Origin of the sequence: Pseudobutyrivibrio sp., assembly GCF_017471675.1 — a bacterium.
Classification (GTDB): Bacteria; Bacillota; Clostridia; order Lachnospirales; family Lachnospiraceae; genus Pseudobutyrivibrio.
This window is the reverse complement of the sequence record NZ_JAFUSK010000030.1, coordinates 1-56,146: the sequence shown is the minus strand read 5'-3', so window position 1 is coordinate 56,146 and position 56,146 is coordinate 1. Positions and strand designations below refer to the sequence as shown.

The 56,146-nt window shown below is 37.9% G+C and carries 46 protein-coding genes, 2 pseudogenes and 1 other annotated feature; of the genes and pseudogenes, 2 read left to right on the top strand and 46 right to left on the bottom strand.

Annotated elements, in window-relative coordinates; genetic code table 11:
* Positions 1-154: 154 nt before the first annotated feature.
* The 3 genes from IJ535_RS05365 to IJ535_RS05355 are packed head-to-tail and all read right to left on the bottom strand — an operon-like array spanning position 155 to position 3,851.
* Positions 155-1,408, bottom strand: a complete 1,254-nt coding sequence (locus IJ535_RS05365; RefSeq protein WP_294299780.1) for an ABC transporter permease — start codon at positions 1,406-1,408, stop codon at positions 155-157.
* Positions 1,409-2,137, bottom strand: coding sequence for an ABC transporter ATP-binding protein (locus IJ535_RS05360; protein WP_442961375.1), 729 nt, complete (start codon positions 2,135-2,137; stop codon positions 1,409-1,411). It abuts the gene before it with no gap.
* Complete coding sequence (locus IJ535_RS05355; RefSeq protein ID WP_294299777.1) at positions 2,115-3,851, bottom strand: efflux RND transporter periplasmic adaptor subunit; 1,737 nt, start codon at positions 3,849-3,851, stop codon at positions 2,115-2,117. Before IJ535_RS05355 ends, IJ535_RS05360 begins: the two co-directional genes overlap by 23 nt.
* A 182-nt stretch (positions 3,852-4,033) precedes the next feature.
* Here IJ535_RS05355 and IJ535_RS05350 point away from each other — a divergent pair, with 182 nt between their 5' ends.
* Together IJ535_RS05350 and IJ535_RS05345 are read left to right on the top strand one after the other, a co-directional pair.
* Positions 4,034-4,744 (top strand): response regulator transcription factor, encoded by a 711-nt coding sequence (locus IJ535_RS05350; protein ID WP_294299773.1) that lies wholly within the window; start codon positions 4,034-4,036, stop codon positions 4,742-4,744.
* The gene (locus IJ535_RS05345; protein WP_294299771.1) at positions 4,741-6,096 is read left to right on the top strand and encodes a histidine kinase dimerization/phospho-acceptor domain-containing protein; all 1,356 of its coding nucleotides are present in this window, start codon (positions 4,741-4,743) and stop codon (positions 6,094-6,096) included. Before IJ535_RS05350 ends, IJ535_RS05345 begins: the two co-directional genes overlap by 4 nt.
* On the opposite strand, the gene IJ535_RS05340 is transcribed toward IJ535_RS05345, so the two are convergent.
* The 43 genes and pseudogenes from IJ535_RS05340 to IJ535_RS05130 form a co-directional block, all read right to left on the bottom strand.
* Complete coding sequence (locus IJ535_RS05340) at positions 6,093-6,896, bottom strand: hypothetical protein (protein ID WP_294299768.1); 804 nt, start codon at positions 6,894-6,896, stop codon at positions 6,093-6,095. The two genes, IJ535_RS05345 and IJ535_RS05340, sit on opposite strands and share 4 nt — an antisense overlap.
* On the bottom strand, positions 6,889-11,112 hold the full coding sequence (locus IJ535_RS05335) for a S8 family serine peptidase (RefSeq protein ID WP_294299766.1): 4,224 nt from the start codon (positions 11,110-11,112) through the stop codon (positions 6,889-6,891). Before IJ535_RS05335 ends, IJ535_RS05340 begins: the two co-directional genes overlap by 8 nt.
* A gap of 288 nt (positions 11,113-11,400) precedes the next feature.
* On the bottom strand, positions 11,401-13,494 hold the full coding sequence (locus tag IJ535_RS05330; protein ID WP_294299763.1) for a glutamine synthetase III family protein: 2,094 nt from the start codon (positions 13,492-13,494) through the stop codon (positions 11,401-11,403).
* 178 nt (positions 13,495-13,672) lie between these two features.
* On the bottom strand, positions 13,673-15,259 hold the full coding sequence (asnB, locus tag IJ535_RS05325) for an asparagine synthase B (RefSeq protein WP_294299761.1): 1,587 nt from the start codon (positions 15,257-15,259) through the stop codon (positions 13,673-13,675).
* Between the two features lie 142 nt (positions 15,260-15,401).
* A complete protein-coding gene (locus tag IJ535_RS05320) occupies positions 15,402-15,968 on the bottom strand; it encodes an ANTAR domain-containing response regulator (protein ID WP_294299759.1) in 567 nt (188 codons plus the stop codon).
* A gap of 17 nt (positions 15,969-15,985) precedes the next feature.
* The gene (locus IJ535_RS05315; RefSeq protein ID WP_294299756.1) at positions 15,986-17,233 is read right to left on the bottom strand and encodes a glutamine synthetase family protein; all 1,248 of its coding nucleotides are present in this window, start codon (positions 17,231-17,233) and stop codon (positions 15,986-15,988) included.
* A 57-nt stretch (positions 17,234-17,290) separates the two neighbouring features.
* A complete protein-coding gene (locus tag IJ535_RS05310) occupies positions 17,291-18,787 on the bottom strand; it encodes a glutamate synthase subunit beta (RefSeq protein WP_294299754.1) in 1,497 nt (498 codons plus the stop codon).
* 12 nt (positions 18,788-18,799) lie between these two features.
* Entirely contained in the window at positions 18,800-23,338 is a 4,539-nt protein-coding gene (gene gltB, locus IJ535_RS05305; protein WP_294299752.1) for a glutamate synthase large subunit, read from the bottom strand.
* Between the two features lie 305 nt (positions 23,339-23,643).
* Positions 23,644-24,804 (bottom strand): iron-containing alcohol dehydrogenase, encoded by a 1,161-nt coding sequence (locus IJ535_RS05300; RefSeq protein WP_294299750.1) that lies wholly within the window; start codon positions 24,802-24,804, stop codon positions 23,644-23,646.
* Between the two features lie 9 nt (positions 24,805-24,813).
* Positions 24,814-25,944 (bottom strand): NAD(P)/FAD-dependent oxidoreductase, encoded by a 1,131-nt coding sequence (locus tag IJ535_RS05295; RefSeq protein WP_294299746.1) that lies wholly within the window; start codon positions 25,942-25,944, stop codon positions 24,814-24,816.
* 1 nt (position 25,945) lies between these two features.
* Complete coding sequence (locus IJ535_RS05290) at positions 25,946-26,284, bottom strand: (2Fe-2S)-binding protein (RefSeq protein WP_294299741.1); 339 nt, start codon at positions 26,282-26,284, stop codon at positions 25,946-25,948.
* 12 nt (positions 26,285-26,296) lie between these two features.
* A complete protein-coding gene (locus IJ535_RS05285; RefSeq protein WP_294299738.1) occupies positions 26,297-27,874 on the bottom strand; it encodes an FAD-dependent oxidoreductase in 1,578 nt (525 codons plus the stop codon).
* A gap of 14 nt (positions 27,875-27,888) precedes the next feature.
* Positions 27,889-28,218: a (2Fe-2S)-binding protein gene (locus tag IJ535_RS05280; RefSeq protein ID WP_294299735.1), complete on the bottom strand. Its 330-nt coding sequence runs from the start codon at positions 28,216-28,218 to the stop codon at positions 27,889-27,891.
* Positions 28,219-28,249: 31 nt separating this feature from the next.
* The gene (locus IJ535_RS05275; protein ID WP_294299730.1) at positions 28,250-29,383 is read right to left on the bottom strand and encodes a tyramine oxidase subunit B; all 1,134 of its coding nucleotides are present in this window, start codon (positions 29,381-29,383) and stop codon (positions 28,250-28,252) included.
* A 21-nt stretch (positions 29,384-29,404) separates the two neighbouring features.
* Entirely contained in the window at positions 29,405-30,559 is a 1,155-nt protein-coding gene (locus IJ535_RS05270; protein ID WP_294299727.1) for a tyramine oxidase subunit B, read from the bottom strand.
* 14 nt (positions 30,560-30,573) lie between these two features.
* Positions 30,574-31,626 carry an ABC transporter substrate-binding protein gene (locus tag IJ535_RS05265; protein ID WP_294299722.1) on the bottom strand — a complete coding sequence of 351 codons (1,053 nt, stop codon included), beginning with the start codon at positions 31,624-31,626 and terminating at the stop codon, positions 30,574-30,576.
* A gap of 15 nt (positions 31,627-31,641) precedes the next feature.
* Positions 31,642-32,433 (bottom strand): ABC transporter permease, encoded by a 792-nt coding sequence (locus IJ535_RS05260; protein ID WP_294299719.1) that lies wholly within the window; start codon positions 32,431-32,433, stop codon positions 31,642-31,644.
* 15 nt (positions 32,434-32,448) lie between these two features.
* Entirely contained in the window at positions 32,449-33,321 is an 873-nt protein-coding gene (locus IJ535_RS05255; RefSeq protein WP_294299716.1) for an ABC transporter permease, read from the bottom strand.
* A gap of 14 nt (positions 33,322-33,335) precedes the next feature.
* Positions 33,336-34,445 (bottom strand): ABC transporter ATP-binding protein, encoded by a 1,110-nt coding sequence (locus tag IJ535_RS05250; protein WP_294299714.1) that lies wholly within the window; start codon positions 34,443-34,445, stop codon positions 33,336-33,338.
* A 13-nt stretch (positions 34,446-34,458) separates the two neighbouring features.
* Complete coding sequence (locus IJ535_RS05245; protein ID WP_294299709.1) at positions 34,459-34,815, bottom strand: P-II family nitrogen regulator; 357 nt, start codon at positions 34,813-34,815, stop codon at positions 34,459-34,461.
* Between the two features lie 152 nt (positions 34,816-34,967).
* Positions 34,968-35,717 (bottom strand): helix-turn-helix transcriptional regulator, encoded by a 750-nt coding sequence (locus IJ535_RS05240; protein WP_294299706.1) that lies wholly within the window; start codon positions 35,715-35,717, stop codon positions 34,968-34,970.
* Between the two features lie 11 nt (positions 35,718-35,728).
* The gene (locus IJ535_RS05235; protein ID WP_294299703.1) at positions 35,729-37,648 is read right to left on the bottom strand and encodes an NAD(+) synthase; all 1,920 of its coding nucleotides are present in this window, start codon (positions 37,646-37,648) and stop codon (positions 35,729-35,731) included.
* On the bottom strand, positions 37,641-38,162 hold the full coding sequence (locus tag IJ535_RS05230; protein WP_294299700.1) for an FUSC family protein: 522 nt from the start codon (positions 38,160-38,162) through the stop codon (positions 37,641-37,643). Before IJ535_RS05230 ends, IJ535_RS05235 begins: the two co-directional genes overlap by 8 nt.
* Before the next feature lie 11 nt (positions 38,163-38,173).
* Positions 38,174-38,875, bottom strand: coding sequence for a gamma-glutamyl-gamma-aminobutyrate hydrolase family protein (locus tag IJ535_RS05225; protein ID WP_294299697.1), 702 nt, complete (start codon positions 38,873-38,875; stop codon positions 38,174-38,176).
* Between the two features lie 78 nt (positions 38,876-38,953).
* Entirely contained in the window at positions 38,954-39,541 is a 588-nt protein-coding gene (locus IJ535_RS05220; protein WP_294299694.1) for a cytidylate kinase-like family protein, read from the bottom strand.
* A 9-nt stretch (positions 39,542-39,550) separates the two neighbouring features.
* A complete protein-coding gene (locus tag IJ535_RS05215) occupies positions 39,551-40,291 on the bottom strand; it encodes an amino acid ABC transporter ATP-binding protein (protein ID WP_294299689.1) in 741 nt (246 codons plus the stop codon).
* Positions 40,281-40,952: an amino acid ABC transporter permease gene (locus tag IJ535_RS05210; RefSeq protein WP_294299686.1), complete on the bottom strand. Its 672-nt coding sequence runs from the start codon at positions 40,950-40,952 to the stop codon at positions 40,281-40,283. The genes IJ535_RS05215 and IJ535_RS05210 overlap by 11 nt, the downstream gene beginning before the upstream one ends.
* A gap of 72 nt (positions 40,953-41,024) precedes the next feature.
* Positions 41,025-41,834: a transporter substrate-binding domain-containing protein gene (locus IJ535_RS05205; protein ID WP_330619502.1), complete on the bottom strand. Its 810-nt coding sequence runs from the start codon at positions 41,832-41,834 to the stop codon at positions 41,025-41,027.
* A 210-nt stretch (positions 41,835-42,044) separates the two neighbouring features.
* Positions 42,045-42,314, bottom strand: coding sequence for a DUF2442 domain-containing protein (locus IJ535_RS05200; RefSeq protein ID WP_294299683.1), 270 nt, complete (start codon positions 42,312-42,314; stop codon positions 42,045-42,047).
* Positions 42,315-42,317: 3 nt separating this feature from the next.
* Positions 42,318-42,578: a DUF4160 domain-containing protein gene (locus IJ535_RS05195; protein WP_294295501.1), complete on the bottom strand. Its 261-nt coding sequence runs from the start codon at positions 42,576-42,578 to the stop codon at positions 42,318-42,320.
* Positions 42,579-42,645: 67 nt separating this feature from the next.
* Entirely contained in the window at positions 42,646-43,209 is a 564-nt protein-coding gene (locus IJ535_RS05190; RefSeq protein WP_294299679.1) for an anthranilate synthase component II, read from the bottom strand.
* Positions 43,206-44,735 (bottom strand): anthranilate synthase component I, encoded by a 1,530-nt coding sequence (gene trpE / locus IJ535_RS05185; RefSeq protein ID WP_294299677.1) that lies wholly within the window; start codon positions 44,733-44,735, stop codon positions 43,206-43,208. The genes IJ535_RS05190 and trpE overlap by 4 nt, the downstream gene beginning before the upstream one ends.
* Positions 44,725-45,501 carry a tryptophan synthase subunit alpha gene (gene trpA, locus IJ535_RS05180; protein WP_294299674.1) on the bottom strand — a complete coding sequence of 259 codons (777 nt, stop codon included), beginning with the start codon at positions 45,499-45,501 and terminating at the stop codon, positions 44,725-44,727. Before trpA ends, trpE begins: the two co-directional genes overlap by 11 nt.
* Entirely contained in the window at positions 45,494-46,723 is a 1,230-nt protein-coding gene (trpB, locus tag IJ535_RS05175; RefSeq protein ID WP_294299784.1) for a tryptophan synthase subunit beta, read from the bottom strand. Before trpB ends, trpA begins: the two co-directional genes overlap by 8 nt.
* Positions 46,718-47,287: pseudogene (locus tag IJ535_RS14175) on the bottom strand (phosphoribosylanthranilate isomerase); the annotation flags it as partial. The pseudogene IJ535_RS14175 and the gene trpB, both read right to left, overlap by 6 nt.
* A complete protein-coding gene (gene trpC, locus IJ535_RS05165) occupies positions 47,284-48,069 on the bottom strand; it encodes an indole-3-glycerol phosphate synthase TrpC (RefSeq protein WP_294299672.1) in 786 nt (261 codons plus the stop codon). The pseudogene IJ535_RS14175 and the gene trpC, both read right to left, overlap by 4 nt.
* A gap of 9 nt (positions 48,070-48,078) precedes the next feature.
* Positions 48,079-49,146 (bottom strand): anthranilate phosphoribosyltransferase, encoded by a 1,068-nt coding sequence (gene trpD, locus IJ535_RS05160; RefSeq protein WP_294299670.1) that lies wholly within the window; start codon positions 49,144-49,146, stop codon positions 48,079-48,081.
* Between the two features lie 122 nt (positions 49,147-49,268).
* Positions 49,269-49,509 (bottom strand) — a binding site (T-box leader).
* 60 nt (positions 49,510-49,569) lie between these two features.
* A complete protein-coding gene (locus tag IJ535_RS05155) occupies positions 49,570-49,929 on the bottom strand; it encodes a hypothetical protein (RefSeq protein WP_294299668.1) in 360 nt (119 codons plus the stop codon).
* Positions 49,923-50,129, bottom strand: a complete 207-nt coding sequence (locus IJ535_RS05150; protein ID WP_294299666.1) for a hypothetical protein — start codon at positions 50,127-50,129, stop codon at positions 49,923-49,925. The genes IJ535_RS05155 and IJ535_RS05150 overlap by 7 nt, the downstream gene beginning before the upstream one ends.
* 26 nt (positions 50,130-50,155) lie before the next feature.
* Positions 50,156-51,400, bottom strand: coding sequence for a Wadjet anti-phage system protein JetD domain-containing protein (locus IJ535_RS05145; protein WP_294299663.1), 1,245 nt, complete (start codon positions 51,398-51,400; stop codon positions 50,156-50,158).
* A complete protein-coding gene (locus IJ535_RS05140) occupies positions 51,390-54,635 on the bottom strand; it encodes an ATP-binding protein (protein WP_294299661.1) in 3,246 nt (1,081 codons plus the stop codon). The genes IJ535_RS05145 and IJ535_RS05140 overlap by 11 nt, the downstream gene beginning before the upstream one ends.
* Complete coding sequence (locus IJ535_RS05135) at positions 54,619-55,275, bottom strand: DUF4194 domain-containing protein (protein ID WP_294299659.1); 657 nt, start codon at positions 55,273-55,275, stop codon at positions 54,619-54,621. Before IJ535_RS05135 ends, IJ535_RS05140 begins: the two co-directional genes overlap by 17 nt.
* Positions 55,272-56,003, bottom strand: a pseudogene (locus tag IJ535_RS05130) (Wadjet anti-phage system protein JetA family protein); the annotation flags it as partial. The gene IJ535_RS05135 and the pseudogene IJ535_RS05130, both read right to left, overlap by 4 nt.
* Positions 56,004-56,146: the final 143 nt, after the last annotated feature.

The window sequence follows — 56,146 nt, the reverse complement described above, 5'->3', positions numbered from 1 at the left end:
TGGCTTTGCTTAGTGACTCTATTTTTTATAATTATAGGGGCAAAAGAAAATCCAAAAACAAAATAAAAGAGGATTCAGGGGCTATCCGAGGATAGTCACTGAATCCAGTCCTTTTTTAGGGGAGTTTTTTAACAGCCCCTTCGCAAATTGTTTACTATTCATATCTCAGAGCATCAATTGGGTTCATATTGGCCGCGTGCTTGGCTGGGGAGTAACCAAAGAACACGCCAATAGCCATTGAGAATCCTACGGATAAATAGATACTTGCAATTGAAATATGTGGTGTATAGCCCATAAAATAGACTGCCACATTTCCCAGGATTAGTCCCAGGACAATACCTATGATGCCTCCAATCAGACAGATGATAATTGCCTCGCTGATAAACTGCAGCATAATCATGCCATCAGGTGCACCAAGGGCTTTTCTGGTACCGATTTCTCTGGTACGCTCTGTGATGGATACAGTCATAATGTTCATTACTCCGATTCCACCTACGATTAATGCGATTGCGGCAATCATTGAAATTGCCATAGTCATCTGATTCATGGTTTTTGTGTTTTCTTCAATCATAGATTGATTGCTATATGCACCAACCATAAATTTATCGCCAAGGTTATTTGCCATGGCTTCTGTAAGATAATCTTTTATCTGATCCGATAATTCTGCCGCATTTACGCCTTCTGCTGCAACCACAGTACACTCAAAAAACTCTTCCATGTGAGTAAAATTCCATGCAGTCTTAAGAGGAATATAGACATTAGTGGTGATATTTTTGTTACCGCCTCTGACACTACCTTCCTGCTCATAATGATAGATTCCTACAACTGTCACATTTAGATATTGTTCACCTACATTTATTTCAATTTCTTTTCCAAGAAGATTCTCAGGCTTAAACTCCTTGCCATATAACTGCTCTATAAATTTGTCAGCTATAATAGCGGTATTTTTACCCATAGAATAATCAAATTCATTAAAGCTGTTTCCGTTAATAAGCTTTACTTTGTTGGCTTTATAGTATCCTGCGCTTGTACCAGTCACATTAACGTTTACAGTCTTGCCTTCCTTTACAACGGTACCTGTTTCCATCTGCGACTCTACTGATATTCCACTAATTTTTTTGCCAAATTTTTCAGAAAGCTTATGAAGTATCTCAGGGCGAAGCCTCATATTCTGATAGTCTGCTTCCGTAATATCCGCTTCCCAATCAATTGGATTTACATATACTGTGATGTTTTGCACACCGTAACCTTCTAACTGCTTTTTAACATCAGCAGTCATGGAATTACCAACAGTCATAATGGCAATAACAGCGCAAACACCGATGATAATACCAAGCATTGTAAGAAAGGAACGCATCTTGTTAGCTTTAATGCTTATGATAGCAAGCTTACAATTTTCTTTAATCATTTATGCAACACCTTCCTTGTCGTTTATTTTTTCAGCGATAATGTTTCCATCGCTAATAGTTATGATTCTTGGAGTCTCTGCTGCAAGCTCGTTTGAATGAGTGATAAGCACAATAGTCTTACCCTGCTTTTCGTGAAGCTCGTGGAAAATATCCATTACAAGACGTCCTGTTTTAGAATCAAGAGCACCTGTAGGCTCATCCGCAAGAATGATATCTGGGTCATTTGCCATAGCACGAGCAATGGCTACACGCTGCTTTTGTCCACCTGAAAGCTCATCAGGTGTGTGATGCATTCTCTCTCCCATTCCTACCATTTCAAGAAGCTCTATTGCTCTGGCTCTTCTCTTCTTTTCAGAAATACCTGCATATAACATAGGCATTTCTACATTTGCAATAGCATCTGTTCTTGCTATCAGATTATAGGTCTGAAATACAAACCCGATATGTTTATTACGTAAAGACGATAACGCTTTGTTAGGAGCCTTTGATATATCCACTCCATCAAGTATGTATTTTCCAGATGTTTGTCTATCCAGGATGCCTAAAATATTCATAAGCGTACTTTTGCCAGAGCCTGACTGACCTACTATAGAAACAAACTCACCACGTTTTATATCAAGGTCTATTCCATGAAGAATCTCCAGTTCATTAGGAGTACCTACATAGTAGCTTTTCTTAATGTCTCTGGCCTGTAACAAAATATCATTACTCAAAATAGATACCTCCATCTGCTCCCATGTCATCAAGTACTGCATCAGCGCTGCCATCTAATCCTGCTTCGATAATTACATCACCTTCCTTAAGCTTGCTATCCTTAATCTCGGTGTAGAAATCATCAGATATACCTGGTGTTACTGTCACATTTTTGGTAGAGCCATTTGCATTTTGAACAACTACATATTTGTTGCCATCTGCATCTGTTTGCAAATCAGTTGTAGGAACTACTAATGCATTCTTGGCATTTGCTGTAATAAATGTCATCTTAGCTGTCATGCCAAGTCTTAAGTTCTCATGAGTGTTATCCAGGGTCACATCTACTCTATATGTAGCACGGCTTTTAGAAACTGATGCTGTAGATGATTCTCCTTCTGTTGTCTTAGTACTGTTCTTTGTCGCTGTGGGTGATACGAAGGATACTGTTCCCTCTAGGATTTCATCTCCTGTGGCATCTGTCTTTATCTGCACCTTTTGTCCCATGGCAATCTGCGGAATCTGGGCTTCGTCTATATCTGCTGTGGCCTTAAGGCTTGTTACATTATCTATTACCACGGCATCTGTTCCAGAATATGTCTGTCCCTTTACAATATTTACATTAGTAACTGTTCCATCCTGGCTGGCGCGCACTACTGCCTTTGAAAGCTCTTCCTTTGATTTTGCTATCTCCTGTTGGCTGGATAATGTGTTAGCCTTAGAGGAAAGCTCATTGGATTTTGCTGTCTGATACTGATTGATAATATTGTTATTAGCAGTGTTTTGTGTATTAGCAGCTGATGCTGATGCAGAATCTAATGAGCGTGCTGCAGTTGCTGCGCTATCCTTAGCAGATTGAAGTGTCTGCTCTGCTGACTGTCTGTTGCTTACAGCAGAATCATAAGCTGATTTCTTACCATCTCTATCTGACATAGCACTATTTAAATCAGCCTTTGCAGCATCTAAGCTTTTCTTTAGCTCATCTACATTAGTGTTTTCATCTGCTGAATCTATTTGCTTTTGAATATCATTAACCTTCTTTTGTATAGAAGATACATTAGAATTAGCGTTATCATAAGCTCGCTTTGCATCACTTTCTGCGTTTCTTGCACTATCAAGCTGTGAGTTGCTGTTTGATTGCTGTCTATCTGCTGCTGCCTTATCCTGCTTTGCCTGTGCTAAGCTTCTGTTGGCATCATTAACCTGAACTGCTCCTGCATCCTTAGCATCCTGCAAGGCCTTATCAGCATTTTGCTGAGAGATGGCATTCTGCTGGTTTTGTAAATCAAGTGCCTGCTGCTGGAAGCTAAGTGTTTCTTCCATAGTAGACATATCTAGTTTATAAAGAGGGTCACCTTTCTTTACCACGTCTCCAACCTTTACATACACCTCTTCAACAGGATAACTGCCTGTAACTGTTGCAAACTGTCCGCTTTCTTCTGCAGAGATTATAGTGCCTGTTGCAGATAATGTCTTTTGTACATCCTGCTTTACTACTGAAACTGTAGCAATGTTATTTGCCTCCTCATCGCTTTTAGCCATTACATTTTTCACACCTGTCACTCCTACAATGGCACTTATGATTAAGGCTGCTGCAACCATAGCTGCAATAATCTTTTTATTAAGCTTCTTAAAGAATCTCTTATCAGCATCAGATGTCTCTTCCTCTAAGCTTTCATCTATTTCATCATCTAAGTATTCTTCTTCCTTATTCCAAAACTTAATCTTTTCAAGTACGTTTTTTAACTTCATTAATATTTTCCTCCATAGGTTTTGTTTTCAACCACAGTAGAAAGTATGAAGGAAAACTCTTAAGAAATACCTAAAGTAAATCTAAAGAAACCTAAAGAAACAGGATTTTCATATTTCTTTGCAGATTTTGTGATACTATACAATCAGAACAATAAACTAAACTAATCATTTAAGAGGATTTTATGGGAAATCAAAAGATATTAGTTGTAGATGACAATGAAGAAATCAGAAATATACTTCATATATTATTAGAAAGCGAAGGCTACATTATAATAGAAGCTCCAGATGGTGAAACGGCACTTACACTTGTAGACGATACCATTGATTTAATCATACTTGATATTATGATGCCAGGCATATCTGGTCTTGATGTATGTAAGAAGATTCGAGAAACTTATCAAATGCCAATCCTGTTTCTTACAGCAAAGGGCACAGATTCAGATAAATCACTTGGTCTTCTAATAGGTGCTGATGATTATCTATCTAAGCCTTTTTCTCACAGCGAGCTTACAGCCAGGGTTAAATCCATGCTTCGCCGCTACTATGTATATAAGGGAAAGGAAGCTACCACAAATAACAACTATTTTACCTATGATATATTTAAATTGGCCAAGGACAGAAACGAAGTATTTATCACATCATCTACCGGTGAACAAACTGAAATCGATTTATCCGAATTAGAATACCAAATATTGCGCCTTCTTATAGAAAGCCCTGGCAGAGTATTTCCTGCACAGCTTATATATGAAAGCATTTGGAACGAACCATATTTCTATAGCTCCAATGCAACTATTATGGTTCATATTAGAAACCTACGCACTAAAATTGAGGATGATCCATCCAAGCCTACACATCTGCTTACTGTATGGGGAAAGGGATATAAATTACAATGAGAAAGATAAAGAAGTTTTTTTCGAAGTCACTATACTTGGAGCTTTGGGCAAGTATATTAGCAGCTCTTATAATAGGGGTAGTTTCATATACTCTACTTGAAAAATTAAATTACAAAATCATCGATTCCAAATGGGTAAAAACAAATTATGTTCCTGCCAAAACAGAAGAAGCTATTACAGACCTACAGAACTATATTGACGAAAATAATCTTTCATCTGATGATGCTCTAGAAATCTACTATTGGTGTAAAAGACATCCACTATTCTATTTCTATATGCAAAAGGATGGAAAAATCGTATACAACTACTATGCTGATTACACCTCTGATGATGAAACAACTATTGCAGAATATGATAGAGAGCTTCTTGAAAACTCCAACCTGAATTACCTTTACACTTTTAAATACACAATTCATCTTTCTGATGGAGATTGTACATTAAGAGGCTTTGAAGATTTTCAGTTTGCTTTAATGAGCATAATTCAAAATATTAATTTTATCTTATGTGCTTCAATGGTAATCATTATAATCACTATTCTTGTAAGAAAAAAGATTCACTACATCAAAGAGGTTACCTCTGGTATCAACATTCTTGAGGGTGGCGATTTGAACTACAACATTCCTGTTAAGGGCTATGACGAAATTGCAAATGTGGCAACCAGTCTTAACTCCATGCGTGTTGCTGTTATTCAGCAGATGGAAAATGAAAAGAAAGCGCTGCAGGCCAATAACAGCCTTGTCACTGCATTGTCCCACGACCTTCGTACTCCTCTTACAACACAGATGGGATATCTTGAAATCCTAAAGGAGCATCACTACAATTCACAGGAAGAATTAGATAAGTATTTAAACACTGCACTTACTACCTGCCATCAGATAAAGGAAATGTCTGATAGATTATTTGAATACTTCTTAGCCTTTGAGCCTAATCCAAAAAGAGCTGATGATGCTCTTGAGGAATATGATGGAATGGAATTTTTCATGCAGATTATTTCTGAGCTCACCCCTCCTCTTATGGAGCAGGGCTTTAGATTTGATGTTAAAGAGCCATCTGAAAGCTTCACTATCAAAGTAAATGCAGATGACATTTTAAGAATCTTTAATAACGTATTTACGAATATAGATAAATATGCTGATGAGTCCTCTCCAGTTGAAATCAGCTTTGTAAAGGATGAAACAAGAGCCATTGTTACTTTTACAAATACCATTAGAAATGAACCAAGAAAAAATGAAAGCGCCAAAATCGGCCTGATTAGTATTTCAAGTCTTATGAAAAGACAAGGAGGTTCCAGCTTAACCAGAACCTCCAATAATAAGTTTACTTTAGAGCTTAAGTTTCCTGTTATATCTTAGCTAAACCATCCAAAGAATTTTTTAACTTTGATAGAAACAGGAGCTGACTCCTCAGAGTATACTCTTGTCTTTCCACTACCCTGGTAAGAAACTACCTTGTAGTAATATGTCTTGTTGTTTGCTACTGTAAAATCCCAGAAGCCGTTTAAGCCGCTTACTGTAGCAATCTTTGAATATTTACCATCCTTAGATGTACTTCTGTAAACAACATAACCATCTGCGTTAGCATCCTTAGACCACTTTACATATACACCAAGGATTGTCTGGCTAATACCGTTAATCTTCGGTGTGCTAAGTATTGGTCTACCAACTGATACAGCATCTTCCATATCAGTAGCAGCTACCACATCTGTAGCCTCGTTGTTAAGACCAAGAATCTTAGTCTTAATTGTAGTATCCTGTGCCTTAAGGCCAGCCTTAACTGTAAACTGAACAGTCATAAGTGTACCAGCAGCTGTCTTTGGAGCATCATTTACGAATGCGTAAGCAATACCCTTTGCCTCTTCATTTACATAATTCTTATTTACATCAACATCACTAAATTTAATTCCCTCAGAATCTGATTTAAGAACTAAAACATTTGGGTCATATTCAACAGCTACTCTACCATCTGTCACAGTTGTCTTATCAAGTGTAAGCTTGTATGTAATCTTCTGACTATCTGCCTTGCCAGTAGATTTAACTGTTGTATGTACTGGTGCTACATTTGCAGCCTTAGCTACATTTGTGTAAGGAGTAGATGTAAATACTGTAAGGGCTGTCAATGTAAGAACAACCGCTCTTTTGATTGATTTATTCATCACTTTCTTCTCCTTCTTGTATTTCTTCTTCAGAAGCAACATCACCCTCTGTTGATGTCTCATTGGAAACCTTTTCCTCTTTAACTTCTTCAGTAACCTCTTCAGTAGTATCTTCAACTACCTCTTCTGCTTCTTCCTTATCCTGGTCATCAGTTGTCTCAGTCTTTTCATCATCCTTCTTCTCATCAGACTTATCTTTATCCTTCTTAACAACCGTAACCTTGACTTCAGCTGTAAGGTGCTTACCCTTCTTATCAGTTGCAAGTGTTGTTGCCTTTACTACTGTCTCGCCTTCTGCAACTGCTGTGATAACACCGTTTGCTGAAACCTTAGCAATGCTTTCATCATCGCTTGACCATTCAACAAGATTGTAGTTTTCTGCAAGCCACTTAGGACCAACTGTTGCCTTAACCTGTGCCTGCTCTCCAACCTTAAGCTCAACATCATCCTTATCAACTGTGATATCTGATACAAACTTTGTATCAGCATGTCCTGTATTGTTGAATCTGTAAACTGTTCCGTTAAGAGCGTAATCATATACCTCTACGTAGAATACATCATCTGGAGCATCGATAAGGATTTCCATATCTTTATCTGCTTCTTCCTGATTTACAGCGTACTTGCCAATTACAGTCTTCTTATCGCTAGCGATTACAAGAACTGATGCTGTGTAGCGGTTATCGTAAGCTGTGATAGAGTACTTACCATCCTCAGTCTTAACAGCGTCTGTTACTACTGGTGCTGTGTTATCAATTGCCATTGGTGTCTTGATAAACATACCAGGAGCATTAAGTGTAGAAACATCTTCTACATCATTGTAGTAGCTTGGAATTGCCTGAAGTGAAATCTCAACCTCTGTACCATCTGCAAGTGGGTTACCATTAGCATCTGTACCAGCCCAGTTAAGATCCTGTGCTGCAATGTTCTCAAGCCATCTTCCCTTGCTTGCGCTATAGAACTCAGCGTACTGGTCTTTTTCGATATGCTCGAAATACTTCTCTCCGGTATTCTTATCAGTAATTGTAAGAATCAATCTACCAGCATTTCGCATTAATGAGTAATACTGTGCACCAAGCTTTGTTCCATTTTCAGAGCTGATTGCATTTCTATCTGCAATATACTTAGCATCATCTGCAAAGTAATTTGGAATGTAATACTTCTCGTTATCTATTCCAAGTGGATAGATTGAAAGGAAGTTTGTTTTTGAAATACCTGAATATGTCATAGCATTTGCAGCATAGTCAGCATTGTGTACATACTCCTCAAAATCAAAGTCCTCAAACATTGGAGAATCCATCCAGCTTCCATAGAATGCAAGGAATGGAACTGACATGTCAACGCCACCCTTTACATAGATGAAACCATCTACATACATACCATTTTCGAAGCCAGCTAAATATTCTCTATCGCTGTCTGAAAGGTTGATTGCTACATTAACCTTTGTGCTATCCTTTACCTCCACTACTTCAAGTGCAAGATCAGCTACTGCCTCACCGCCCTTAAGCTGCTTAGATAAAGCGTAAACATCCTTTGTATCTACAAGTCCGTCATTGTTGAAATCATAGTATTCCTGATTCTGTTCAACGATAGCAACGTCACGTGAACCGTTAACAACCTGAAGAAGAATCTTTCTATCCTTGTTGTTTACCTTGCCATCATCGTTAAGATCGTAAACAAGCTTTGTATCATCAGCTGTAAGAGTTACTTCTGGGTTAAGCTTGTGTGAGCTTCCTGAAATGTAAGTTGTACCGTTTCTGTCATAAAGCTCTTCTGTAAGTACTGTTGAATCAAGTACATAATACTGTGCATCCTCGTCCATGTTATAAACATCGAATGAGAATGAGTAGTTACCTGACTTTGTTGGGTCATCACCAAGAACTGCCTTAACCTTACCGTCATTGCCTTCCTTGTCGCCTACTAAGATGTAAGCTGGTGATGAAATAGCGTCCTGAACATTTGCAAGACCAGCACCCTGGGAACGAGGAGAATACTCAAGACCTGTCTTATCGTTATCCTCATAAAGTGGTGTTGCAGTACTCATAATAAGTGACTGTGCAAGTGTTCTAATTGAAATGTCGTTCTTTGCAGCAAGGTCATTTTCCTTGATGTACTGCTGTACAAGAGCACTCTGACCTGCAAGTGATGGAGCTGACATTGATGTACCAGACATCTGTCCGTATGTTCCATTGTCTCTTGTTGAGTAGATGTTTCCACCTGGGCCTGTGATTTCTGGCTTAAGATCAAGTGAACCTGGAACACCGTAAGATGAGAAGTCACTCATTGTATATCCGCCATCAGCGTCTCTGTCTGTTGCAACAGCTGTGTTGACTGTAATTGTACCTTCATATACACCTTCGGCAACCTTAGTTGCAGTAGCCTTAACTGCGTCACCTTCTGTCTGCTTAATAGAAACCGCTGGAATAACAGCTTTGCTTCCCTGCATTGTCATGCTAATTGAGCCTGGCTGGTTGTTAACAATTACAACAGCCTTTGCACCAGCTGCTTCAGCATTCATCTGCTTTTCACCAAATGTGATTGCACCTCTGTATACAAATACAATCTTGTCCTTTACATCTACACCTTCGTAATCAGCTGCCTCACCCTTTGTGTCAAGGTAAACAAATGGATATTCTGTTCCACTCTTGTCAGCTGATGTGTCAAGTGTTAAGAACTTAGGAGCAAGTGTATCATTTGCATCTGTATAGAAAATGTTCTTTCCATCAGCAAGTGTAAAGTTGTTAGCTGTCATACCGCTATTTACTGCAGAAGCTACCGTAAATGCGTTAGTGTATGAACCAGGAGAACCTACAGTATCCTGATTAACATCCTTTGAAAGGTTTACTCCGTATACTGAATCATCTGCCCAGCGTCCAGAGTTACCTGCTGAGATTGATACTACTGTGCTTGTTCCCTCAAGCTTTTTGAAAATTTCATTTACATACTCTTCTTCATCAGATGAGTTACCAGCTGCTGATGAGCCAAGGCTTAAGTTGATTGCGTCTGCCTTAAGAAGAAGTGCATCTTCTATAGCTGCCATGTAATCATCTGTGTATGCACCACCATTTGTACCAAATACCTTCATTGAGATAAGCTGTGCATCTGGTGCGATACCTACAACCCCTGCTGCTTCTCTTGCATAACCTGTTTCAGAAGCTGCGTTCTTAACATAGTAGTTTGCTGTAGCAATACCAGATACGTGTGTACCATGATCCCCTTCGTCATCATTATCATGAGTGATATCAAGGTTCTTATCTACATAGTTAAATGCAAATGGAACTTTATCATTATTGAAAAGTTCTGAAGCTGTAAGACCTTCATACTTCTTTGCTGCATTAAGATTTGGAAGAACATTTTCAATCTCCTCTGCATTAAGAAGATTATAATCAGAAACACTCTTACTTGCTGCCTCTGCTGTCTCCTCTAAATGAGCGTCAAATGCATCTGCATCAAATGATGGATGGTCGATATCGATACCTGTATCAATAACTGCGATACGTGTACCTGCACCTGTATAGCCTGTAGCCCATGTAGTGTAAGAGCCTACCATATCACCAGATGTAATAGTGTTTGGCTCAGCCTCTACGCAAGGCTCATACTGAGTTGCAACATATACAGCTTCAACTCCATCAACCTTTTCAATAGCTTCGATGTCCTTAAATGCAACATCTGCTGAAATGGCATTTGCAAGAATTGAGAAATTGAAATTTACATTCAAATCTTCCCCATCTAATGCCTCATTAGAAATCTTTGTGATTTCCTTTTCCTGAGCTGCTTCAATCTTGTCAGCAGCCTTCATAGCAGATTTATTATCTGCTAAATCCTCAGTGTCGTAACCCTTGTCAAGGACACTATCGCCCTCCATAACAATGATTACACGAGTCTGCTCGTTTGGATCCACCTCTTTGGCTTGTACATCAACCTCTTCACCAGCTAAAGCTTCTGTTGGATCTTCTAACCCTTCTTCCTTAGGGTCTACTTCCTCGAAGACTGGTAAATCTTCTGTAGCTTCTGTCGCTTCTGAATCTGCTTTTTCTTCTGAGTCATCAGCTTTTTCTTCTGATGTTTCATCTGTAGCTTCTTCAGTTGTTTCATCCACAACTTTTTCATCTACCTGTTCTTCTACTGGACTAGCTACTGCAGTAACTGTAGGTGCCATCGCAAGTGATGCCGCCATAATTACTGACAATACCTTTTTTGGTATCCAGCTTCTTCTCATGTCATTACCTCCCTTTAATGTATTTATAAAAACTACCTAGATGAGAAACCAGATAGTTTTTCTCAGAAATTAAAACGGGACTTATTCCCAGGAATTAGTTAAAGCGCATTTTAATATATTGGTTTAAAGTATTAACGCTTTGCACTGTTAAAGTACTCTAGTCAAAAAAATGTAAATGCGGCTATGCACATTCACTTTTCTTCCGTAAAAGTATATGTTTAGCCGCATATAAAGTCAAGATATAATTATTATTTATATCGCATTATTAATAATATTTATTGACTTAAATTATTTAACTGAATATAAAATCTCACCGTATGTAGGATAAGGCCAGATATCACTAGGTACAACTGTCTCTAATTCATCTACAACCTCTCTAAGCTCATTCATATCTGCAAAAATTACGTCATGATGGAACTTAGCAAGCTCATAAGAGCCTTCTAGTTCCTTAGCCTTTTCAATATCTGCCTCAAGCTTCTCTAATCTCTCATCCATTGTAAATGTAAGCTTAGCTGCCTGCTCCAGTCTCTTCTTTTCTACAGATGAATCTACAGCCAGGCCTGTTGCTGCCTTTGCATTAAGAGTCTCGGCAAGTGAATACTGATAATCATTTGCTGCTGCCATAATATTTTTCTTAACCATGGCATCCATTGTAAGAGCCTCAATATCGATTACCTTATAATAGTTCTCCAGCTGGATATCATAACGGCTGTAAAGCTCCTGCTCCGTAAATACGTTATGCTTTGTAAATACATCAATAGCCTTCTTATCAATGAAAGCAGGAAGAGCATCTACTGTAGATTTAAGGTTCTTAAGTCCTCTTCTTTCAGCCTCCTTAACCCATTCCTCTGCATAGCCATTTCCGTTAAATATAATGCGCTTGTGGGCTGTAAGCTCTCTCTTTAATAAAGTATCTAATGCCTTTTCAAAATCAGCTGCCTTTTCAAGCTCTTCTGAGAATTTATCAAGCTCCTCTGCTACAATTGTGTTTAAGATTACATTAGGACCAGAAATAGATGCTGATGAACCAAGTGATCTAAACTCAAACTTGTTGCCAGTAAATGCAAATGGTGATGTTCTGTTTCTATCTGTAGTATCCTGTGAAATGCTTGGGATTACAGCAGCACCTACAGACATCTTCTTCTTTTTGATATCCTCGTAGTCTGTTCCATCAATGATAGATTCTACAATTGCTTCTAGCTCATCTCCAAGGAACATAGAAATGATTGCTGGTGGTGCCTCGTTAGCGCCAAGTCTATGATCATTTCCAGCAGAAGCAACCGATACTCGGAGTAACTCCTGGTATTCGTCAACTGCCTTAATTACAGCTGTAAGGAATAGTAAGAACTGTGCATTATGGGAAGGAGTAGCACCTGGTTCTAACAGGTTTACTCCGGTATCAGTCGAAATCGACCAGTTATTGTGCTTACCGGAACCATTAACACCTGCAAATGGCTTTTCATGAAGAAGGCAGGTCATGCCATGACGCTTTGCCACTACCTTCATCATTTCCATTGTAAGCTGGTTGTGGTCTGTAGCAATATTTGTTGTTGAATATACTGGTGCAAGCTCATGCTGAGCTGGAGCAACCTCGTTGTGCTTGGTCTTTGCAAGAACTCCAAGCTTCCAAAGCTCTTCGTCAAGCTCCTTCATAAAAGCAGATACACGAGGCTTGATTGTACCAAAATAATGGTCGTCTAATTCCTGACCCTTAGGTGGCTTTGCACCAAATAAGGTTCTACCTGTATAGATTAAATCAGGGCGCTTGTTATACATCTCCTCATCAATAAGGAAGTACTCCTGCTCTGGACCCACTGTTGTAATAACTCTCTTTACATCATCATGACCAAAAAGCTTAAGGACTCTTACTGCTGATTTATCAAGTGCTTCCATAGAACGAAGAAGTGGAGTCTTTTTATCAAGTGCCTCACCTGAATATGAACAAAATGCTGTTGGGATACAAAGTGTATCATCCTTTATAAACACATAGCTTGTTGGATCCCAGGCTGTATAGCCTCTGGCCTCAAATGTGGCACGTAGTCCACCTGATGGAAAAGATGATGCATCAGGCTCACCCTTAATAAGCTCCTTTCCTGAGAAGGTCATAATCACTCTTCCGCCTTCCTCTGGCTGGATAAATGAATCGTGCTTTTCTGCTGTTACACCTGTCATTGGCTGGAACCAATGGGTAAAATGTGTTGCACCAAGCTCTATAGCCCATTCCTTCATGGCATGTGCTATTACGTTGGCTAGCTCTCTATCTAGAGGACGGCCTTCCTCTACTGTCTTTTTAAGGGCTTTGTAGGCATCCTTAGGAAGACGCTCCTTCATAGTTTCATCGTTGAATACTTTGCTTCCGAAAATTTCTGTTACTTTACTCATCTTTATCCTCCTTTTCTTACACCTCATCCACCACTTCGTGGTCCCCCTTCCCCTCAAGGGGAAGGCTTAAAGGCTTCCCCTTTGGGGGTGCTAGGCTCCGGTGGAGCCTGTTTAGCACCGACCGAGCCGGAAGGCGAGACAAGCTGTCAGCGCAGCTGACTGATGAGGGTCTTACTTCCTATACGCCACTATCTCCATAATTTGCTAACACTCTCGCTGACGGGTCATCCACATTACAGCCTTCCCAAGCTTTATTAGGCATCCAAAAGTCCACTACCATGTGAGCTTGCCCTGGATAATATTTTTCAAACAAATCTCTATAGAGAAGTGATTCCTTTGTAAATGGTGTAGCGAATTCGTATTTACGATATGCATTTTTTACATCCTCATCTGTGTAGAGGCTGTTTGCATATTCCTTTAGATAATCCACCATGGAATGTCCTACCGCATCTGAGAATGCTGCTTTCTCCCTAAACAGTATCTCATGTGGCAGGTAGTCACCTTCTTCAAATGCGTGCCTAAGCAAATACTTTCCCTTGTTATAAGTATTCATCTTAAGCTTTGGATTAATGCTCATTACATATTCAACAAAATCCAAATCTCCGAAAGGAACTCTTGCTTCCATGGAGTGTACTGAGATGCATCTGTCTGCTCTAAGTACATCGTACATGTAAAGCTCTCTAAGTCTCTTTTCTGCTTCCCTTTGAAACTCCTCTTCGTTTGGAGCAAAATCTGTATATTTATATCCGAAAATCTCATCTGAAATCTCACCAGTAAGTAGAACCCTTATTTCAGGAAACTGCTTCTTGATTCCTTTGCAGATAAGGTACATTCCCATGGATGCTCTGATTGTTGTTATATCATAGGTTCCAAGGGATGCTATTACCTCTTCTAAGCTTTCTAGTACTATGTCCTTATTGATGATGATTTCGTGATGCTCTGAGCCTATGTAATCTGCAACCTCTTTGGCATATTTAAGATCAATTGCATCCTCATTCATTCCTATTGCAAAGGTCTTAATAGGCTTATTCATAAGCTTAGTTGCAATGGCACATACCAAAGAAGAATCAAGCCCACCTGATAAAAGAAAGCCTACAGGAGCATCTGCATCCAGCCTCTTTTCAACACCTCTTACCAGCTTTTCCTTAATCTTTGCTGCAACCTCTTCAATTGAATCCTTACTGTAAGGCATTCGCTTTGCCAGGTCTTTATAGCAGGTAAACACACCCTTGTAATAGTAATGTCCTGGTGGAAATGGCTTCACCTCATCGGTAAGTCCTACCAGGTTCTTTGCCTCTGATGCAAACATGATTGCACCTTCACTGTCGTATCCGTAAAACAAAGGTCTGATTCCAATTGGATCTCTTGCTGCCACCAGGTCATCTAATTCCTTGTCATAGATAACCATTGCAAACTCTGCATCAAGCTTATTAAACATCTGACATCCGTATTTACGATACATTGGAAGAATAATTTCGCAATCACTATCGCTTAGGAAATGATAGCCCTCTGCCTTAAGTTCTTCCCTCACCTGTTTAAATCCGTACAGCTCGCCGTTGCATATTACGTAATTTCCATCAAGCTCAAAGGGCTGCATTCCTGAATCAGTCAGACCCATGATGGAGAGCCTTTGGAACCCTAACACGCTGTCGTTTACTGTGATGACCTTTTGCATATCAGGTCCTCTTGTTACTGTTTTTGCAAATGCCTCTTCAAAATCCTTCATCTCGATGTGGCATTTACTTAAAGCCATTATTGAACACATAAAATCACCTTCCCAGGAAAAACAAAAAGGCGTCGTGACTGGTGCATAAACACTAATCACGACGCCATTGTCGTTCCATTGATTTTTATTTGTTTAGTATAATATTCGTTCGACAATAATTTGTCAATAACTATTTTTCAAATTATCCATATTTTTTTATAATATCCTTTGCCATTTGATATCTAGATATTCTTAAGTCCATGGCATTCTTCTCTATCTTCTTATGAGCCTCTTCCTCAGTTAAATCCTCGTTGATAATGAGAAGTAACTTGGCCCTTGAAATGGTCTTTAGCTCCTCCAGCTTCTTCTCTAGCTTTGCACTTTCCTTGTGAGCCATTCCAATACGTCTTTGCGCCGCAAGTGCATGCCGCAGTGCCTGCCAAAGCAGCTGCTTGCTAATAGGCTTAGATACAGTGATAATGCCGTAGTCTGCCACCTTATCTGTAATCTCATCATACAAATCTGCCTTAATAAACAGCAGTATCTGGCACACATTTTTTTCAGCTATATCTATAACCTGTTCGATGGAATTAGAGCCACCAAGAGGCAGATTCACAAAGCATATATCAAAATCATAGTCAGTGATAGCACGCTTTGCTGCTGGTATACTTTCCACTAAAAGCATATCAATATACCCATTTTCCTTCAGATAGGATTTGTAGAATGCGCTAGCCTTTTCGTTATCGCAGACAATTAACGCTCTTTCCATAGTCCACTCCTTAAAAGCTAAATGCTCATTTTGATTGTCTCAATATAATTTTCTGCGATTTTTGCAAAGGTTGATTCCTTCAAAAAGCTGCTGTTTGAAGCACATTCAATAGCCTCCTCAATAGTTGCTGGAAGAGTATCAAGCTTAGAGTATTCATCCTCAGTAAGAAGCCTTGATTTAAACTCTAGAGCTGGTGGAAGCTGCTCCTTTCCCTTCACTCCTGCAATTCCTGCCTGCAAAATAATTGCTGTAGCAAGATAAGGATTAAGACATGAATCTGGTGAGCGAAGTATAAAATACTTTCTTCTACCATTAATCTCTGGCACTCTAAATAATCTGGAATTATTCTGCATAGACCAGGTAATATATTTAGGAGCCTCCAGATAACCTAATCTGTCATAGGAATCCCTACGGCAGTTTAAGAAGATTGTAATGTCGCGCATTCTATTGATAATACCTGCCATAAAGCTATCAGAAAATTCCTTATCATCGCTGATAAGGTTCTTCTCTCCCTTATGAGTAGACATGAGAATATGCAAGCCATTACCTGGTGCATCATCTATTGGCTTTGGCTCAAAGCATGCATAAGCTCCATTTCTTGCTGCAATATTTTCTACTACGTTTTTGTAGGTCACGAAGTTATCTGCAGTAGTCAGTGCATCTGCAGATTGAAAATCTATTTCGTTTTGACCAGGACCTCTTTCATGATGTGATGACTGAGGTGAAATTCCCATTTCCTCTAAGCTAAGACAGATTTCTCGCCTGATATTCTCACCTCTGTCACTAGGTGCAACATCTAAATATCCGCCATTATCAAATGGCTCATCTGTTGGAATACCATTATCATCTGTTTTAAAGAGATAAAATTCTGAACGCAGTCCCATCTTGGTAGTAAAGCCCATGTCTTCACACTGCTTAAGAGTGTCCTTTAAAAACTGCCTGTAGTCCATTGAAAATGGTGTACCATCTGCATAAACCACATCACAGTAAAACCTGATTACACGGCCAGATGATGGGCGCCATGGCAACACATGAAGCGTATCTGCATCAGGCTTTAAGAATAAATCCTTCCCCATCCCATCCTCAAAGCCCAGGATTAAAAATGGGTCGAAATTAATTCCATCCTCAAATGCGCTTCTAAGCTCTGATGGCATGATAGAAATATTTTTTTGATTTCCATAAAGGTCGCAAAAGGCAAGACGTATAAACTTTACGTCGTTTTCTTCAACGAACTCTAATATATCATCTATTGATAAATGTGACATTTCCTTCCCTCCTAAGGGTTATTTTAATATCATAATAATAAATTACGGTATTAAATTCTAGAGGTTTGTATACCCCATAAGATATTCATCCACCTGTCTTGCACAGTCTCTTCCGCTTCTAATTGCCTTAACAACCAGGGATTGACCGGTGTGCATATCGCCGGCTGTAAATACCTTATCTACATTTGTGGCAAAGCTGTCTTTACCTACAGATGCCACGTTAGTCCTTGCATCTAATCCCACCTTAAATGCATCTACCACATATTTTTCAGAGCCTAAAAATCCTGCTGCAATCAGGCATAGCTGGCACTTTACTTCTTTTTCAGTTCCCTCTACAGGAACCATCATCTTGCGGCCTGTCTTTTTATCCACCTTTGACTCCAGTGATACAAGAACAACAGATTTAAGATTACCTGATTTGTCTGTCTTAAATTCCTTTACAGTAGTGGTATAGATACGTGGGTCGTGGCCAAATTTTGCAATTGCCTCCTCCTGACCGTAATCAGTCTTGCAAACAAGAGGCCACTGTGGCCAAGGATTATTCTCTGCTCGCTGATCTGGTGCCTTTGGCATCATTTCAAGCTGAGTCACAGATTTGCAGCCATGACGAATAGCTGTACCAACACAATCGTTTCCTGTATCGCCACCGCCAATGATAACCACATCCTTATCCTTTGCAGATATATACTGACCGTCCACAAGCTGCATATTGTTGTTCCACAGACACTTTGTAGTAGAGGCAAGAAAATCCACAGCAAAGTATATTCCCTTAGCTTCCTTTCGACCAATTGCATCAATATCCCTAGGATTAGATGAACCGCAGCAAAGTACCACTGCATCATACTTTGATGTAAGCTCTGCTGACTTTACGTTATCACCAATATTCGCATTTACGATAAAGCTAATGCCCTCCTGTTCCATCACATGAATCTTTCTATCAATAATCTGCTTTTCAAGCTTCATGTTTGGAATACCGTAGCGAAGTAATCCACCTACCTTATCGTTTCTTTCATAAACTGTTACACTGTGACCTCTTCTATTAAGCTGGTCTGCAACAGCAAGACCTGATGGTCCTGAGCCTACCACAGCAACTCTTTTTCCTGTGCGCTGCTTTGGTGGATTGGCATCCGCAAGGCCATGGTCATAGGCATACTCTATTATTGCCATCTCGTTAGCCTTTGTGGTGACAGCTTCACCGTTTAAGCTACAGGTACAGGCCTTTTCGCATAACCCTGGACACACTCTGCAGGTAAACTCTGGGAAATTGCTGGTTTTGTGTAGTCTCTTATAAGCTATATCCAAGTTTCCCTGATAAACTAAATCGTTCCACTCAGGAATCAGATTGTTAAGAGGACAGCCTGATGTCATCCCCTTAATAGTCATTCCTGACTGGCAAAATGGCACACCGCAATCCATACATCTGGCAGCCTGACGCTGACGCTCCTCAGTAGATAATGGTGTGTGAAATTCATTAAAATTCTTAATACGCTCCAGAGGATGTGAAGCCACTTCCTCTACACGCTCATATTCTAAAAATCCTGTAGATTTTCCCATGACTAATCCTCCTTAAGCACCTTGACCATTCATTAACAAATTAAAGGCTTCTATCTGAGCCTGCTCTGCTGAAAGCCCCTTAGCCTCCATCTTTACCATGGCCTCTAACATCTTCTTGTAATCAAATGGCACAATCTTCTTAAACTTAGGCAGATAATCGCTAAAGTTATCATAGATTTCCTTACCCTTCTTAGAGCCTGTAGCCTTCACATGCTCGCCGATAATATCTTTAAGCTCCATAACATCATACTTATCTGTTACTGTCTCAAGACTAACCATAGATTTATTCAGCTTCTTGTATAGGGTAGCATCCTCATCTAACACATAGGCAATTCCACCGCTCATACCTGCTGCAAAGTTCTTGCCTGTTTCACCCAGTACAACCACGCGGCCACCTGTCATGTATTCACAGCCATGGTCACCGACACCCTCTACTACGGCTGTGGCGCCAGAGTTTCTTACAGCAAAACGCTCACCAGCAACACCGTTGATAAATGCCTTGCCGCTGGTAGCGCCATACAGTGCTACATTTCCAATGATGATGTTCTCATCCTCCTTGTAGGTAGCACCCTCTGGTGGATATACTATTAGCTTTCCCCCTGATAGGCCTTTACCAAAATAATCGTTAGAATCACCAGCCAGCTTAAGTGTAAGTCCCTTTGGAATAAATGCACCAAAAGACTGACCACCAGCACCATGGCAATTTACCTTATAGGTATCCTCAGCTAAGCTTTCACCATACCTTCTTGTAAGCTCTGCTCCAAGAAGTGTTCCAAGGCTTCTATCCGTATTTACGATATCGACTGTCACTTCCTTTGGCTTTCCTGCTGCAATTGCACTCTTAAGCTCCTTTAGAAGTACCTTTTCATCTACAGTCTTTTCAAGCTCAAAGTTATATACATTCTTCTTAGCGTACTCAATCTTCTCTCCACCTGATGGATTGCTAAGTACAGCTGTCAAATCCACCTTTTCAAATGGACTGTTCTTTGTAGTCTCCTTTAGCTTTAGTAAATCTGTTCTTCCACATAGCTCATCCACTGTTTTGCAGCCAAGGGAAGCCATGTATTCACGAAGCTCCTCTGCAATAAACCTCATAAAGTTAACTACATATTCTGGCTTTCCTTTAAAGCGCTTTCTAAGCTCAGGGTTTTGTGTGGCAACACCTACAGGACATGTATCCAGGTTGCACACACGCATCATAACGCAGCCCATAGTTACAAGTGGTGCTGTAGCAAATCCAAATTCCTCTGCACCAAGTGCACATGCTATTGCAACATCTCGTCCTGACATGAGCTTACCATCAGTCTCAATTACTACCTTGTTTCTAAGGCCATTCATAATAAGTGTCTGATGAGCCTCTGCAAGACCAAGTTCCCATGGCAAGCCTGCATTGTGAATTGATGATTTTGGTGCTGCACCTGTACCGCCATCATATCCTGAAATAAGGATAACCTGAGCACCAGCCTTAGCAACACCAGATGCAATTGTGCCAACACCTGCTTCTGATACAAGTTTTACAGAAATACGTGCATCCTTATTAGCATTCTTTAAATCATAGATAAGCTCTGCCAAATCCTCGATTGAATAAATATCATGATGAGGTGGTGGGGAAATAAGAGCTACACCAGGAGTAGAAAGACGTGTCTTTGCAATCCATGGATACACCTTCTTACCTGGCAGATGGCCTCCTTCACCAGGCTTTGCGCCTTGAGCCATCTTTATTTGGATTTCCTTGGCAGATACTAAGTATTTGCTGGTAACACCAAATCGTCCTGATGCCACCTGCTTAATAGCTGAACAACGGTTAAGTCCATCAGGACCTATTTCGTAACGCTCATCCTCTTCTCCGCCTTCACCGGAGTTAGACTTGCCGTGAAGCTGATTCATAGCAATAGCCATAGTCTCATGAGCTTCCTTTGAAATAGAACCGTAGCTCATAGCACCAGTCTTAAATCGCTTTACAATAGAATCAACAGATTCTACCTGATCAATGCTAATACCCTTCTTAGGATAATTAAAATCTATAAGTCCTCTTAGGTTTCTAACATTTTCCTCTTCATTTACAAGTGAGGTGTACTCCTTAAATGTATTGTAATCTCCCGTCCTAGTAGCAAGCTGTAAAAGATGAATTGTAGCAGGATTATATAGATGCTCCTCTGCACCAGAGCGCATCTTGTGCTGACCTCTTGAATCAAGAGTCTCATCCACATCAAGGCCTAGTGGATCAAATGCCTTAGAATGCTGCATTTCCACATCAGACTCAATATCCTCTAGAGTTATTCCACCAATTCTTGAAATGGTGCCAGTGAAATATCTGTCTATAACATCCTTGCTAATTCCAATAGCCTCAAAAATCTTAGCACCCTGGTAAGACTGCACTGTAGAAATGCCCATCTTAGAAGCAATCTTTATAATTCCGCTAATTACAGCTTCATTATAGGAATCAATTGCCGCATGTACATCCTTTTTTAGCTGTCCCTTTTCAATAAGCTCCGCAATAGTCTCCTGTGCAAGATATGGGTTGATTGCAGATGCGCCGTATCCAAGCAAGGTTGCAAAATGATGTACCTCTCTTGGCTCACCTGATTCTAGGATAAGTGAAAGTGATGTACGCTTCTTTGTCTGTACCAGATGATGCTGTACTGCTGCAACTGCAAGAAGTGAAGGGATAGCTACATGGTTTTCGTCCACACCTCTATCTGAAAGGATGATGATATTAGCTCCTTCATGATTTACCTTATCCACTTCCACAAAAAGATGCTCAATAGCCTTCTCTAGGGATGTATTCTTGTAATATACAATAGGCACAGTGGCAGTCTTAAGTCCTGGAACCTTCATGGATTTAATCTTCATCAAATCTGTTGTTGTAAGGATAGGATTATTAATCTGCAGCATGTTACAGTTTTCTTCCTTCTCTTCAAGGACGTTTCCTGCTGTTCCAAGATAGATGGTTGTAGCTGTAACAATTTCCTCTCTGATAGAATCAATAGGCGGATTGGTTACCTGGGCAAACAGCTGCTTGAAGTAATTAAACAGTGGCTGATGATTCTTTGAAAGTACTGCAAGTGGAACATCAATACCCATGGCTCCGGTGTTTTCCACACCGTTAAGTGCCATTGGAAGAATTGAATCCTTTATCTCCTCATAGGAATAACCAAAGGCCTTTTGCAATCTGTCTCTTTCTGTAGCAGAATACTTTGGCACTGGCTCATTAGGAATCTTGATATCACCTAAGTGAACAAGATTAGCATCTAGCCACTGGCCATAAGGCTGTCTATTTGCATAGGTAAGCTTCAGTTCATTATCATCTATCAAACGTCCTTCTACAGTGTCAACAAGAAGCATCTTACCTGGCTTTAATCTATCCTTAAGCTTTATTCTGTTTTCCTCAATAGGAAGTACACCTACCTCTGATGAAAGAATAAGATAATCGTCGTTTGTAATATAGTAGCGGGATGGTCTAAGACCGTTTCTATCAAGCACCGCACCCATGATATCACCATCTGAGAAGAGAATTGATGCTGGTCCATCCCATGGCTCCATCATTGTTGAATAGTATTGGTAGAAATCTCTTCTTGCCTGTTCCATAGCCTTGTTCTTTACCCATGGCTCTGGAATAGTAATCATTACCGCAAGAGGAAGTGGCATGCCATTCATTACAAGAAACTCCAGTGCGTTATCAAGCATTGCTGAGTCAGAGCCTGCCTGATTGCATACAGGCGTAATCTTTGTCATCTCATCCTCTAGCACCTGGGAAACCATTGTCTCCTCACGGGATAACATCTTGTCTGCATTACCCTTTATGGTATTTATCTCACCATTGTGCACGATAAATCTGTTTGGATGAGCACGCTCCCATGATGGATTAGTGTTAGTAGAGAAACGAGAATGCACTGTTGCTATTGCAGATTCGTAATCCTCATCCAACAAATCCTCAAAGAACAGTCTTAGCTGATCCACAAGGAACATTCCCTTGTATACAATAGTTCTACTTGAAAGGGATGCAACATAGGTATCCTCTGCTGTCTGCTCAAACACACGTCTTGCAACATACAGCTTTCTATCAAATTGAAGGCCCTTTTCTACATCCTTAGGCTTTTTGATAAATGCCTGGGCAATAAATGGCATACAATCCACTGCAAGCTTTCCTAGGATTTCAGGCCTTGTTGGAACATCTCTCCAGCCTAAGAACTCCATGCCTTCCTTTTCAACAATGATTTCAAACATCTTCATTGCCTGTTTTCTTTTAAGCTCGTCATTAGGAAAGAAGAACATTCCCACACCGTATTCACGCTCGTCGCCTATTTCAATCTTAAGCTCACTGCATGTCTTTTTGAAAAACTTGTGTGATATCTGAAGCAGAATTCCTACACCATCACCAGTTTCACCTGATGCATCCTTGCCAGCTCTATGTTCTAAGTTCTCAACAATCTTTAAGGCATCTGAAACTGTCTGATGAGTCTTGATTCCTTTGATAGACACAACAGCCCCTATACCACAATTGTCATGCTCAAAACTAGGGTCATACAAACCTTTCTTTTGATTGTCCATGTCCGCTACTCCTTCCACATCGTAGTTTCATTATATGTATAAAAATAAAGGCGCCTAAAGAAACTCCCCCTAAAGGGAATTTCCTTAGACGCCTTTGTCTTGTGCAAAACTATACAACTATTTGGCTAAGATTGCAAGCACTTTTTTAGTTTAATGTGTTAAAGTATCCTTTATCCGTTCTATTCACGGGCATGCTCTCTAAAAAGTGCCTGCCATATTATAGCAAGCACTTTTATTATTGTTAAATCTTTTAAATAATAGTTAAAAGTTCTCTTTGAACATTTTTAATTTATTCTTCGCTATCCTTACCCACATTTATTTAATATTGCAATTACGTCTTCTTCCACCAACTTCACATAAGCATTTTTAGAAATATTACTTGTTCTAACTGCCTCAGATGCCATAGTCGGAAATTTACTACTGTCAATTCCAATTTCAGATAATCTTGAAGGCATTCCTATGCTTTTAAAATATTCCTTCAAACACTCAATCCCCTCTTTTGCAGCAATCATATCATCTAATTTTTTTACATTAAAAATTACCCTTGCAAATCTTGCAAATCGATGTTTTGTGAAGTCATTCAATACATATTCCATCCATGCAGGTGTTAAGATTGCAAGTCCCACACCATGCGTAACGTCATAATACCCACTAATCACATGCTCTATTGGATGTACGGACCAGGCACCGCCTTTTCCTACTGTCAGCAAATGATTAAGACCAATTGTGCTGGCCCACATAAGATTCGACCTAGCCTCATAATTCTCTGGTTCATCAATAGCTTTCTTTCCATATCTAATTACAGTCTTCATTACAGCTTCGCTAAGGGCATCTGTGATATATGCTTCATCATTAGGCTGAAAATACTGTTCTAAAACATGAGACATAATGTCGACTGCTCCTGCTGCAGTTTGCTTATTAGGTAGGGTAAATAGATATGTAGGATCACATATAGATAACCTAGGATATAAAAATGGAGTGTTTATCTCCAGCTTCTCATAGGTAGCATCATTGGTGATAACCGCCCCACAGTTCATTTCAGAACCTGTTGCACATATGGTTAGCACTACAGCTATTGGCAAAGCTGATTTCACTAGAGACCTATCAAGAACTAAATCCCATGGATTACCATCATAGCAAGCAGCTGCTGCAATATGCTTAGAAGCATCTATAGTGCTACCTCCTCCAACTGCTAGAATTACATCGATATTATTTTTCTTGCAAATATCTGTACCCTTTTCAACAATACTAAGCTTAGGATTAGGTGTTATCCCTCCAAGTTCAAATACCTGAAAATCAGTTAACTGATTAAGCACCTCAGCATAGATACCATTTTTCTTAATACTTCCACCACCATAAGTTAAAAGCACTCTTTTACCATACTTGCTAAGCTCTGCTGCCAAGCATGCAATTTTACCTTTTCCAAATCGTATATCCGTAGGAATATTAAAATCAAAATTATTCATAGCATACCTTTATATTTTAGCCTTATATCTATCATATCTAAGGTCATATAAATCAATATCTGTTGTATCTGTAGTAATTAGCTTAGCCAACTGCTCTCCCACAGCAGGAGCAATTCCAAAACCGTGTCCATTGAAAGCACATGCCACATATAGTCCGTTTATTTCCTCTACCTTTCCTATGGCGGGAACTCCATCAGCTGAGGCATCCATCCAACCTGCCCACGTTCTAACAATCTTTGCATTCGCAAGATTTGGGAAATATTTCATAATACCTCGGCAAATGCATGGCGCAGTCTTTGAGCTATTAGATACCATTCCATTATCCTTATTATATCTTTCAAGCCCAGATGAACCTCCAAATACAAAAGAACCATGCTTAGTCTGATGTCCGTAAAAATCTGCTTCAGCTGTTCCAAGCATTTGATCAAACATATGAGGCTGAGCCTCAGTTACAAGACACTCTAATAATGAATTAGTCATTGGAATATCAATTCCTACAGTAGTAAGTATCTCTCTTGAATCCAGACCTGCAGCTACAAGTACACTCTCCCCTTCATATATACTGTTTGGTGTAATGACCTGACGAATTCGGCCCTTAATCAGTCTCAGCTCCTTTACAGGCTCACCACTAATAAATCTCACGCCCATCTTTCTTGCCATCTTATAGTAGCCAAGTGTAGTTGTAAGAGGATTGGCATGTCCATCTGTAGGACACCAGCTGGCACATATTACCTCGTCTGACAGATATGGATTGATTTGTCTCACCTCATCACCATCTATCATTCTTACATCTAATCCTACCCCTTTTGCATTATTAGCCAGCTTAGTGAGAATCTCTCTGTGCTTTTCAGTCTTCCCTAATCGTAAGTTCCCATCCTGATGATATTCGCAAGCCACCTGAAGCTCTTCTGATAAATTTGGCCACAGATTTTTTATTCCATACATTACAAGTGGAAGTTCTCTTACATCTCTGCCTGACTGTCTTACACCCCCACCATTTCTGCTAGATCCTCCATTTCCTATATGGTCACTACCCTCAAGCACTATTACATCAGTGACACCTCGCTTAGCAAGGTAGTAGGCTACCGCACAACCAATTATTCCGCCTCCTATAATGATTACCTCAGCTGTATTTTTCATACTAATTCGCCTCCTTTAACTTTTCTGCTTCATTGGCGAATACCTTCATTTCTATCGGTCTCATAGGAACTCTACTTGTAGCAGGTTCTAACTCTGCTGGTGAAATTCCAAGCTCCCTTGCCACAATTCCCTTAACAAGCTTTGAGCAGGTCTGCCCCTGACATAAACCCATACCAGTTCTAAGATATCTTCTAATTTCAGTCAGTGTCCACATTCCATCATGTACAGCCTTTCTGATTTCCCCCTTAGTGATTTCCTCACATCTACAAATCAACATATCATCATCTGGCATAGACTTAAACTCGCCTATGTCTCTACTTCTATCATTTATACTATTCATGACGTTCCTCCTTTATACGGCTTTAAAAAATCTAGCCTTCATTGCATACTCTTTAGGAACACGTATGGTTAACAAATTGGTTTTATCAAAGGCTTTTGCACTTTTAACGCTAACCACCTGTGCATCACAGACTATCTGGCCATTTCTACCTAAGCCTTTTCCTTTAGCTCCCACTTCAGGTAGTGGTAGAAATTCATATGGCAATGTGACTGTTGCAGTTCCATCTCCACAATCCTCATCAACTAAAAAGATAGCCTGGCCCGAGCAGCTAGCTACGCACATTCCACAGTTAATACACTGGCTATTATCTACAACAATAGGAAGGGAAGTAATATTAGCGCCAATAGAAATACATCCCTTCTTGCATGCATCCTGACATGGATTACAAGGAATGTTTTGAGTACACTCCATTACTGGATGTACTCCAACTTTGTGTGTTACTCCAGGAAATCTTTCGATTTCATCATCACCCACGAAGCCATGCAATAGTAGATTTTTTGAAATATCTATTCCTTCCTCTGTTTTTGCAATTTCTTTTCCCCTATTTTTAGGTGCAAACATCCCCTGCCTAAGACCATCTAATGCATTATCTAATACAGACAGTTCTGCTTCCATCTCTTCTGCTCTTACGTATCCTAAGTATTCTGCTGCCACTACTCCAGCCATTCGCCCCTCGATCATTGCAGATGATGCTTCCTCAATACCACTTACATCACCAGCTACAAATATACCAGCAATAGAAGTACGTCCGTACTCATCACATATTGGTACCTGACCTCCCCGTTTTGGATTATCCTCCATTTCACAGCCTGCCATCTTAAGCAACTGAGACATAGGTGAAAGTCCAACAGCAAGGCAAATTGTGTCCACCTCAAAGTGCTTTTCTGTTCCAGGGATAAATTTAAAAGAAGAATCAACCTGAGCGATGGTCACCCCTGTTACTTTATTATCTCCCTCAGCCTTAACAATAGTATGTGATAAATAAAAAGGTACCCCTGTACGAGCCACTTTGGCAGCATGAACCCCATAACCACCTACTCTAGGTGCTGCATCTACTAAAGCTACCACTTCACAGCCGCACTGCATAAGCTGAAAAGATACAACTAAGCCTACATTTCCAGAACCAAGCATCAGTACCCTCTGTCCTGGTTTTACTCCATGTAGATTCATCATAGTTTGAGCTGCTCCAGCACCAATCACACCTGGCAATGTCCAGCCTGGAAAAGTCACCATGTTTTCTGCTGCGCCTGTCGCAATGATTATGGAATCTCCTTTGTAGTGGATTACTTCATCACCTATTTTTACAACTACTTCCTTATCCTGATAAAGTCCAATTACTGTGGCATTTAATACAACCTCCACCCCAACTTCATCTGCCTCATCAAGTAGCTGCTGTCCAATTACAAAGCCTCTAACTTTAGCTCTATGTTCCTTTGAACCAAAAAATTTATGAATTTGCTTAAATAGTTGTCCACCTGGCTTTTCATTTTCATCAAAAACAACTACTTTCATTCCTCTTTTAGCTGCTTCAATTGCCGCTGATAGTCCAGAAGGTCCTGCGCCAACAATAATTAAATCGTATCTATTCATACTTATGCCTCCTACTACTGTTTATCAAATGGCTTATCGCTAACACCATACTGAGTTCTCACATCCATTCCCGATTTAAGTGGAGTGATACAAGTCCTTACATTTGGTATTCCATCCACCACCATTACACAGTCTGTGCATCTACCAATAGCACAGAATATTCCCCTTGGCTTATGTTCCTTTTTTGTATATCTGTGGACCATAAGACCTGCGGCCTTAAGAGCTGCTGCTATAGGTTCCCCCTCATATCCTTCCACTTCCTTGCCATCAAAAGTGAATCTAATTCTATTCCCTTTTTCCTGTACTCCAAGTATTGGATGTTCTTTTATTCGTGTTACTGGCATAATGCGACTCCTTTCTATGTAAGCTCTTTCTCTAGGCTAAATCAGGTTTATCCCACAGCTTAAGAGTTGTTCCAAGCCCCTGCTTTATTGCATTTTCATAACAATACTTTCCCCAGGCTACATCTTCCACAGGCATACCTCCTACAGAAAAAATGACTATCTGATTTTGAGTATCTCTGTCCTTTTTGATTCCATTTATTATGTCCCCCAAATCTATCATCTCTTCCCTTTTTATAATTTCATCATGTATCATATCCGTGAATTTTGAACCGATTATATTGTTAGCTCCAAATGATGGATACGGAAATTCCTCTGCCCAGGTTTCATATAAAGCAGTGTTATCCACTACTAATTTGCATTTAGCCATTTCCGTACTATCCATATCAAAACAGCTTAATCCTATAATTAGTGCTCCCTTTTTTAGCCATTCATACTTCACAAACGGATATGTTGAAGGATCTGTATTTCCAGAATTGGCAAAAGAAATTACATCCGTGTTCCTAACTAATTCCTCAATAGTATCTACAGATTTTATATTCTTAATATGTGGGTATTTCTCCTTCGCATATGAGATAAACCTGTCTAAAGAATTCTGCCCTCTTCCTTTTACCTTAATCTCTTCGATATTAGGACAGCTTGAGATAATTGCTTCTAAAGAAGTCTTTCCCATTACACCAGGTCCACATATTCCGCAAACCTTTGCATCCTTTTTTGCTAAATATTTAGCGCCAACACCTGGAATTGCACCAGTTCGCATAGCACTTAATATATTGGCCGACATTAAAGCTATTGGTGCTCCAGTATCCTTGTCATTAAGCATTAACGTTAGAATAGATCTTGGAAGTCCCTTAGTTTTATTATTAGAATTGCTGCCATACCATTTCATACCTGCCATATCAAATGGACCTCCAATATATGCCGGCATAGCCATAAATCTTCTATCATCCCCTTCATCAATTGGCATATTAGGAAATTTTGACTCTTTAGGAAAAGACACTTGACTACCATGGGAATTATGATTTTCTCCTCCCATAACATAATCCCCAGCATTCAAGCACTTAATCACATTCTCCATAGTATCAATGCAGTCATGCATATTCTTTACACCAGCTTTTATCATTTCCTCTTCATTAAGATAAAGAAAGCTAATTTCTGGATAGCTCATATGTTTCACTCCTTCCTGCTTTTATTTCATATAAGGCTCATCCCATAGTTTTAACTTCTGCCCTACTCCAAGCTCCAATGCTTTTTCATAGCAATCATATCCCCATGACAAATCTTCAAGGGGCATTCCGCCTATAGAACACATGACGATTTCATCCTTTGATGTTCTTCCTTTTTCTTTTCCATTTACAATATCACAAATATTTTTTACACCCTCTCGTAGGATTTGATTGGTATTCACAAGATGTACAAAATGAATCCCCATGATTACCCATTCACGTTTATTTCCAAACTCATCATATTCTCCCCTGGCTTTAAAATTGCTCATGTATTTTTCATACATACCATAATTATCAACCACCATAGTAGTATTAAGGAAATCATCGTATTTACGATATAAAAATGAACCCATACTAAATACAGTGGCTCCCTTTTTAAACCATTCAAGCTTAAATTCTTCTAATTTTTCCTTCGTGGCAGACATCGCTTCAGAAACAACATCTGCATCTTGGCAAGCCTCCCTCAAGGAATCACACAATACAATTTCCTTTACCTGCGGATAATTCTCTTCAATAAATTCTTTCATCCCTAGAGCGGTCTTAGATGTCCTTGAACTGCCTCGAATTTTGATTGTTTCAATGTTTGGAAACACTTCCATATAGCAAATTAAAGCACATTTATTTATAACTCCTGGACCAATGAGACTCAAAACTTTTGAATCTTTATTGGCTAGGTATGTGGCTGCCATAGCTGGCATTGCACCAGTTCTCATTGCCGATAACAAATTTGCAGACATAATTGCCTTTGGAGCACCAGTTTCAACATCAGATAAAGTGACCATAAGAATTGATCTAGGCAAGCCAAGGTTGCTATTGTGACTATTGGAACCATAGTATTTTTGCCCAGCTATATGAAATCTACCACCCAAATAGGCGGGCATTGCCATAAATCTCCTATCAGGACCATCCTCAAGTGGAAATCCTTCAATATCTGATTTTTGTGGGAAGTTCATCTGTAGACCATGTTCATTACTTTTTGGACCTCCCAGCAAAAAATCTTTTTTACCAAACAAAGACAATGTGTCTCTCATAGTTTCTATACATCTTTTTGCATCAAGAACTCCTGCTCTAATCATGTCTTCTTCATTTAGATATAAAAAATCAATTTCTGGATACATTTTTATTCTCCCAATTATTCTTTAAGCTTAGTCCACATTTCATCATAAATAGCTAGTGTATCAGTATCTAAATATTTTAAAAACTCTCCACTGGCAATAACCTCTGATGGCACATTTTTTGCTTCATCTGAATAATAATCATCCCCCATAAGTTTCAATGCTTCTGTGTTTGGACATAGATATGGAAACTCCTCAAGATTCATCTGCGCTGCTGTATCTGAAAGCATATAATTAATAAATGCCATTGCATTATCATAATTTTTGGCGCCTTTAGGGACGCACCAGTTATCTAAAAATACATATGCCCCTTCAGTTGGATATACTATCTCAATATCAGGATTTTCCTCCATGGAAAGAGCCACCTCTGCCGACCAAACCATACCAACACTACAATCACCAGAAATAAGTGCAGATTTAGGAGAATCAGAATCGTAAAGTTTTATATTATTTTTTAGTGTAAGCAATTTTTCTTCTACGTCAGCCAATGTATCAGCATCCGTTTCATTCATAGAAAGTCCCATTGCTCTTTCTGTAATTCCTATTACAGCCCTATAATCATCTAACACAACCAGCTGTCCCTCTAATGATTCATCAAATAAATCTGCATAAGAAGTTATTTCTTTATCAATCTTGGAGGTATTCACTGCAATGCAAGCAACTCCGCCTTCATATGGTACGGAATATACATTTCCTGGATCATAAGCTTCATCTAAATACTCATCTGCTATATTAGTCAAATTAGGTAATGCATCTTTATCTAGCTCTTCCAGACTTCCTTGAGCAATTAAATACTCTACAGCATAATCACTTGGCAAAATCACGTCATAAGCTCCAGCTGATTCAGATTTTAATTTTGAAAGCATGTCCTCATTTGATGAATATGTAGACACATTTACCTTTATCCCATATGTCTCCTCAAATTCTTCTATTGCCGCATCAGATACATATTCAGTCCAAATAAAAATATTTAATTCACCATTTTCTGCTGTCTTACTTGTATTTCCACATCCAATGAAGAATGTGCATACAACAGTCATTCCTGTAACAATTGATATAAATTTCTTCATAAGCATTTCCTCCTTCTACTTGCTTTTTCTTTTAATCAAATCTCCTTGGGTCAAAATTACAAATATAATTGTTCCAATTAATATAAGTGTGGATAATGCATTAACGTCTGGAGCAACACCACTCTTCACACTTTCCATAACCTTCAGCGGATATGTTTTCGTCTGTCCATAAACAAAATAGCTGATAATAACATCATCAATAGAAAGGGTAAAGGCTAGCAATGCTCCCCCGAAAATTCCTGGTGCAAGTACTGGCATTGTGACTTTAAAAAAAGTCATAATTCTATTTGCTCCAAGATCTAGACTTGCTTCTTCTATAGAATTATCATATCCAGATAGTCTTGCCCTTACGTTGAATATAACAAAGGGAACGCAAAATGTTACATGAGCGAGAATTAGTGTAATCATTCCACGTGGTATATTTACCTTTGAAAATAATGTAAGAAGAGATATACCCAAAACAATTTCTGGTATTACTACTGGAATATACAAAAGCCCGTCTATAAGGCCTTTACCCTTAAATTTATATTTATACATGCCCACTGCCGCCAGTGTTCCTATTGCTGTGGCACATAATGTACTAATAATCGCTATAATCATTGTGTTGCCAAAGGCTTCCAATAGCGAACTATTACTCCAAAGCTTTAAATACCAATCTAAAGTAAATCCCTTCCAGCTCATATATGGTTTGGAATTTGTAGCATTAAATGAATTGACCACAATAACTGCAATAGGTAAAAATAGGAAAATATACACAAATAAACAAAAAATAATCTTAAATATTCCACTATGCTTCTTTTTTTTCATAGTTTTTTTCTCCTTCTACACTCCTAAAGCATCCATATCCCCTCCAAGCTTTTGATATACTTTTACTAGAGCAAGAGTTACTACAATAAGCACAATTGAAAGTGCTGCTCCAAGTGGCCAGTTATTACCACCTTGGAATTGTCTTTCAATTAAATTACCAATAACATCCGAGTTTCCCCCTCCTAAAATATCTGAAACAAAGAAATATCCTAGGCAAGGGATAAAAACCATCAGACTTCCAGAAAATATTCCTCCAGATGTGAGAGGTAAAATAACATTCACAAATGTTTTCATGGAACCTGCTCCCAGGTCCGATGATGCTTCAAGCAATGTCACATCCAGCTTTTCAATTGATGTGTAAAGTGGCAATATCATAAATGGAATAAGACAATATACCATACCAAGAACAGTAGCCCCAGTTTTGTATAGAAAATCTATTGGCTCATCTGTAATATTCAAAAGCTGTAATATTATGTTTAACCATCCATTAGTACCCAAAAAAGTTCTCCATCCGTATATACGTATTAAGGAATTTGTCCAAAAAGGAATTATTACAAGCATATATAATATTTTCTTCTTTTTACTCTTAGTCCTTGCAATAAAATAAGAAAATGGATATCCGATAAGAATGCAAATCAGTGTTGTAATAAATGCAATACATATTGATTGAGAATATATTTTTAAATAATCCTGATTTGCAAGCCTAATATAGTTTTCAAGCGTAAAGTTATAAGTGACGTTATAAAATTCATCTATAGAGCAAGAGCTCATAATTCCTACGTATATTAGAGGAACTGCGATTAATAGAACCATTATTACCACAACAGGTCCAACCATAACTATTGCAGGTAAAGTATTAGCTTTAAAATTTAATCTGCTTTTACTCATGTTATCTGCCTCCTTTAAGCAAGCTTTATATTATTCAAAGCTTCAAAGATATAGTGACTTTCATTATGGATTAAAACTGCATCTTCAGGATTCCAATATGGATAGCATTTGCTACCAACTTTAGGCAGCTCCTGTCCTGCTAGCCTTTCAATTTTCAATTCATTCCCATTAGGCAAAGCCACAATGCATTTTAAAACTGAGCCTACATAAACATAATCTTTCACCTGAGCAACCAAACCAAATCCATCCACTTTTTTTGTAGAAAATTTCATTTTCTCAGGTCGAACTGAAACTGAGGCATATTCTAAGATTGAAAAATCTTCTGGGCATTTTACTGAAACTTCCCCGTTTTCAAGTGTAATATTGGCAATTTCTCCTTTTATACTTGTAATACATCCATCATATATATTTGTTTCACCAATAAATGTGGCAACGAATTTTGTTTTGGGATGCTCATATATCTCTGTAGGACTTGCCAACTGATCTATTACTCCATCGTGCATTACAGCTATCCTGTCACTCATAGTAAGTGCCTCTTCCTGATCATGGGTTACATAGATGAAAGTAATATTTAACTTCTTCTGCAATCTTTTTAATTCTAGCTGCATCTGCTTTCTCAGCTTCAAATCAAGGGCTCCTAGAGGCTCATCTAATAACAACACCTTCGGATGATTAATAAGTGCTCTTGCAATAGCTACTCTTTGTTTTTGACCACCTGAAAGCTGAGATGGGTATCTATGCTCAAAACCATTTAATTGAACCAAATCAAGCATTTCCAAAACGCTTTTTTTTATTTCAGCCTTTGAAACCTTTTTTACTTTTAGACCATATGCAATATTTTCATAAATTGTCATATGTGGAAATAACGCATAGGATTGAAATACCGTATTTACGTTTCTTTCAAATGGCTCTTTTGCTTCAACATTTTCCCCCTGTACTTTAATTGTTCCAGTTGTAGGTTCTTCAAACCCGGCAATCATTCTAAGAGTTGTTGTTTTTCCACAACCTGATGAGCCTAATAGTGTAAGAAACTCTCCTTCCTCAACAAAGAGATTCAAATCCTTGACTACTCTATTAGTTCCATATACCTTATTGACTCCATTTAATTCAACGATTTTATCCATACAATCACCTCAACTACAATGCCTTCAAGCCCCTTTCGCCAGTACGGATACGTACGACATCAACAACATCTTTAATAAAAATTTTTCCATCTCCCACATGATCCGTGGCACAGGTTTCTCTAACCTTTTCAATAATTCTTTCCATCTCAGTATCTTCAACTACAACCTCTACCTTAACCTTTGGTAGTAAATTGATGGTGGTTTTGAATCCCTTGAATTCATTTACAGACCCTTCCTCAGTTGCTATACCCTTTTGTGTCCCACACCCCATTACGGTGGATAAGGTCATTCCACCACAATTTATTTCATCTAATATATTTTTTATGTCTTCTAGCTTCTCTGGTCTTATAACAATTTCTAATTCCTTCATGCTCTTTCCTCCTTCTACAAAAGAAATAGGGGCTTATCCACATTGGATAAGCCCCTTTGCTCTTCATTTGTTTACGTTTTCTAAACTATAAACCAATAAAGTGCCCTCTTCAATTAACACTTTTTACCATTTATCTACTTAAAAATAAGTAATTAATCAAACTCCTTAATCATTTTAAATAACTGCGTGCGGCTATTAATTCCTAGTTTTCTGTAGAGATTTAGTATATGCTTTTTTAACGTGTTCTCAGTTATTACTAATTCCTCACAAATATGCACATTATCCTTTCCTTCCATCAAAAAACTCAGAATTTCTCCCTCACGTCTAGTAAGTTCAAATTTTTCTTTAGCTTCACTTACTGTATACTTCTCAATTCCAATTTCTTTATGTTTTTCGAATTGTTCGAGTCTATAAGCAAGATGATCCTTCAATAAATCCAATACAAAAATATCATCATAGTGAAAATTTTCTTTTCCAATGGTTCGATAAAATGTAACTGCCCCCAAAAACTTTTTTTGTCTAGCAAGTACCATTTGTAGCGCAAAATGCCAATTATTAGGCTTGTAAACCTTCTTATAATATTCAGATTCTATACGTGATTCATCAGAAATTATATCAGTCTCTCTGTAAATTAGCATTTTACCACTTGCAACTATACCCCTGGAGTAATCTATGTCTTCGTACATTTCAGACAAATCCAAATCGCAATTGTAGGTGATAGGATTACATAGCATATGTCCCGGCTCCTTTGATGCCAGGTAAAAATCTGCACTATCAAAGTCTATAATCATTTTTAACTCATCAAATAAATTGCTTCTCATTTCATCCAAATTATCTGTGGTATATATTTTGTATATAATATTGTTAAGTACTATCCAATCATTGGTTTCTAGTTTTTTCATAATCCACCTGCCTAATCATCAGAAAGATTCTCTAGTTCATGAAGCCACAAATTATAAACTGCATCGCTAGGCATTCTAAAATCACCTCTAGGGGACAAGGTTACAGTTCCAACCTTTGGTGCATCAGGCATACAGCTGCGCTTAAACTGCTGCAAGAAAAATCTACGGTAAAACACCTTCATCCAATTCAATATTTCTGATCTTTCATAATCCATACTAAAGCTAAGTGTCGCCAAACGATATATTTTAGCCGGGGAAAAGCCAAATCTAAACATATAATACAGGAAAAAGTCATGTAACTCGTATGGACCAACCAAATCCTCTGTCTTTTGCTCTATCGTTCCATCTTTGTCTGGAGGTAAAAGTTCAGGACTCACCGGTGTATCAAGAATATCATACAAAATAGTTCTCAATTGGATTTCAGAATTCCTTGCCTCATAATCCACAAGCCATCTTACAAGCGTCTTTGGTATAGAAGCATTAACTGCATACATAGACATGTGATCTCCATTATATGTGGCCCACCCCAAAGCTAGCTCCGACAAATCACCTGTTCCAATAACAATGCCATTTAGCATGTTCGCTCTATCCATAAGCACTTGAGTACGTTCTCTAGCCTGCGCATTTTCGTATGTAACGTCTTTATTTTCTTCTGATTGACCTATATCTTTAAAATGACATTTAACGCTTTCCTTTATATCGATTTCTTTTAAAGTAACACCATAGCTTTTGGCCAATGTGCAAGCATTGTTGTATGTTCTATCAGTTGTTCCGAAAGCTGGCATTGTAATTGCATGAATTCCCCTTTTATCCATGTCTAATCTATCAAATGCATGTATAGTTACTATTAATGCCAGGGTTGAATCAAGACCTCCGGATAACCCCAACACTACCTTCTTGCATCCAATATGCTTTATTCTTGTCGCCAGCCCAACAGCTTGCATTGTAAGAATGTCTTTACATCTATTGTTTAGATTATTTTGCGTAGCTGGTACAAATGGATATTTTGCCGGTGCGTGTTCTAGCACTGTAGTTTTGTGTGTCAAAGAAAACTTGATTTCTGATATAGTTTCGCAAGGCTTAAAAGTATTCATTCTCCTTCTTTCGTAGGCAAGCTTATCAACATCTATATCTGCAATAATCACCTCATTTTCAAATAGTTTTGATTCAGCTAATATGGTTCCATTCTCAGAGATAATATTGTGACCCGCAAACACCATATCCTGAGTAGATTCTCCCACACCGGCATCCGCATATACATATCCACATATCAAACTGCCGGATTTCGCATTTACGATATTTCTTCTATAATCTCTTTTTCCAATAACTTCATCACTAGCTGATAAATTAAAAACAATTGTAGCACCACCTTCCGCTAACCTTATAGATGGACTATCGGCAACCCAAAGGTCTTCACAGATTTCTATACCAAATTTCAGATTCGGCATTTCTTCCATAGAATAAATTTGATTACAACATATACATGCCGATTTAGCTCTACCAAAGGTTACCTCTTCATTAAAATCAAAACTTGCAGGCGTAAAATGCCGCATTTCATAGAATTCACCATAATTAGGTATATTCTGTTTTGCTGTTCCACCAAGCACCTTGCCATGATTAATTACAACTGCAATGTTATACAATTTTTGATTGATAACACAAGGCAAACCAACAATAGCTACAATATCTATATTCTTTGTTTCATAAGCTATATATTCAACAGCCTCTATAGCTCCTTTAAGTAAAGTATCCTGCAAAAATAAATCCCCACAGGTATAACCAGTAATACAAAGTTCAGGAAAACAGATAATTTTTACACCTCCATCTGTAGCATCCTTTATCTTTTCAACAATCGCATCTGCATTATATTTTGTATCCGCTACTTTTATATCACATGTTGCGCTTGCAACTTTAATAAATCCATCAGTCATATTGTTCCCTTCCTTTTATATTAATCAACAAATTCACACCTACTCCAACTAATATTCCAATTGCAGTATCAAGAAACCTGTTCCAAACAAATAGATATGGGTGCATATCTCCTATATGGTTTACAGCAATGCTTAAAAAAACCACACAAGAGAAATATGATGCTTGTTTTTTATTCACCAGAACTGTTGTATATATTATTACAACAATCATTACTGAAATTACTGCTGCCGCTATGTAATCATAGTCAAGATTAAAATTCCTAAGCAGATTTATTTTGACAACTATATATATAAAGCCAAAAATAGTACCAATAATAGTGCCTATGAACCTTTGCTTTGCATTTTTTATAGTGTTTTTCTTACTAGCCTGCATGCACCATAAAGCTGAAAGCTGTGAGTAAAAAACTATACCAGCCTCATTCCTCAAATCATCAATCAAAAAGCATATAAAAACTGCTACTGCTGATTTAATTATTCTCATCCCAATTTTAGGGATTTTTGCTGTTTTATTCATAAATTGTTCTCTTACATACATGAATCTACAAAAGCCTTCATAATCTTCTTACTGTCTTCACTACTGCCATATGAAAATTCTGGATGCCACTGTACCGCAATTGCGAATTTCTGATTTTTGATTGCTATAGATTCCACCAGTCCATCCTCTGATATCGCCATAGCTTCAAGTCCATCTGCCAACTCTTTAATTGCTTGGTGATGATAGCTATTGACGCTATGTATACCTGCGCCAATAATATTCGCCAATTTACTCTTATCCTTTACATCAACATTGTGAATCGAATTATCATAAGGCGGCGTCATATGATGTTCTATATTGCTTTTATACTCTGTGGGCAAATCCTGATATAGCGTACCGCCCAAATATGCATTTATAAATTGGATGCCTCTACAAATTCCAAGCATTGGCTTGTTATCTGAGATACACAAATCTAGTAAAAATCCTTCCATTGCATCTCTTGTTTCGCAAGTTATTCCACATTTATCTGTTGGACCCTGACCATAAATTTTAGGCGATACATCATGTCCTCCTGTAAATAGGATTCCATCACATAATCCATATGCAATTATCAACTCATTTTCATCCTGCGAAAAAGGAAGCATAATAGGAACTCCCCCTGACTTCTCTATAGCTTTCATATATCCTGGAAGCATCCAATAGCTTTCCTTCTCATCATCAAATAAAGGTATTAATCCTATAACCGGTCTCATTAAATTTCCTCCTAAGTCTGCAAAAGGCGCCTGCTATTTATTAGCAGACGCCTTTGTCCATTAGAAATATATCAAATTTTAAATCTTCGCTGTATTGCAAATAATATCAACACATTTTTCAAGCCCAAGTGTAGAGCTCTTTAAACACAAATCATAAAATACAGCATTTCCGAAATCTGTTCCTGTATAATGCTTACAGTATTTGTTTCTTGCCTTGTCCACATTGTGAAGTTCCTCTCGAACCTTTTCTTCTGTAGTGCTTGGCATTCTTTCCATCATTCGTTTAACGCGAAAATGCTCTGTACCAGAAACAAATACATGAAGTGAGCGATCAAATTCCTTAAGAATAATATTGGCATTTCTACCAACAATTACGCAGTTGCCTTTTTCGGCGACTTTTCGTATTGCTTCTTTTTGAGCATTGTAAAGACGCTCATCAAGTGGCTTGTTATAGAAATCAAACAGACTCTGTCCCAAACCAAACTCTCTTGGTACCTTCTCATCAAAGTAGTGAACCTCTTCTGGACTAAGATTGCCAGATTCGATTGACGCTCTAACAATCATATCCTTATCGCAGTAATAGTAACCTAAACGCTCAGCTACCTCCTTACCTATTGTACCTCCGCCAGCACCAAACTGACGGCTGATTGTAATTATGTTTTTCATATGCCCCTCTTATAACACCTTATTTAAGAAATCGATGGTTCTAGGTTCCTTTGGATTAAGCAATACCTCTGAAGGAGTGCCTTCCTCGACAATGTAACCACCATCCATAAAAATAACTCTATCTGCCACTTCTCTGGCAAATCCCATTTCGTGAGTAACAATAACCATAGTCATGCCATCTGCAGCCAAATCCTTCATTACTTGAAGAACTTCTCCTACCATTTCTGGATCAAGAGCTGATGTTGGCTCATCAAAAAGCATGATATCTGGCTCCATGCAAAGTGCGCGAGCGATAGCAACACGCTGCTTCTGTCCACCAGAAAGTTGACTAGGGAAGCTAGTTGCCTTGTCCTCAAGCCCAACCTTTGCAAGCATCTTTTTAGCACGCTCCTCTGCCTCAGCCTTAGAACACTTCTTAAGCTGAACTGGTGCAAGTGTAAGGTTATCAAGTATGTTTAAGTTGTTGAAAAGATTGAAATGCTGGAACACCATTCCAATGTTTTCTCTAACTTTATTGATATTAATGTGCTTGTCTGTAATATCATTTCCATCAACAACAATTGAGCCTGCTGTAACAGTTTCAAGTCTGTTTAGGCAACGTAAAAATGTGGACTTTCCAGAACCTGAAGGACCGATTACACAAACAACCTCTCCCTTAGTGACATCTGTAGAAATATCCTTTAATACCTCCAAGTCGCCATAACACTTCTTAAGATTTTTAACACTGATTTTGATTTCTTTATCTGCCAACGTTTAATCCCCTTTCAAGAACCTTTGCACTACGTGAAAGGATAGTAATAACTATAAGATACATCACACCAACAATAGCCCATGTCTGGAATGACATGAATGTGTTTGCCTGTACATTCTTTGCTGTGTTAACAAGTTCTGGAAAACCGATAACTGAAAGAATGGATGTATCCTTGAGTGTAATAATAAACTGGTTGATGAATGTAGGAATCATTGTCTTGATAGCCTGAGGTAATACGACCTTGCGCATAGACTGTCCGTATGTAAGACCAAGAGATCTGGCAGCTTCCGTCTGACCTTTATCAACAGACTGAATACCTGCTCTAATAATTTCTGCCATATAAGCACCACAGTTCAATGCAAGACAGATTGTACCTGCCTGAAGTGCTGTCATACTAACAGAGAAACCTCCAATGATGGTATTAAATAAATAAGGAATACCAAAATACACAAAGAAGGCTAATACAATCATCGGAACCCCTCTGATTACATCAACGAAAATCTGTGAAATTACATTACTTACTCTGTTTTTTACTACACCCATAATTCCGAAAAGCATACCAATGATGCAGGCAAAAAATAAGCCTAGTAATGCAAGGAGCAATGTTCTTCCCATAGCAACAAGAAGCATCGACCCATAAACTGTAATAATAGTTAACATAAAAAATAACCCTTTCTAACTGGTTTTATAAAACAATTAGGGCAGGAACCCCCTGCCCCTTTTAATCTAATGCTATTCGCCTAAGTACTTTGCAATAATTTCATCATATGTACCGTTTGCCTTGATATTTGCAAGACCTGCATTAAACATATCAATAAGCTCTTGGTTGTCTGTGTTGAATATCGCAAATCCATATTCAGCAGGTTCATTACCAGTACCCTCAACAATCTTCATTGAAATACCAGTATCTTTAATATTTGAAGCCATAATTGGAGTATCATCGAAGCAAGCAGCAACCTGACCACCTACAACTGCCTGATACATCGTAGGAGAATCCTCAAAGTATGTAACAGTGAAACCGTACTCACTTGAAAGGCTCTCTGCGTAAGTAGCACTCATTGTACCTGTCTTAACTGCAACTGACTGTCCATTTAAATCCTCAAATCCTGTAATATCAGATGATGCCTCTACAGCCATAGACTGATTTGCATCATAGTATCCATCAGAGAAAACCCATCCAGATGCTTTTCTTTCGTCTGTAATAGATGCACCTGCAATCATTCCATCTGCCTGACCTGCCTGGCATGCTGCAATTGAAGCATCCCAACCTAGGGGCTTTAGCTCGTATTCAAATCCTTGATTTGCAGCTATTGCATCAAGAATATCAACATCAATCCCCACAAAGTCACCATTATCGTCTGTATATTCAAATGGCTTGAATGCAGTATCTGTTACAATTACCCATTTCTTTTCTGAACTAGCAGTAGTAGTGGTAGCTTCTGTGCTTTTTTCAGCACTAGACTGTTTAGAATTACTACCACATCCTGCCATTGTAGCTGTAGTCGCAAACACCAATAATAATGAAAGTATCATTTTTCTCATATCAAAGTCTCCTCTCTTTAATTCCTTTTAAGTATGCATATAGCTTTTTGCGCAACAAATGCTATAAACAAAAAAGGCGCCTGCTACCTTGTAGCAGACGCCTTCGTCCTTATTGCAAATAATATAACTGTTTTCTTTATAAAATGTCAACCTTAATTTACATTTTTTATTTAGTCTACTGTACTAAAGTATTGATTAATTGCTTAAAAGCTAAGCACATTCATTAATCAATTCTGGGCTTGAATAAAGAACAACTGGATCAATATCTATACAGTCTTCTTCTCCATTTTCACCAACATCCCAAGCTAGGGTGTCATTCATAATGCAGCACCTATTAATAAATATATCAATATCCCTTAATTGTTTAAAAACACCTTTATCCAAATTAGGATTCATATCATATTCAGTTATTTTCCCATCAGCAAAATATACCCAAACTTTATAATTAATTTGTGGTACTACTTGAACAATTTCAATCATATCTTACCTCAATGGCTCAATCTTTGTTAATGTTTCCATCATCTGCGCTAATTTCCAGTCTTCAAGCAATTCTTCTTTATGAATAATGGCCCAAGCTAAAACTAATTTCATCTGTGCAGATGGCAAATTTCCTTCTAGCACCCTAGCTTTATTAATATCTATCAAAGCTTTATAATCCCCATATTTTGCATGAAAATGGGGCGGGTTATGATCATCATAATACATCAAAATATCAATTCCAAAAAATCTAGATATAACTGGCATTATATTATCTCCTTCAATTATCTATTTTGATGATAACACAGATTTTATCTTCTGCACAGTGATAGTTCTATGAAACAAAATTTTCTATCATCTTTTTTCCATCTGGTGTGAGTATAGACTCTGGGTGAAACTGCAAGCCATACACTTCATATTCTTTATGTGCTACGGCCATTATCTCTCCATCATCTGTGGTGGCTAAAATCTTAAGATTTGTTGGCAAGCTCTTAGCCTCTGCTGCAAGTGAATGGTATCTTGCCACTTTTATAGTATCTGGCAAGCCTTTAAAAATCTTTGAGCTTGTATCTATCTTTACATCAGACTGCTTTCCATGCATAAGCTCCTTAGCGTAAGTGATATTAGCTCCAAAGGTCTCACAGATAGCCTGATGACCTAAGCATACTCCAAGAATAGGTATCTTTCCTGCAAAATGAGCTATCACATCCTCACATATACCTGCCTCAATTGGCCTGCCTGGTCCAGGAGATATGATTATATGGCTAGGATTTAGCTTTTCTATATCGCATATACGAAGTTCATCATTTCTCACAACCTTAATATCAGGATTAATTTCTCCCACAAGCTGATAGAGGTTATAGGAGAAGCTGTCATAATTGTCTATTAGTAATATCATTCTATTCCTCCCTCAGCCTGCTTGATGGCGTTTACCACAGCCTTTGCTTTATTAATACATTCCACTGCTTCCTTTTCTGGCACAGAATCATATACTATGCCTGCTCCTGAGCGAATATAAATGCTGTCATCCTTTTTATACACAAGCCTTATGGCAATGCATACATCTAAGTTTCCTGAAAAATCCAGGTATCCTATAGCTCCACCATAGATTCCTCGTTTGCTTTGCTCTAGTTCCTCTATTATCTGACAAGCCCTAAACTTGGGTGCACCAGAAAGAGTACCTGCTGGGAGTATAGCGTCCACTGCATCTATAGCATCCTTATCCTCAGAAAGCGCTCCCACCACAGTAGAGCCTATGTGCATTACATGAGAGAATCGTTCTATTCCCATATATTTATCAACAGCTACACTTCCAAGACGCGCGATTTTTCCTATGTCATTTCTACCTAGGTCTACAAGCATGTTATGCTCTGCTCTTTCCTTTTCATCAGCAAGTAGCTCTTCCTCTAATGCTTTATCTTCCATCCCATCCTTGCCCCTTGGTCTGGTGCCAGCCAGTGGAAATGTGCTTACCTTACCATCAGCCACCTTCACAAGAGTTTCAGGAGATGCACCTGCAATCTCTATATCAGAGCTGTTAAAATAAAACATATATGGAGATGGGTTGCTAGCACGAAGCAACCTGTAGGTATCAAACAAGCTTCCAGAAGCTTTGGCACTAAGCGGATTAGAAAGCACCACCTGAAAGATATCCCCTTCCTTAATATAGTGCTTAGCTTTTTCTACCATCTGACCATATTCTTCTGGTGTAAACTTTGGGGTGATTTCTGTCTTAAGTCTGATTGGTTCAAAATGCTTCTTGGCACCATTTTGTAATAGATACTTAATCTCAAGAAGCTTGTTATAAGCCCTTTCGTACTTAATATTAAGCTCGTCAAATCCTTCATTAAAATCATCGGTATAAGGTATTTTTTCATCCACCATTACACCTGTAATCAAATAGATTTTCTGCCTGAAATTATCAAATGCAATAACATCATCAAAGAGCATTAAATCCATGTCTTTGAAATCATCCTCACTATCGCATTTTAATCCAAGCTTAGGCTCAGCATACTTAATATAATCATAGGAAAAATATCCCACAAGTCCTCCTGTAAATGTGGGAAAGCCTTCAACCCTCGGAGTCTTGTATTTGGCAAGAATTTCCCTCAAGGTCTCATTTGGATGCTTTACATTTCTTTCTTCTATTAAAGCCTTGCTTCCTCCATTGTTTTCCTTGATTAACAGCTTGCCATCAGAACAGGTTATCTCCAGCTTAGGATTAAATCCTAAGAAAGTATATCGTCCCCATGTTTCTGATTGACTTGCGCTTTCCAATAGATAGCATTGATTACTTGTGTTTCTGATAATCCTCATAACCTCTATTGGGGTGTAGCCATCGGAAAGCATTTCAATCATTACAGGGATTCTTTTGTAATCTCCCTTTTTAGATAAATTTCTTACCTCATCAATACTAGGATGCATGGTAAGCCTCCTTTATGTCCTTAACAAATCTGCCAACTTCCTTTGGTGAATCCTTACCATATTTTTCAACCATTCTTACAATTGCCGAACCAACGATGGCGCCATCAGAAATACCTGCCATAGTAGCTGCCTGTTTCGGATTTGAAATACCAAAGCCTACAGCGCATGGTACATCAGTATTCTTTCTAACACGCTCTACCAGATCTTTAATATTGCTATTTATCTCCGCTCTTGTTCCTGTAACGCCAAGGCTGGATACCACATAGATAAATCCCTTCGCTTCCTTTGCAATCATGTCGATTCGCTCCTTTGATGTAGGGGCAATCATAGATATAAAATCAACATCATATTCCATTGCAACCGCCTCAAACTCAGCCTTTTCCTCAAAAGGAACATCTGGAAGGATTATTCCATCAATACCTGCATTCTTACAATTTGCAAAAAATCTATCCTTGCCATAAGAGAAAACCACATTGGCATAGGTCATAAATACAAGTGGTATTTTTACTGTTTCCCTAAGCTCTGCAACCATACCAAAAATATCATCTGTAGTAATTCCATTTGAAAGTGCTCTAATATTTGCACCTTGAATTACAGGTCCTTCAGCTGTAGGGTCTGAAAAAGGAATACCAAGCTCAATTAAATCTGCACCGTTTGCTTCCATCTCTATAACAAGCTTCTTAGTTGTCTCCAAATCAGGATCACCGCATGTAATAAATGGAATAAATGCCTTCTTATTGTTAAATGCTTCTGCTATTTTACTCATGGATGTCCTCCCCTCTGTAACGTGCTATTGCTGCACAATCCTTGTCGCCTCGTCCTGACACTGTAACTATGATAATCTGGTCTTTTTTCATTGTTGGAGCAAGCTTCTTCGCATATGCGATAGCGTGGCTTGACTCGATTGCTGCAATGATTCCTTCTGTCTTGGCAATATACTCAAATGCCTCTACCGCTTCCTCATCTGTAACTGGTACATATTTTGCTCGGCCGATATCATGAAGATATGCATGCTCTGGTCCAACTCCTGGATAATCCAAGCCAGCAGAAATTGAATAGACAGGTGCAATCTGACCATATTCATCCTGGCAGAAATATGATTTCATTCCATGGAAAATACCAATCTTTCCTGTATTTACTGTTGCTGCTGTCTCAAATGTATCAATGCCTCTGCCTGCAGCTTCACAGCCGATAAGCTCAACTCCCTCATCATTAATATAGTGATAAAAGCTTCCTATAGCATTGCTTCCACCACCAACACAGGCAATAACAGCATCAGGCAATTTTCCCTCTGCCTCAAGAATCTGGCTTCTGCTTTCCTTAGAAATAATAGCCTGGAAATCTCTTACAATAGTTGGAAATGGATGAGGTCCCATTACTGAACCAAGGCAGTAGTGTGTGTCATCTATTCGGCTAGTCCATTCCCTCATAGCCTCAGAAACTGCATCCTTAAGTGTAGCAGTACCAGATGTTACAGGAATAACCTCTGCTCCAAGAAGTCTCATACGATACACATTAAGAGCCTGTCTTTCAGTGTCTTCCTTTCCCATAAAAACAACACATTCCATTCCAAGGAGTGCTGCAGCTGTAGCTGTTGCAACACCATGCTGACCTGCTCCTGTTTCTGCAATCAGTCTAGTCTTTCCCATCTTCTTAGCAAGAAGCGCCTGTCCTAATACATTGTTAATCTTGTGACTGCCTGTATGGTTCAAATCCTCTCGTTTAAGATAAATCTTGGCACCACCTAAGTCTTCAGTCATCTTCTTAGCATAATATAGAAGGCTTGGTCTTCCAGCATAATTATTAAGAAGATCTGTAAGCTCCCTGTTAAACTCTGGATCATTCTTATAATGATTGTAGGCTTCCTCCAACTCAATCACTGCATTCATAAGTGTCTCTGGAATATACTGTCCACCATGTACACCAAATCTTCCATTGCTGTTTTCTACTACCTCGTCTTTTCGAACTGCTTCTACAAATTGCTTCATCTTATTCTTATCCTTGTGACTATCTGTCTCAATACCTGTACTGACATCTACTGCGTATGGCTTTGTTATCTCGATGGCATCTGCTACATTTTCTTTATTAAGACCACCTGCAAGAATAAATGGTCTATCAAGATATGTAAGAAGCTTCAAATCTTTGATTGGCACTCCATCACCACTTCCTGCATCAATCATAATCATATCTGCTGCTGACTTTTCTGCCTTAATTAATTCTTCTGGAGAATTAGCATTAAAGGTCTTGATAACAGGAATATTGTTATCCATAAGCTCTTTGATGTAATCCTCATCCTCATGACCGTGAAGCTGCGCCACATCAATAATGTTTTCTGTGTAAAGCTCCTCCACTGTGCTTGTAGGTGCATCCACAAATACACCAACAGCCTTGATTTCAGGATTAAGAAGGCTTTTTAGTTTCTTCGCCTGAGCCTTAGATACATTTCTTCTACTCTTATCGTAGAAGACAAAGCCAATGTATTCTGGCTTTAGCTCATTAGCATTTTTAATATCTTCTTCTCTTGTGAGTCCACATAGCTTTATGTTTGTCATCTTAATGTCCCCCTTAATTCCGCTAGCTTCATTTTTTTATCATCAGCTCGCATTAATGTTTCACCAATTAATACAGCATTTACCTTGGCATCTTGTAGTGCTTTTACATCATCACTTGTACTGATTCCGCTTTCTGATACAAAAATTATGTTTTCAGGAATCATCTGTCGTAAGCGTTTACTGTTTGATGTATCTACTGAAAAATCCTTCAGGTTACGATTGTTTACACCAATTACTCTAGCCCCTGCAGCTACTGCCATCTTGATTTCTTCTTCATCATGGGCTTCGACTAAAGCACTGATTCCTAGCTCATCGCAAATCTTAATATAGCTTGCTATCTGCTCTTTAGTTAGAATAGCACATATAAGCAGCACTGCCTTTGCACCAAGTAGCTTGGCTTCGTAAATCATATATTCATCTACAGTAAAATCTTTTCTGATGCATGGAATATTTACCGTATTTGCGATAGCCTTCAAATACTCATCACTTCCTAAAAACCATTTAGGCTCTGTTAGAACTGATATACAATCTGCTCCTGCTTCTTCGTACTCTTTTGCAATACTTAAGTAATCAAATTCCTCTGCAATTATCCCCTTTGATGGAGATGCCTTTTTGCACTCGCAGATAAAAGCGATATCGTCTTTACGAAGTGCTTTTTCAAATTCAAAATTCCCCTTTGGAAGGCTTAAAGCCTCTTCCTTAATCACTTCTAGTGATTTATTTTTCATTCCCTCAGCGACCCTTGTTTTAGCATGCTCAGCTAATTGATCAAGTATATTCATAGGCTCTCCTTAGCAAGCTCCACTTACAGCATTTGAAATCTCGTCTATTTTGTCCTCAGAAATCTCGTTACTTACAAGAATTAGCTTTTCTAGTGTCTTAAGCGCCTTGCCAGAATCAATTATCTCTTTAGCAAGCTCTACACCGTTCTTAAAGCTATCAGCCTTACCGCCAATATAAAGTGCTGCACCTGCATTAAGTAACACAGCATTTCTCTTGTGACCCTTTGCTCCATTTAGGATATCCTTTGTAATCTTGGCATTTTCCTCTGGTGTGCCACCCTTTAAATCATCCTTTGAACATTTCTCAAATCCAAAATCCTCCGGAGTGATTGTATATGTTTTGTACCATCCATCATTAATCTCACAAATCTTAGTATCAGCTGAAAGAGAAATCTCATCCAACTTATCCATGCCGTACACTACCATTCCTCTTTTTACTCCCAGATTAATTAAAACCTGTGCAAGTGGCTCAACCAGATATTCATCATACACACCAAGAAGCTGCATTGAAGGTGTAGCAGGATTTGTAAGAGGTCCTAATATATTAAATACTGTTCTAAATCCAAGCTCTTTTCTAATAGCACCTACATATTTCATTGATGTGTGATACTTCTGTGCAAAGAAAAAGCACATTCCCACCTCATTCAATAGCTCTACACATTTCTCTGGGCTTTGATTTATATTTACCCCAAGGGCTTCCAAGCAATCTGCTGTACCACAAAGTGAAGATGCAGCTCTGTTACCGTGCTTTGCCACCTTCATTCCTGCAGCTGCAGCCACCAGTGCCGATGTGGTAGAAATATTAAAGCTATGTGCATTATCTCCACCAGTTCCTACTATCTCAAACACATCCATACCTGTGTTTACCTTGATAGCATGCTCTCTCATTGCAGCTGCACATCCTGCAATTTCATCTGTTGTTTCTGCCCTGGCACTTTTAGTAGAAAGTGCTGCTAGAAATGCGGCATTCTGTGTTGGAGAAGTCTCGCCTCCCATAATCTCGTTCATTACTGTGTAGGCCTCATCATAAGTAAGGTCCTCTTTGTTTACAATTTTTACAATAGCCTCTTTAATCATGTTTACCTCCTGTAAAGGCTTCCCCCTTTTAGGGGGAAGCTGTCAGCGCAGCTGACTGATGAGGGTTTCTATCATACTTTTGTATAAAAAAAGTCCTTGATAGAAACCAGTTTCTAGTTTCTATCAAGGACGAATAATCTAATCCGCGGTGCCACCTTGATTCATAGGCTAAACCTATGCTCTTACAGGATACCATCATACCCCTGGCTACTAACGTAAGCCTTACGTCGTGCAATACTCTGACCTTGTCATTTCCTCACGCCCTCAGGAGTCCATTCCCTAATTGCTATCATACCGCATCCCACCATCGCGGCTCTCTATCATGAATCACAAAGAGGTACTCCTCTCCCTCATCGGTTTAATACTTTATTGTGTTGAAGTAACTATACCATTTGGTATATCTGTTGTCAACAATTATTTTTTTTATAATTTATTTCCTACCTTAAATCGATATTTTCCTTTACCCTTACCTTGGACTGGTGTGATAATATCCAATTCTTTCATTAACTTGATAATTTCATTTGCTCTAAATGATTTTATATTTAATAACTGTTCTACATTTGTTCTTCCAAAAAACTCTTTTTTTCCTAATTCATTATAAATCATTTGTATTTGCTTTCTCGAAATTGCAGATACATTATCCAGCGGTTGCACACCATCAATGTTTGGTTTTTGGGTCTCAATGTTTGGTTTTTGGGTCTCAATGTTTGGTTTTTTCTCAAAAGCATACTTTCCACTTATATGCATTTCTCTATTATGCAACTCATTGTTTTCATCTAGCAAAAGATTTCTAAGAAAAACCTCAACATATTCTGTTGTCTCATGAATGCCTTTTTGCAAATTAGAATAGTATCCTTCAAATAGTCAGATGTTTTCAAACCATCGACAGCTTGTAGTCCGATAGCCGTATTCCATGCATTGCCTTTCTCTCTTTTGCTAGGCTCTAGCTGCCTGTAATATTCTTCAAATGGATCTCGTTCCATAGAAACCTCCAAGTTTTTTTATCTAGTCACGTTTCTCTATACAATGCTTTTTCCAAGCTTATTATTTCTTGTTCTAACTTACAGTTATACTCAAGCATATATTCTAATATATCAACATATTTTGCTCTTTCGATTAATCTTCTCGCCTTAAGCTTGTCATTTTCAGTCAGCTCTTTTGTGTATTTTTTATACTTAATAAGATATTCTCTCTCCATAAACATAGGCTTAAACTCAATACCTGTAGCTGTTTTCAAATGCTCCAGTATATAAAATCCATCAGGATCTATATCCCCAAAATGATACCATTTTTTGTCTGAGTTATTGTGATAAATCAGTTTCAGAAAATTAGTCTTAGCTGAATTATGATAACCTGCAAGATAAATACTAAATGTATTAAGCGTATAATACCTATTGAATGAAGTCAGATTTTCAATTGTAACGATATTATCATCCATAATATCTATACTTTTTACTTCAAATATTGCATCTGATGTAAGTCCTATAGAAATATCATTATTCAAGCTAATTTGGTGTCCATCATTAAACTTGATAGTACCATTTCCCTTGAAATAAATATAAGATGGGTTAGCAAAAATCAAGTGTTCTTCTAGAATTATATGTTCAACTTCGCTTTTAACGTCAATACCATCAAGTCGATTATCATAATTACCGTATTTACGAAGAATAGAACACACCTTACTTTTATAGCTTTTTTCAAATGCTTTACTGTCTCCAAATTTTAAAATAGATAATTCTCTTTCAAGTAATGTATTCTTATTTCCTACTATTGTTTCTATCAGCTCAACAATATTCTTTAATTCAATAATACTATATAACGGCTTTTTACCTTGCTGTAATCTTTGTAATTGTTCATCGCAAAACTGGCAAAGAATATTGTCTTTATTGTTATGAAGTACTTCTTCAAGATATTTTTTTTGTTCTGCTAGAATATCAGTTTTCGTAACTCTACCCAAAAGACTATAATACATATCCCACTTTTCAGGCAATGCATATATTTTCTTAACTACTGAATCCCTATCATATGTAATTGATATTAATTCCTTTTCTTCTAGCTCACGAAGTTCATCTTCAAACTGATTCACCTTATCAACATCTGCGAAATCACTGTCATAATCAGTAAAAACATCTGTAGGTAACAAGTATATATGGCGATTAACCTTGCAATTGCCATCATACATTTTACTTCGCTCGTATTTATCAATTAATTTATTAAAAACTGTCTTTTGATTCTTGGATAATTTATCCTGCATATTGTCCCTCTATAGCGTATGAATAATTTCCTTTAGGATATAATGATACCGTTGTAGTGATGAATTGACCTATACTTGCAATCTTTTCAGGTGGAGCTGCATATATTACCTGGAAATCGTGCTCCTCAAAATATTTTACCATTTGCTCGATACGTTCTCTCGATAAAGCAGCAAATGCCTCATCAATAAATGCTAGCCTAGCACAACATTGGTTCTTAGGATAGCACTGCATCAGACTAGCGGCCAAAATAATAAAATAAGGAGTTTGCTTTTCTCCATTGCTTGCAGAACCCTGTTTTTTTGACAAGTCAGATGTTATAAGCTTGTCATCAATTGTTCTAGCAATCTCCATATCATATGTAAAATATCTTCGATAATCTGTGTATTCAAGTTCATCTTCCTCATCCAAAATGGTATCCATGAACTGCTTAATGTCATGCTCCATTTCTTCATCATCAGAACCACTTGCTATGTAAAAATCAGCACCAGCATACTCCGCAAGTTTATCACTGATTCTAAAAAATATTGTTCTATCAGGTTTTTCTTTCATTTTAAATTGATAGGTATCCTGCCCAAATGGTATTTGCTTTAGTTCTCTATTTATTGCGCCAATTTCATCCTTAGCTAGTCTTATAGCTTCATTTATTTCTCCAATAAAATCATGCATAAATGCACTTTGAAGATTTTTCTCCTGCTCATACATTTTGTTTTTAGCTTCTTCAAGTTTAACATTAGAAAGATTGTGCAATTCTTCTCTATAGATTGGAATATAGGCTACGCCTCTCCTACTGTTATCAGTCTCAGCTATCTTGCAGTATTCAAGCTGTTTATCCTCAAGCACCTTGGCTGCCTTGTCTACATCGCTAGCCATATTCTTAACATAATTTTCTGTAACAACACGTATTGTGCCTCTTGAAGCAAATGCTTTATCGTATTCATTTTCAGCATCAAATACAATTTCTGGATTAGATTTTTTCTTTGCTTCATACAACTCAATATATTTTTCAAGCTCGATTTTTAATTTTTCTTTGCCAGTTTTACACTGAATGATGCTACTTTTCAATCCACCTATGTCTTGTAGGAGCTTCGCATATTTTTCTTCGATCTCATCCTTTAACTGCTTTGATTTTTCCTGTTCTATAAGAATTTTGGCAAAATCAGGATTCTGCTCATACTCTTTTTTATCTGCTTCAATCTCAGCCTTTTTTGATTTATTCTTTATTAAAAGTGATGGAGCATCAAATCTATAATTATCAATATTTGTATCCAGCTTATCTAGTGAATCAAGTTTAATCTTACAATCCTCTTCAACTAACTTACAGCTTTCAATTTCTCCCATAAGTCTTTTTTGCTCTTGCTCGGCATGCTGTTTCTGAAATTTAATAGCATCACTTCCAAGACACATTTCTGTTTTCTCAACATTCATGTAGGAAATAGCATAACTTTTTGCAAGCATTCCATCTCTAGTCAAACCGCCCAATGGATATTCATGGAGTTCATCTAAATTTTCACAAAGATGAATGCCATTTAGCAAATAATTAGCATATCTTCTCGCAAAAAGGTTAGGTATACTTAAAGCAGCTGCTGCAGAACCTAACACAACATCAGATTCTGGCAATTTATCTGTCACAACAACATTAACATCATACAGTTTTCTATTATGTACAATTTCAATAACGTTTTTGCAATATTTTGCATCAACTATAAGGTTATATCTTTTTCTACCTAGAAAAGTCTCTATAGATGCTCTAAAGCTTTCATCCTCTATCTTTGCAACTAATTCAGCAAAGGTCCGCACTTCCGTTTTTATTCCCTGAATTGCTAATTCAGATTCAATAATAACCTTAGCTTCTCTAATCTTTTTAGGTAAATGCAAAATGTTAGCATCCAATTTTTTTATAATCTGTTCTTGTTCATTTAACTGATTTTCTAAATTGGCACGTTCATTTTTTTTATTATATTTGAGTTCAGAATATTTTTCTAATTCATCTTTATGTACATTGAGAAGCTTAATAAATACCTCGCTTTTCTTGCTACTAGAAACACTTTCAGATAAAAAATCATACAAAACATCATTTGAATTAATTAAATTTTCATTTCCTTGTACAAGCCATTCTAAATCAGTATTAATAAGCTCCTGCAATCCCCTTAGCTTAGTTACTTCTTTTTCCTGCGTTCCTAATTCTCTATCTAGTTCTTCTAATTGCCTATTAAGATTTTCTATTGATTTAGTAAAATTTTGAAAGTCTGTATTATTTATTGCAGCATTGTATCGCTCTTCTGCAAGCTTTCTTTCTCTTTCAATCTCAACTATTTTTACGTTGCTTTCTTTAAGTTCCTGCTCATGATGTATTAATCTAGCATCAACCTTTTTTATTTCTTCTTCACATACTTTCACACGCTGCAAATCCAAAATCATGTCTCTAACCAGATAGTTATGCTGCTTCTTTTCATAATCAGAAGCAAGCTCTTCTATCTCAGTTAAAACTCCTTTTGATTCAAGGAGATTATCATACATATTTTTTACTTTTTCGAATAATTCCTTTTGCTCACGTAGTTGATTAAGAGATTCTATTGGATTTGCATCCAACACGCACTCAGAAATAAACTGATTAATATTGTTCTCGGGATTAAAGGCCATCATCTTTAATAACTTCTTTTTATACAAGGCTGCATCACAACGCATTCCAAGAGCTCTTATTATTTGGTCTTTAGCTTTTTCTCGACCAATAAAATCTGTTCTTGTCAACTTCTTTCCTTTTACAATCAGTCTATTCCTTGGATATACAGACCTTATTCCATCTTTCGTTTCACAAAACTGAATATCTTCAATTTTAACATCGCGTAAAATAAACCAGTTAGAGCTAGCATCATTATCACTAGCTGACTCAATCTCTACCCCTATAACCATAGATGTATCTTCAACAGGAGAAAAGAATTCCATGGCTATGTAACTTACCACATCTCCCTCTCTAAGAAATCTGCTTGTGCCATTGCTTTTTGTGTCACCTCTTACATAAGACTTGACATTCCTATCTTTGTCTCTGGCAGCTGTATTAAACTGCGTATTACCAGTAAGCAAATATGTCATTGCATCAAGAACTGTTGACTTTCCACTACCATTCACACCAGTAAACAATGTTGAACCATCTAAGCTTATATTTTCATATTGAAACCTAGACCAATTAATAAGCAGCAATCTTGTGGCAGATTTTCTATTATTCGTCGAACTCATCTATCTCTTCCTCATCAAATCCATCATCTTCATCAACTTCTTTAAATCGCTCTTTTGCCTGTTCTACAAATTGCTTGAACTCTTCGCCATTTAAAGCAAACTGTATTGATGGATAAATTCTTATACTACAATCAACTTCTCCTATTTTTCCAATTACATCCACCAGATTGTACTTCTTAAACGTATCAAGAGTATTTGCCATAAGTGTTTTATTATCAATCTGGTCTTTTAGCCCATATTTTTCTAGCTCAAATCTTAAATCTGTTATATTAATAAATATATCCTTTTTTAAAGAGCCTTTTGATATCCTATCCACATATATTGTCCACAGACAGCATAAAACAATACTTTCAAATTTCTTAAGCTGTATTCTATTTGCCTGTATTCTCCTGGTTTCACTAACACTCCTATCGTTTTGAAGCATTACAACACCATTTTCCCTGTCCACTAAAATATCAAATCCAATATATTTGAAATACTCTCTAAACGGTTCTGGCCTTTTTGCTATAAAAAAATAAATTTTCCTGTTATCATCATCCTTATCCCTGACAATAAACGTATTTTTTAATAGTCGCCTAGCAGCTCTTTGAAATTGCTCCTTTTCTGATGAAGTATAATTATCCCAATGTTCTTCTATCATTTGTTATCCCTTCTGATTTCAAAATCTCTGATAATCATATTATTGCTTTCAACATAACCCTCTTTTGATGTTATCGTATATCCGTTATCCATAGAATAAGCAACCGCTGAAAGACTAACAAGCATGTCATCCTTTGATATAAGTGGTAATTCTGATGCGCAAACAGATATCTTACTATCCAATTGTTTATCCAAGAATTGTTTCATTCGTTCCTTAGAATAAGGATTAAAAGCGCTCTTTTTTTGCTCTTGCATTGCTTTTAACTTATCTTCGTCAGTCAGTATCTCATATTCCTGTTTAGTACTCTTTTTTATTGCTTTTTGTTTAACTGGATAGCGAATAGAATTTAAATCTATGAATTCATTTTTTTCAAGAGAAAAGAGGTTCATATATTCCTCAGGCATATTATCCTTCATTCCCAATTCATCCATCTCTTCAACAATATATTTAATTGTCTGTTCTACGCTTCCTCGGACATCAGCCCCCTTATTCCTTAAAAACCGTCCTCGGCCAACGGCAATTTGTAAATAGATATTAATCTTATGCTTAATATCAGCCATGATAGCATCATATTCATGTTCAAGAAAATGTCTTGTTTTATGTAACATATCCAAAACCTTATCTTTAGCTTCTCCTTCAGATATGTTATTTTCTAAAGCACATCCAATTATCAATACCTCAAATAATTCTTGATTATTCTCAAAAGCTTTAATGCTATTAACAATTGAACTTCGTAAGCGTAGTTACAGCTTACGGTGTTAGGATATTAAAAAGCTCCCTCGAACCGCTTAAATTAGCAGTTTGAAGGAGCTTTTATTTCGTCTGGGATTTCTTTTGACCATGGCAAAAGTTTTTCAATTATTTCTTTTGG

Excerpts from the sequence above, each read along its gene's own strand:
- IJ535_RS05240 (WP_294299706.1), bottom strand. The coding sequence starts at position 35,717 with ATGAAAAAACTAGAAACCAATGATTGGATAGTACTTAACAATATTATA.
- trpE (WP_294299677.1), bottom strand. The coding sequence starts at position 44,735 with ATGCATCCTAGTATTGATGAGGTAAGAAATTTATCTAAAAAGGGAGAT.
- IJ535_RS05205 (WP_330619502.1), bottom strand. The coding sequence starts at position 41,834 with ATGAGAAAAATGATACTTTCATTATTATTGGTGTTTGCGACTACAGCT.
- IJ535_RS05330 (WP_294299763.1), bottom strand. The coding sequence starts at position 13,494 with ATGAGTAAAGTAACAGAAATTTTCGGAAGCAAAGTATTCAACGATGAA.
- IJ535_RS05135 (WP_294299659.1), bottom strand. The coding sequence starts at position 55,275 with ATGATAGAAGAACATTGGGATAATTATACTTCATCAGAAAAGGAGCAA.
- trpB (WP_294299784.1), bottom strand. The coding sequence starts at position 46,723 with ATGAAGCAATTTGTAGAAGCAGTTCGAAAAGACGAGGTAGTAGAAAAC.
- IJ535_RS05140 (WP_294299661.1), bottom strand. The coding sequence starts at position 54,635 with ATGAGTTCGACGAATAATAGAAAATCTGCCACAAGATTGCTGCTTATT.
- IJ535_RS05360 (WP_442961375.1), bottom strand. The coding sequence starts at position 2,137 with ATGGAGGTATCTATTTTGAGTAATGATATTTTGTTACAGGCCAGAGAC.
- trpA (WP_294299674.1), bottom strand. The coding sequence starts at position 45,501 with ATGAGTAAAATAGCAGAAGCATTTAACAATAAGAAGGCATTTATTCCA.
- IJ535_RS05210 (WP_294299686.1), bottom strand. The coding sequence starts at position 40,952 with ATGTTAACTATTATTACAGTTTATGGGTCGATGCTTCTTGTTGCTATG.
- IJ535_RS05270 (WP_294299727.1), bottom strand. The coding sequence starts at position 30,559 with ATGTATCCAGAAATTGATTTTTTATATCTAAATGAAGAAGACATGATT.
- IJ535_RS05365 (WP_294299780.1), bottom strand. The coding sequence starts at position 1,408 with ATGATTAAAGAAAATTGTAAGCTTGCTATCATAAGCATTAAAGCTAAC.
- IJ535_RS05280 (WP_294299735.1), bottom strand. The coding sequence starts at position 28,218 with ATGCCAGTAACACGAATAAAAGAACATCCAATACTTGGAGTACAGGAA.
- IJ535_RS05355 (WP_294299777.1), bottom strand. The coding sequence starts at position 3,851 with ATGAAGTTAAAAAACGTACTTGAAAAGATTAAGTTTTGGAATAAGGAA.
- IJ535_RS05245 (WP_294299709.1), bottom strand. The coding sequence starts at position 34,815 with ATGAAGGAATTAGAAATTGTTATAAGACCAGAGAAGCTAGAAGACATA.
- IJ535_RS05150 (WP_294299666.1), bottom strand. The coding sequence starts at position 50,129 with ATGGAACGAGATCCATTTGAAGAATATTACAGGCAGCTAGAGCCTAGC.
- IJ535_RS05320 (WP_294299759.1), bottom strand. The coding sequence starts at position 15,968 with ATGGAAAGAGCGTTAATTGTCTGCGATAACGAAAAGGCTAGCGCATTC.
- IJ535_RS05225 (WP_294299697.1), bottom strand. The coding sequence starts at position 38,875 with ATGAGACCGGTTATAGGATTAATACCTTTATTTGATGATGAGAAGGAA.
- IJ535_RS05335 (WP_294299766.1), bottom strand. The coding sequence starts at position 11,112 with ATGAGAAGAAGCTGGATACCAAAAAAGGTATTGTCAGTAATTATGGCG.
- IJ535_RS05145 (WP_294299663.1), bottom strand. The coding sequence starts at position 51,400 with ATGCAGGATAAATTATCCAAGAATCAAAAGACAGTTTTTAATAAATTA.
- IJ535_RS05275 (WP_294299730.1), bottom strand. The coding sequence starts at position 29,383 with ATGAGCTATCCAGAAATTAGCTTTCTTTATCTTAATGAAGAGGAAATG.
- IJ535_RS05340 (WP_294299768.1), bottom strand. The coding sequence starts at position 6,896 with ATGAATAAATCAATCAAAAGAGCGGTTGTTCTTACATTGACAGCCCTT.
- IJ535_RS05295 (WP_294299746.1), bottom strand. The coding sequence starts at position 25,944 with ATGAAAAATACAGCTGAGGTAATCATTATAGGAGGCGGAATAATTGGT.
- IJ535_RS05300 (WP_294299750.1), bottom strand. The coding sequence starts at position 24,804 with ATGAATAATTTTGATTTTAATATTCCTACGGATATACGATTTGGAAAA.
- gltB (WP_294299752.1), bottom strand. The coding sequence starts at position 23,338 with ATGGACAATCAAAAGAAAGGTTTGTATGACCCTAGTTTTGAGCATGAC.
- IJ535_RS05310 (WP_294299754.1), bottom strand. The coding sequence starts at position 18,787 with ATGGGAAAATCTACAGGATTTTTAGAATATGAGCGTGTAGAGGAAGTG.
- trpD (WP_294299670.1), bottom strand. The coding sequence starts at position 49,146 with ATGATTAAAGAGGCTATTGTAAAAATTGTAAACAAAGAGGACCTTACT.
- IJ535_RS05190 (WP_294299679.1), bottom strand. The coding sequence starts at position 43,209 with ATGATATTACTAATAGACAATTATGACAGCTTCTCCTATAACCTCTAT.
- IJ535_RS05260 (WP_294299719.1), bottom strand. The coding sequence starts at position 32,433 with ATGAAAAAAAAGAAGCATAGTGGAATATTTAAGATTATTTTTTGTTTA.
- IJ535_RS05350 (WP_294299773.1), top strand. The coding sequence starts at position 4,034 with ATGGGAAATCAAAAGATATTAGTTGTAGATGACAATGAAGAAATCAGA.
- IJ535_RS05290 (WP_294299741.1), bottom strand. The coding sequence starts at position 26,284 with ATGAATAGTATAAATGATAGAAGTAGAGACATAGGCGAGTTTAAGTCT.
- IJ535_RS05235 (WP_294299703.1), bottom strand. The coding sequence starts at position 37,648 with ATGACTGATGGATTTATTAAAGTTGCAAGCGCAACATGTGATATAAAA.
- IJ535_RS05265 (WP_294299722.1), bottom strand. The coding sequence starts at position 31,626 with ATGAAGAAATTTATATCAATTGTTACAGGAATGACTGTTGTATGCACA.
- IJ535_RS05255 (WP_294299716.1), bottom strand. The coding sequence starts at position 33,321 with ATGAGTAAAAGCAGATTAAATTTTAAAGCTAATACTTTACCTGCAATA.
- IJ535_RS05200 (WP_294299683.1), bottom strand. The coding sequence starts at position 42,314 with ATGATTGAAATTGTTCAAGTAGTACCACAAATTAATTATAAAGTTTGG.
- IJ535_RS05345 (WP_294299771.1), top strand. The coding sequence starts at position 4,741 with ATGAGAAAGATAAAGAAGTTTTTTTCGAAGTCACTATACTTGGAGCTT.
- IJ535_RS05220 (WP_294299694.1), bottom strand. The coding sequence starts at position 39,541 with ATGAAAAACATAATTACAATCAGCCGTCAGTTTGGTGCTGGCGGAGGT.
- IJ535_RS05195 (WP_294295501.1), bottom strand. The coding sequence starts at position 42,578 with ATGCCAGTTATATCTAGATTTTTTGGAATTGATATTTTGATGTATTAT.
- asnB (WP_294299761.1), bottom strand. The coding sequence starts at position 15,259 with ATGTGTTCAATAATGGCTTTAAGTAAATGCCACATCGAGATGAAGGAT.
- trpC (WP_294299672.1), bottom strand. The coding sequence starts at position 48,069 with ATGAATATACTTGATCAATTAGCTGAGCATGCTAAAACAAGGGTCGCT.
- IJ535_RS05250 (WP_294299714.1), bottom strand. The coding sequence starts at position 34,445 with ATGGATAAAATCGTTGAATTAAATGGAGTCAATAAGGTATATGGAACT.
- IJ535_RS05285 (WP_294299738.1), bottom strand. The coding sequence starts at position 27,874 with ATGAATAGATACGATTTAATTATTGTTGGCGCAGGACCTTCTGGACTA.
- IJ535_RS05315 (WP_294299756.1), bottom strand. The coding sequence starts at position 17,233 with ATGTCACATTTATCAATAGATGATATATTAGAGTTCGTTGAAGAAAAC.
- IJ535_RS05230 (WP_294299700.1), bottom strand. The coding sequence starts at position 38,162 with ATGAATAAAACAGCAAAAATCCCTAAAATTGGGATGAGAATAATTAAA.